At 48.6% G+C, this 56,428-nt stretch carries 70 protein-coding genes and 2 other annotated features (1 of these 72 cut by a window edge); of the genes, 3 read left to right on the top strand and 67 right to left on the bottom strand.

Annotated elements, in window-relative coordinates; genetic code table 11:
• The 31 genes from EIZ37_RS21465 to rpsJ form a co-directional block, all read right to left on the bottom strand.
• On the bottom strand, positions 1-234 hold the 5' end (the start) of the coding sequence (locus EIZ37_RS21465) for an energy-coupling factor transporter ATPase (RefSeq protein ID WP_235828146.1). The gene continues 618 nt to the left of window position 1, outside the view; only the first 234 of its 852 coding nucleotides appear in the window; it begins with the start codon at positions 232-234; its stop codon lies off the left edge, out of view.
• Positions 235-355: 121 nt separating this feature from the next.
• On the bottom strand, positions 356-715 hold the full coding sequence (rplQ, locus tag EIZ37_RS21460) for a 50S ribosomal protein L17 (RefSeq protein ID WP_134686813.1): 360 nt from the start codon (positions 713-715) through the stop codon (positions 356-358).
• Positions 716-845: 130 nt separating this feature from the next.
• A complete protein-coding gene (locus EIZ37_RS21455) occupies positions 846-1,790 on the bottom strand; it encodes a DNA-directed RNA polymerase subunit alpha (RefSeq protein WP_134686812.1) in 945 nt (314 codons plus the stop codon).
• Between the two features lie 155 nt (positions 1,791-1,945).
• Positions 1,946-2,347, bottom strand: coding sequence for a 30S ribosomal protein S11 (gene rpsK, locus EIZ37_RS21450; RefSeq protein ID WP_134686811.1), 402 nt, complete (start codon positions 2,345-2,347; stop codon positions 1,946-1,948).
• 16 nt (positions 2,348-2,363) lie between these two features.
• The gene (rpsM, locus tag EIZ37_RS21445) at positions 2,364-2,732 is read right to left on the bottom strand and encodes a 30S ribosomal protein S13 (RefSeq protein WP_134686810.1); all 369 of its coding nucleotides are present in this window, start codon (positions 2,730-2,732) and stop codon (positions 2,364-2,366) included.
• Positions 2,733-2,757: 25 nt separating this feature from the next.
• Entirely contained in the window at positions 2,758-2,871 is a 114-nt protein-coding gene (gene rpmJ / locus EIZ37_RS21440) for a 50S ribosomal protein L36 (protein WP_021296640.1), read from the bottom strand.
• 24 nt (positions 2,872-2,895) lie between these two features.
• Positions 2,896-3,114 carry a translation initiation factor IF-1 gene (gene infA, locus EIZ37_RS21435; protein WP_003333772.1) on the bottom strand — a complete coding sequence of 73 codons (219 nt, stop codon included), beginning with the start codon at positions 3,112-3,114 and terminating at the stop codon, positions 2,896-2,898.
• A 153-nt stretch (positions 3,115-3,267) separates the two neighbouring features.
• Positions 3,268-4,014, bottom strand: coding sequence for a type I methionyl aminopeptidase (map, locus tag EIZ37_RS21430; protein WP_134686809.1), 747 nt, complete (start codon positions 4,012-4,014; stop codon positions 3,268-3,270).
• A 6-nt stretch (positions 4,015-4,020) separates the two neighbouring features.
• Positions 4,021-4,665, bottom strand: a complete 645-nt coding sequence (locus EIZ37_RS21425; protein ID WP_134686808.1) for an adenylate kinase — start codon at positions 4,663-4,665, stop codon at positions 4,021-4,023.
• Between the two features lie 34 nt (positions 4,666-4,699).
• Positions 4,700-5,995: a preprotein translocase subunit SecY gene (gene secY, locus EIZ37_RS21420; protein ID WP_134686807.1), complete on the bottom strand. Its 1,296-nt coding sequence runs from the start codon at positions 5,993-5,995 to the stop codon at positions 4,700-4,702.
• A complete protein-coding gene (gene rplO / locus EIZ37_RS21415) occupies positions 5,995-6,435 on the bottom strand; it encodes a 50S ribosomal protein L15 (protein WP_134686806.1) in 441 nt (146 codons plus the stop codon). The genes secY and rplO overlap by 1 nt, the downstream gene beginning before the upstream one ends.
• A gap of 27 nt (positions 6,436-6,462) precedes the next feature.
• Positions 6,463-6,651 carry a 50S ribosomal protein L30 gene (gene rpmD / locus EIZ37_RS21410; RefSeq protein ID WP_134686805.1) on the bottom strand — a complete coding sequence of 63 codons (189 nt, stop codon included), beginning with the start codon at positions 6,649-6,651 and terminating at the stop codon, positions 6,463-6,465.
• 16 nt (positions 6,652-6,667) lie between these two features.
• Positions 6,668-7,165: a 30S ribosomal protein S5 gene (gene rpsE, locus EIZ37_RS21405; RefSeq protein WP_134686804.1), complete on the bottom strand. Its 498-nt coding sequence runs from the start codon at positions 7,163-7,165 to the stop codon at positions 6,668-6,670.
• Between the two features lie 81 nt (positions 7,166-7,246).
• Complete coding sequence (rplR, locus tag EIZ37_RS21400; protein WP_134686803.1) at positions 7,247-7,609, bottom strand: 50S ribosomal protein L18; 363 nt, start codon at positions 7,607-7,609, stop codon at positions 7,247-7,249.
• 33 nt (positions 7,610-7,642) lie between these two features.
• The gene (rplF, locus tag EIZ37_RS21395; protein WP_134686802.1) at positions 7,643-8,179 is read right to left on the bottom strand and encodes a 50S ribosomal protein L6; all 537 of its coding nucleotides are present in this window, start codon (positions 8,177-8,179) and stop codon (positions 7,643-7,645) included.
• A 29-nt stretch (positions 8,180-8,208) separates the two neighbouring features.
• Entirely contained in the window at positions 8,209-8,607 is a 399-nt protein-coding gene (rpsH, locus tag EIZ37_RS21390; protein WP_134686801.1) for a 30S ribosomal protein S8, read from the bottom strand.
• Between the two features lie 24 nt (positions 8,608-8,631).
• A complete protein-coding gene (locus EIZ37_RS21385; RefSeq protein ID WP_134686800.1) occupies positions 8,632-8,817 on the bottom strand; it encodes a type Z 30S ribosomal protein S14 in 186 nt (61 codons plus the stop codon).
• 24 nt (positions 8,818-8,841) lie between these two features.
• On the bottom strand, positions 8,842-9,384 hold the full coding sequence (gene rplE / locus EIZ37_RS21380; RefSeq protein ID WP_134686799.1) for a 50S ribosomal protein L5: 543 nt from the start codon (positions 9,382-9,384) through the stop codon (positions 8,842-8,844).
• A gap of 26 nt (positions 9,385-9,410) precedes the next feature.
• Entirely contained in the window at positions 9,411-9,725 is a 315-nt protein-coding gene (gene rplX / locus EIZ37_RS21375; protein WP_134686798.1) for a 50S ribosomal protein L24, read from the bottom strand.
• Between the two features lie 52 nt (positions 9,726-9,777).
• Entirely contained in the window at positions 9,778-10,146 is a 369-nt protein-coding gene (gene rplN / locus EIZ37_RS21370) for a 50S ribosomal protein L14 (protein WP_134686797.1), read from the bottom strand.
• 41 nt (positions 10,147-10,187) lie between these two features.
• The gene (gene rpsQ / locus EIZ37_RS21365; protein WP_134686796.1) at positions 10,188-10,454 is read right to left on the bottom strand and encodes a 30S ribosomal protein S17; all 267 of its coding nucleotides are present in this window, start codon (positions 10,452-10,454) and stop codon (positions 10,188-10,190) included.
• A 21-nt stretch (positions 10,455-10,475) separates the two neighbouring features.
• On the bottom strand, positions 10,476-10,673 hold the full coding sequence (rpmC, locus tag EIZ37_RS21360) for a 50S ribosomal protein L29 (protein ID WP_134686795.1): 198 nt from the start codon (positions 10,671-10,673) through the stop codon (positions 10,476-10,478).
• Positions 10,663-11,097 (bottom strand): 50S ribosomal protein L16, encoded by a 435-nt coding sequence (gene rplP, locus EIZ37_RS21355; RefSeq protein WP_134686794.1) that lies wholly within the window; start codon positions 11,095-11,097, stop codon positions 10,663-10,665. The genes rpmC and rplP overlap by 11 nt, the downstream gene beginning before the upstream one ends.
• Before the next feature lie 2 nt (positions 11,098-11,099).
• Positions 11,100-11,759 (bottom strand): 30S ribosomal protein S3, encoded by a 660-nt coding sequence (rpsC, locus tag EIZ37_RS21350; RefSeq protein WP_134686793.1) that lies wholly within the window; start codon positions 11,757-11,759, stop codon positions 11,100-11,102.
• A 13-nt stretch (positions 11,760-11,772) separates the two neighbouring features.
• Positions 11,773-12,105 (bottom strand): 50S ribosomal protein L22, encoded by a 333-nt coding sequence (gene rplV / locus EIZ37_RS21345; protein WP_134686792.1) that lies wholly within the window; start codon positions 12,103-12,105, stop codon positions 11,773-11,775.
• Positions 12,106-12,136: 31 nt separating this feature from the next.
• Complete coding sequence (rpsS, locus tag EIZ37_RS21340; protein WP_134686791.1) at positions 12,137-12,418, bottom strand: 30S ribosomal protein S19; 282 nt, start codon at positions 12,416-12,418, stop codon at positions 12,137-12,139.
• Between the two features lie 49 nt (positions 12,419-12,467).
• Positions 12,468-13,298, bottom strand: a complete 831-nt coding sequence (gene rplB / locus EIZ37_RS21335; protein ID WP_134686790.1) for a 50S ribosomal protein L2 — start codon at positions 13,296-13,298, stop codon at positions 12,468-12,470.
• A gap of 32 nt (positions 13,299-13,330) precedes the next feature.
• Positions 13,331-13,621: a 50S ribosomal protein L23 gene (rplW, locus tag EIZ37_RS21330; RefSeq protein ID WP_134686789.1), complete on the bottom strand. Its 291-nt coding sequence runs from the start codon at positions 13,619-13,621 to the stop codon at positions 13,331-13,333.
• Positions 13,621-14,244, bottom strand: a complete 624-nt coding sequence (gene rplD / locus EIZ37_RS21325; protein ID WP_134686788.1) for a 50S ribosomal protein L4 — start codon at positions 14,242-14,244, stop codon at positions 13,621-13,623. Before rplD ends, rplW begins: the two co-directional genes overlap by 1 nt.
• A 17-nt stretch (positions 14,245-14,261) precedes the next feature.
• Positions 14,262-14,891: a 50S ribosomal protein L3 gene (rplC, locus tag EIZ37_RS21320; RefSeq protein WP_134686787.1), complete on the bottom strand. Its 630-nt coding sequence runs from the start codon at positions 14,889-14,891 to the stop codon at positions 14,262-14,264.
• 168 nt (positions 14,892-15,059) lie between these two features.
• The gene (gene rpsJ / locus EIZ37_RS21315) at positions 15,060-15,368 is read right to left on the bottom strand and encodes a 30S ribosomal protein S10 (protein WP_003333796.1); all 309 of its coding nucleotides are present in this window, start codon (positions 15,366-15,368) and stop codon (positions 15,060-15,062) included.
• A 262-nt stretch (positions 15,369-15,630) separates the two neighbouring features.
• Here rpsJ and EIZ37_RS21305 point away from each other — a divergent pair, with 262 nt between their 5' ends.
• The gene (locus tag EIZ37_RS21305; RefSeq protein ID WP_407921164.1) at positions 15,631-15,993 is read left to right on the top strand and encodes a globin domain-containing protein; all 363 of its coding nucleotides are present in this window, start codon (positions 15,631-15,633) and stop codon (positions 15,991-15,993) included.
• 75 nt (positions 15,994-16,068) lie between these two features.
• Here EIZ37_RS21305 and EIZ37_RS21300 read toward each other — a convergent pair whose 3' ends face one another.
• Positions 16,069-16,986 (bottom strand): DMT family transporter, encoded by a 918-nt coding sequence (locus tag EIZ37_RS21300; protein ID WP_134686784.1) that lies wholly within the window; start codon positions 16,984-16,986, stop codon positions 16,069-16,071.
• A gap of 126 nt (positions 16,987-17,112) precedes the next feature.
• Complete coding sequence (locus EIZ37_RS21295) at positions 17,113-18,303, bottom strand: MFS transporter (RefSeq protein WP_134686783.1); 1,191 nt, start codon at positions 18,301-18,303, stop codon at positions 17,113-17,115.
• Positions 18,304-18,435: 132 nt separating this feature from the next.
• On the opposite strand from EIZ37_RS21295, the gene EIZ37_RS21290 reads away from it, so the two are divergent.
• A complete protein-coding gene (locus tag EIZ37_RS21290) occupies positions 18,436-19,296 on the top strand; it encodes a helix-turn-helix transcriptional regulator (RefSeq protein WP_134686782.1) in 861 nt (286 codons plus the stop codon).
• Positions 19,297-19,346: 50 nt separating this feature from the next.
• Here the strand turns inward: EIZ37_RS21290 and tuf are convergent, their stop codons facing one another.
• The 25 genes from tuf to EIZ37_RS21165 form a co-directional block, all read right to left on the bottom strand.
• On the bottom strand, positions 19,347-20,537 hold the full coding sequence (tuf, locus tag EIZ37_RS21285) for an elongation factor Tu (RefSeq protein ID WP_134686781.1): 1,191 nt from the start codon (positions 20,535-20,537) through the stop codon (positions 19,347-19,349).
• Between the two features lie 135 nt (positions 20,538-20,672).
• Positions 20,673-22,757 (bottom strand): elongation factor G, encoded by a 2,085-nt coding sequence (fusA, locus tag EIZ37_RS21280; protein WP_134686780.1) that lies wholly within the window; start codon positions 22,755-22,757, stop codon positions 20,673-20,675.
• Between the two features lie 64 nt (positions 22,758-22,821).
• Positions 22,822-23,292, bottom strand: coding sequence for a 30S ribosomal protein S7 (gene rpsG / locus EIZ37_RS21275; RefSeq protein ID WP_134686779.1), 471 nt, complete (start codon positions 23,290-23,292; stop codon positions 22,822-22,824).
• A 58-nt stretch (positions 23,293-23,350) separates the two neighbouring features.
• Complete coding sequence (rpsL, locus tag EIZ37_RS21270) at positions 23,351-23,785, bottom strand: 30S ribosomal protein S12 (protein ID WP_134686778.1); 435 nt, start codon at positions 23,783-23,785, stop codon at positions 23,351-23,353.
• Between the two features lie 121 nt (positions 23,786-23,906).
• Positions 23,907-24,161 (bottom strand): 50S ribosomal protein L7ae-like protein, encoded by a 255-nt coding sequence (locus tag EIZ37_RS21265; protein WP_134686777.1) that lies wholly within the window; start codon positions 24,159-24,161, stop codon positions 23,907-23,909.
• A 153-nt stretch (positions 24,162-24,314) separates the two neighbouring features.
• Positions 24,315-27,944 carry a DNA-directed RNA polymerase subunit beta' gene (gene rpoC / locus EIZ37_RS21260; RefSeq protein WP_134686776.1) on the bottom strand — a complete coding sequence of 1,210 codons (3,630 nt, stop codon included), beginning with the start codon at positions 27,942-27,944 and terminating at the stop codon, positions 24,315-24,317.
• 28 nt (positions 27,945-27,972) lie between these two features.
• Positions 27,973-31,512, bottom strand: a complete 3,540-nt coding sequence (gene rpoB / locus EIZ37_RS21255) for a DNA-directed RNA polymerase subunit beta (RefSeq protein WP_134686775.1) — start codon at positions 31,510-31,512, stop codon at positions 27,973-27,975.
• Positions 31,513-31,890: 378 nt separating this feature from the next.
• Positions 31,891-32,487, bottom strand: a complete 597-nt coding sequence (locus EIZ37_RS21250) for a class I SAM-dependent methyltransferase (protein WP_134686774.1) — start codon at positions 32,485-32,487, stop codon at positions 31,891-31,893.
• A 146-nt stretch (positions 32,488-32,633) separates the two neighbouring features.
• Complete coding sequence (rplL, locus tag EIZ37_RS21245; protein WP_134686773.1) at positions 32,634-32,996, bottom strand: 50S ribosomal protein L7/L12; 363 nt, start codon at positions 32,994-32,996, stop codon at positions 32,634-32,636.
• A gap of 63 nt (positions 32,997-33,059) precedes the next feature.
• Positions 33,060-33,575, bottom strand: coding sequence for a 50S ribosomal protein L10 (gene rplJ / locus EIZ37_RS21240; protein ID WP_134686772.1), 516 nt, complete (start codon positions 33,573-33,575; stop codon positions 33,060-33,062).
• Positions 33,576-33,598: 23 nt separating this feature from the next.
• Positions 33,599-33,772: a sequence feature (ribosomal protein L10 leader region), on the bottom strand.
• 50 nt (positions 33,773-33,822) lie between these two features.
• Entirely contained in the window at positions 33,823-34,506 is a 684-nt protein-coding gene (rplA, locus tag EIZ37_RS21235) for a 50S ribosomal protein L1 (RefSeq protein ID WP_134686771.1), read from the bottom strand.
• Between the two features lie 91 nt (positions 34,507-34,597).
• Positions 34,598-35,023 carry a 50S ribosomal protein L11 gene (gene rplK, locus EIZ37_RS21230; protein WP_003392012.1) on the bottom strand — a complete coding sequence of 142 codons (426 nt, stop codon included), beginning with the start codon at positions 35,021-35,023 and terminating at the stop codon, positions 34,598-34,600.
• 201 nt (positions 35,024-35,224) lie between these two features.
• A complete protein-coding gene (nusG, locus tag EIZ37_RS21225; protein ID WP_134686827.1) occupies positions 35,225-35,761 on the bottom strand; it encodes a transcription termination/antitermination protein NusG in 537 nt (178 codons plus the stop codon).
• 48 nt (positions 35,762-35,809) lie between these two features.
• Positions 35,810-36,022, bottom strand: coding sequence for a preprotein translocase subunit SecE (secE, locus tag EIZ37_RS21220; protein ID WP_167569072.1), 213 nt, complete (start codon positions 36,020-36,022; stop codon positions 35,810-35,812).
• A 32-nt stretch (positions 36,023-36,054) separates the two neighbouring features.
• The gene (rpmG, locus tag EIZ37_RS21215; protein ID WP_134686826.1) at positions 36,055-36,204 is read right to left on the bottom strand and encodes a 50S ribosomal protein L33; all 150 of its coding nucleotides are present in this window, start codon (positions 36,202-36,204) and stop codon (positions 36,055-36,057) included.
• 292 nt (positions 36,205-36,496) lie between these two features.
• Positions 36,497-37,147, bottom strand: a complete 651-nt coding sequence (sigH, locus tag EIZ37_RS21210; RefSeq protein ID WP_134686769.1) for an RNA polymerase sporulation sigma factor SigH — start codon at positions 37,145-37,147, stop codon at positions 36,497-36,499.
• A gap of 82 nt (positions 37,148-37,229) precedes the next feature.
• Entirely contained in the window at positions 37,230-37,760 is a 531-nt protein-coding gene (locus tag EIZ37_RS21205; RefSeq protein ID WP_134686768.1) for an NYN domain-containing protein, read from the bottom strand.
• Position 37,761: 1 nt separating this feature from the next.
• Positions 37,762-38,532, bottom strand: a complete 771-nt coding sequence (rlmB, locus tag EIZ37_RS21200) for a 23S rRNA (guanosine(2251)-2'-O)-methyltransferase RlmB (protein ID WP_134686767.1) — start codon at positions 38,530-38,532, stop codon at positions 37,762-37,764.
• The gene (locus EIZ37_RS21195) at positions 38,529-38,939 is read right to left on the bottom strand and encodes a Mini-ribonuclease 3 (RefSeq protein WP_134686766.1); all 411 of its coding nucleotides are present in this window, start codon (positions 38,937-38,939) and stop codon (positions 38,529-38,531) included. The genes rlmB and EIZ37_RS21195 overlap by 4 nt, the downstream gene beginning before the upstream one ends.
• A gap of 14 nt (positions 38,940-38,953) precedes the next feature.
• Positions 38,954-40,360: a cysteine--tRNA ligase gene (gene cysS, locus EIZ37_RS21190; protein ID WP_134686765.1), complete on the bottom strand. Its 1,407-nt coding sequence runs from the start codon at positions 40,358-40,360 to the stop codon at positions 38,954-38,956.
• Positions 40,341-41,015 carry a serine O-acetyltransferase gene (gene cysE, locus EIZ37_RS21185; protein ID WP_134686764.1) on the bottom strand — a complete coding sequence of 225 codons (675 nt, stop codon included), beginning with the start codon at positions 41,013-41,015 and terminating at the stop codon, positions 40,341-40,343. Before cysE ends, cysS begins: the two co-directional genes overlap by 20 nt.
• A 100-nt stretch (positions 41,016-41,115) precedes the next feature.
• Positions 41,116-41,370 (bottom strand) — a binding site (T-box leader).
• Positions 41,371-41,412: 42 nt separating this feature from the next.
• Positions 41,413-42,876 carry a glutamate--tRNA ligase gene (gene gltX, locus EIZ37_RS21180; RefSeq protein ID WP_134686763.1) on the bottom strand — a complete coding sequence of 488 codons (1,464 nt, stop codon included), beginning with the start codon at positions 42,874-42,876 and terminating at the stop codon, positions 41,413-41,415.
• A 38-nt stretch (positions 42,877-42,914) separates the two neighbouring features.
• Positions 42,915-43,406, bottom strand: coding sequence for a 2-C-methyl-D-erythritol 2,4-cyclodiphosphate synthase (ispF, locus tag EIZ37_RS21175; RefSeq protein WP_205683871.1), 492 nt, complete (start codon positions 43,404-43,406; stop codon positions 42,915-42,917).
• A gap of 2 nt (positions 43,407-43,408) precedes the next feature.
• Positions 43,409-44,098, bottom strand: coding sequence for a 2-C-methyl-D-erythritol 4-phosphate cytidylyltransferase (gene ispD / locus EIZ37_RS21170; RefSeq protein ID WP_134686762.1), 690 nt, complete (start codon positions 44,096-44,098; stop codon positions 43,409-43,411).
• Positions 44,099-44,168: 70 nt separating this feature from the next.
• Complete coding sequence (locus EIZ37_RS21165; protein WP_134686761.1) at positions 44,169-45,260, bottom strand: PIN/TRAM domain-containing protein; 1,092 nt, start codon at positions 45,258-45,260, stop codon at positions 44,169-44,171.
• A 286-nt stretch (positions 45,261-45,546) separates the two neighbouring features.
• Between EIZ37_RS21165 and EIZ37_RS21160 the strand changes: the two genes are divergently transcribed.
• On the top strand, positions 45,547-45,942 hold the full coding sequence (locus EIZ37_RS21160; RefSeq protein WP_134686760.1) for a DUF1573 domain-containing protein: 396 nt from the start codon (positions 45,547-45,549) through the stop codon (positions 45,940-45,942).
• Positions 45,943-46,032: 90 nt separating this feature from the next.
• Here the strand turns inward: EIZ37_RS21160 and pssA are convergent, their stop codons facing one another.
• The 9 genes from pssA to EIZ37_RS21115 all read right to left on the bottom strand — a co-directional run bounded on the left by pssA (position 46,033) and on the right by EIZ37_RS21115 (position 56,151).
• Positions 46,033-46,761, bottom strand: a complete 729-nt coding sequence (gene pssA / locus EIZ37_RS21155; RefSeq protein ID WP_134686759.1) for a CDP-diacylglycerol--serine O-phosphatidyltransferase — start codon at positions 46,759-46,761, stop codon at positions 46,033-46,035.
• A gap of 104 nt (positions 46,762-46,865) precedes the next feature.
• A complete protein-coding gene (gene disA / locus EIZ37_RS21150; protein WP_134686758.1) occupies positions 46,866-47,939 on the bottom strand; it encodes a DNA integrity scanning diadenylate cyclase DisA in 1,074 nt (357 codons plus the stop codon).
• 6 nt (positions 47,940-47,945) lie between these two features.
• Positions 47,946-49,316, bottom strand: coding sequence for a DNA repair protein RadA (gene radA / locus EIZ37_RS21145; RefSeq protein WP_134686757.1), 1,371 nt, complete (start codon positions 49,314-49,316; stop codon positions 47,946-47,948).
• A gap of 153 nt (positions 49,317-49,469) precedes the next feature.
• On the bottom strand, positions 49,470-51,923 hold the full coding sequence (locus tag EIZ37_RS21140) for an ATP-dependent Clp protease ATP-binding subunit (protein WP_134686756.1): 2,454 nt from the start codon (positions 51,921-51,923) through the stop codon (positions 49,470-49,472).
• A 31-nt stretch (positions 51,924-51,954) separates the two neighbouring features.
• Entirely contained in the window at positions 51,955-53,025 is a 1,071-nt protein-coding gene (locus tag EIZ37_RS21135; protein WP_134686755.1) for a protein arginine kinase, read from the bottom strand.
• A gap of 18 nt (positions 53,026-53,043) precedes the next feature.
• On the bottom strand, positions 53,044-53,580 hold the full coding sequence (locus EIZ37_RS21130) for a UvrB/UvrC motif-containing protein (RefSeq protein WP_134686754.1): 537 nt from the start codon (positions 53,578-53,580) through the stop codon (positions 53,044-53,046).
• A gap of 30 nt (positions 53,581-53,610) precedes the next feature.
• Positions 53,611-54,075 carry a CtsR family transcriptional regulator gene (locus tag EIZ37_RS21125; RefSeq protein WP_134686753.1) on the bottom strand — a complete coding sequence of 155 codons (465 nt, stop codon included), beginning with the start codon at positions 54,073-54,075 and terminating at the stop codon, positions 53,611-53,613.
• 245 nt (positions 54,076-54,320) lie between these two features.
• Complete coding sequence (locus tag EIZ37_RS21120; RefSeq protein ID WP_134686752.1) at positions 54,321-54,995, bottom strand: HAD family hydrolase; 675 nt, start codon at positions 54,993-54,995, stop codon at positions 54,321-54,323.
• 46 nt (positions 54,996-55,041) lie between these two features.
• Positions 55,042-56,151: an MGDG synthase family glycosyltransferase gene (locus EIZ37_RS21115; RefSeq protein ID WP_134686751.1), complete on the bottom strand. Its 1,110-nt coding sequence runs from the start codon at positions 56,149-56,151 to the stop codon at positions 55,042-55,044.
• Positions 56,152-56,428 lie beyond the last annotated feature (277 nt).

Genomic DNA, 56,428 nt, shown 5'->3' with positions numbered 1-56,428 from the left:
CTGCTCGCTCGTGTCGTTACCATTTACCGTAACCACGCCATCATGTGGCAGCAGCAAACCGTTCATTAATTTGGCCAACGTCGATTTCCCCGAGCCGTTATGCCCCAAGATGGCGACAAAGGAGCCTTGCTCGATCTCCATATTCATGCCTTGCAGTACGGTTTCGTTCCAACCTGGTTCGATTTCATAGGAGAACGTGATGTCCTGCAGCGTGATGATTGGTTTTCCTTTCACGCTCTTCACCATCCCCACATCGGCGCGTCAATCTGTCTGGAAACAAGAAAAAAAGGGCACGAATCAGATCCGGTATCATCACCAGAATCCGCCCCCACCCTTTCATGTAACAAGCTGGTTATTAAACTAATTCGAGATATGCCATTGGTGCTGCGTCACCACGGCGAGGACCCACTTTCAGAATGCGAGTGTATCCACCGTTGCGCTCAGCATAACGAGGAGCGATATCATCAAACAGCTTTTGTACAGCGTCGCGTCCTTCTGCAGTCGCAACCTCTTTACGAACGAATGCTGCAACCTGACGACGAGCGTGCAGATCACCGCGTTTCGCCAAAGTGATCATTTTTTCAGCAATCGAACGCAATTCTTTTGCTTTCATCTCAGTTGTTTCAATGCGTTCGTTGATGATCAGATCGGTTACCAAGTCGCGGAACAGCGCTTTACGAGCTGAGGATCGACGACCCAATTTACGGTAAGCCATGTTCTAACCTCCTTCTTATTCGACCTAATCTACGCCGAATAAACTTCTGTGATAGGACGAAATCCAAGTGCCCTGTGGGTACTTCTCCTTACTCGACCGTTCAAAAGTCAAGTAAACGTCTATGTTGTTCCTAGTCTTCCTGACGCAGACCAAGTCCCAGTTCTGCGAGCTTCTCTTGAACTTCTTCAAGCGATTTGCGTCCCAGATTGCGAACTTTCATCATATCTTCTTCTGATTTCTGTGTCAGTTCTTGTACGGTGTTGATACCCGCACGTTTCAGGCAGTTGTAAGAGCGGACAGAGAGATCCAGTTCTTCGATGGTCATCTCCAACACTTTCTCTTTCTTGTCCTCTTCTTTTTCCACCATGATTTCGGCATCTTTCGCTTCATCAGTCAGGCCAACAAAGAGATTGAGATGCTCGGTCATGATTTTCGCGCCAAGGCTTACCGCCTCTTCTGGGCGAATGCTGCCGTTTGTCCATACTTCCAGCGTTAACTTGTCATAGTTGGTCATTTGCCCGACACGGGTATTTTCCACTTGATAGTTTACGCGTTTAATCGGTGTATAAATGGAATCGATCGGAATAACACCAATCGGTAGATCATCGGACTTATTCCCATCCGCTTGTACGTAACCACGACCACGTCCCGCTGTCATGCGAATGTGCAGACGACCGCCGTTTGCTAAAGTAGCAATATGAAGATCAGGGTTTAGAATCTCCACATCGCTGTCAGCACGAATGTCTCCCGCCTTCACAACGCCTTCGCCTTCTGCATCAATCTCGATAATCTTTTCTTCATCGGAATGAATCTTTAGTGCGAGGCCTTTGATGTTCAGGATGATTTCGGTAACGTCTTCTACGACACCCTCAACCGTCGAGAATTCATGCAAAACACCGTCGATTTGAACGGACCTTACAGCGGCACCTGGCAACGAGGAGAGAAGAATTCTTCTCAACGAGTTACCAAGCGTGGTACCGTATCCACGTTCTAGGGGTTCAACGACGAACTTGCCATAGGTGTTGTCGTCGTTAACTTCCACAACCTCGATTTTCGGTTTTTCTATTTCTATCATTAAACAAACCCTCCTTCAAAACGTCGAAATTCCAGGGTGGAACGTATCTCCCACCCTTTGAATTTCGTTCGGCGGTTTACCGTTGCGTGCATGACAAGCCAAGAAAGCAGAATTTACCATACTAGTATGGACATCTTCTGAACTTTATAAACCCATTACACGCGGCGACGTTTTGGCGGACGGCAGCCGTTGTGCGGGATTGGGGTAACATCTTTGATCATGTTAACTTCCAAACCAGCTGCTTGCAAGGAGCGGATTGCTGCCTCACGACCGGCACCTGGGCCTTTCACCAGTACTTCTAAAGAGCGCATGCCATGTTCCATAGCAGTTTTCGCCGCAGTTTCAGCTGCCATTTGCGCTGCAAATGGCGTGCTCTTGCGGGAACCTCTGAAACCGAGGGCACCAGCACTGGACCAAGAGATTGCGTTGCCATGTGGGTCGGTGATGGTAACGATCGTGTTGTTGAACGTCGAACGGATGTGTGCAACGCCAACTTCAACGTTTTTACGGTCACGACGACGTGTACGAGTAGCAGTCGCTTGTTTTCTTTTCGCCATGTTAGTTCACCCTCCTTTACTTCTTCTTGTTCGCTACAGTACGGCGAGGACCTTTGCGCGTACGAGCATTTGTTTTTGTGCGCTGACCACGAACTGGTAAGCCACGGCGATGGCGGATTCCACGGAAGCATCCGATTTCCATCAAGCGCTTGATGTTGAGGGAAATTTCGCGACGCAGATCGCCTTCCACTTTAATGCTTTTATCGATGTATTCACGAAGTTTCGCAACTTCTTCTTCAGTCAGATCGCGAACACGAGTGTCCGCATTAACGCCAGTTTCAGCAAGAATGCGTTGGGACGTGGGGCGGCCAATACCAAAGATGTAGGTAAGAGCGATTTCCACGCGTTTTTCGCGAGGCAAGTCAACGCCTGCAATACGTGCCATGCTTCAAAAGCACCTCCTTAAGTAATTATCCTTGTCTTTGCTTATGCTTCGGATTTTCGCAGATTACCATTACGTTCCCTTTTCGGCGAATAACCTTGCATTTTTCGCAAATCGGTTTAACCGATGGTCTAACTTTCATGGTTATTACCTCCCTCTTTCGGGATCATTTATAGCGGTATGTGATGCGACCGCGTGTCAAGTCATATGGCGATAGTTCTACGGTTACTTTATCACCTGGCAAGATGCGGATGAAGTGCATGCGGATCTTCCCGGATACATGTGCAAGCACCTTGTGTCCGTTTTCCAGTTCCACACGAAACATCGCATTCGGAAGGGGTTCAATTACTGTTCCCTCAACTTCAATCACGTCGTCTTTGGCCATCCGTTACTCTCCTTTCAACTGTCCTTCAGTCAGACCATGAGTTTCGTTAATCCAATGAACACACGCAGTTTCTGTTAGGACTTGCCTACGCGAGCCTTTTGTCAACACGTTGGACGACAATCCCGAACCTAGCCGCGAATCATATAGCATTGTCTATGCTCTGGTCAAAATCTCATAGCCATCTTCCGTAATCGCGATGGTGTGTTCATAGTGAGCACATTTTTTCCCATCGACGGTTACGACCGTCCAATTGTCCTCCAATGTGCGGACATAACGTTCGCCAGCATTCACCATTGGTTCGACCGCCAACACCATGCCCGGCTTCAATCGCGGTCCATGTCCGGGTGGCCCGTAATTCGGAATTTGCGGATCTTCGTGCAAACTCTGTCCGATGCCATGCCCAACATATTCCCGGACGATCGAAAATCCGGCTGCTTCAGCATGAAGTTGTACTGCGTGTGAGATATCGGAGAGCCGCGCACCAGGGATCGCTTTTTCCAATCCTTTGTACAGCGATTCTTCCGTCACTTTCATCAAACGCTGATCTTCCGTAGAGATAGTGCCGACTGCGTACGTCCATGCGGAGTCACCGTGGTAACCCTGGAAGCAGGCACCGATGTCGATACTAATAATATCTCCCTCTTGAAGCGTCCTTTTTCCCGGGATGCCATGTACGAGTTCTTCATTGACTGAAGTGCAGATACTTCCTGAAAAGCCGTTGTAGCCTTTGAACGACGGGACCGCTCCCTTGCTGCGAATAAACGTTTCTGCTAATTCATCGAGCTCTTTTGTCGTTACGCCTGGCTTTACTGCTTTGGATAGTTCTTGGTGAGTTAAAGCGACAATGCGTCCTGCTTCACGCATGACATCCAGTTCCATTCTCGACTTTAGAATGATCATTATCGCTTACCCTCGCAATAAAGACGCAATTTCCGCAAACACCACTTGGATGTCCTGCTCTCCATTAATGGTGCGAAGCAGTCCTTGCTTCGAATAGTAATCGATCAACGGCTGCGCTTGTGCGATATTGACATCCAAACGTTGTGTAACCACTTCCGGCTTGTCGTCATCACGCTGATACAGCACGCCGCCATCTTTATCGCAAACACCTGCTGTTTTTGGTGGATTAAAGAGCGTATGGTAGCTTGCCCCGCAAACCGGGCAAATCCAACGACCAGTCAATCGTTCGATCAGGGAACCACGTTCCACGTCAATGTGGATCACATGATCAATCCCACGGCCCAATTCTTTCAATGTCTCTGTCAATGCTTCCGCTTGTGGTACCGTTCGAGGAAAACCATCGAGCAAGAACCCTTTTTTGCAGTCATCCTGCGCCAAGCGCTCCTTCACGATTCCGATCGTCACTTCATCCGGAACCAGCAAGCCTTTATCCATGTAGGACTTGGCTTCCAAACCAAGCGGAGTCTCATTTTTCACAGCAGCACGAAACATGTCGCCAGTAGAGATATGCGGAATGTGAAATTCCTGAACGATACGCTCTGCCTGTGTGCCTTTTCCCGCACCAGGAAGACCCATCAAAATAATATTCACACTCATTCCCTCCGTCCCTTGCGCACTACCAAGCTTATCGAATGAAACCTTGGTAATGACGCTTAATCATCTGGCTCTCGATCTGTTTCATCGTATCAAGCACAACCCCAATCACGATCAACAGGGTAGTACCGCCGATGTAAATCTGCTGTGGCAGATTTGCCAGCTTACTGAAGAAGAACGGCAAGATCGAGATCAGCATAAGGAACAGCGCTCCGGCCAACGTGAGGCGATACAACGTACGTGTAATATAGACCTCTGTGTGCTTACCGGGGCGAATACCAGGAATGTAGCCACCGTTTTTCCTCATATTATCTGCCATCTGTACAGGATTAATCTGCACAAATGTATAGAAATACGTAAAACCGATAATCAGAAATGCATACAGTGTCATACCGAGCGGCGCGTTAACCTGGAAGTTTTGATAAATCCAGTTCGCTACGCCCGTACCGGATGCATCCGCCCAAAATTGAGCGATTGTCGACGGGAAAATCACCAGCGAGATCGAGAAGATAACCGGAATTACCCCAGCAGAGTTAATTTTCAATGGAATGTGTGTAGATTGACCGCCAAACATCTTGCGTCCCACCACACGCTTCGCATACTGCACAGGAATTTTACGAACGCCCTGCTGCATGAAAATAACTCCCACAATGATCACAATGATAACCAAAAGCACCATCAATACTTTTACAATACTGAAGAAGATGTTCTGGTTTGGATCTGCAAACTGTGTGGAGTAAATCGCCAATACACCGCTTGGGATATTCGCAACGATACCAGCCACGATCAAAATGGAGATCCCGTTTCCAATTCCTTTTTCCGTGATCTGTTCACCCATCCACATCATGAAGGCAGTACCTGCCGTCAACGTAATGGCGATCAAGGCATAGCTTCCGAAAGACGTATCCGTCAGAAGGCCAGGAGCCATATTGTTAAAACCGACTGTCATCCCGATCGATTGGATAAGTCCCAGCACCACCGTGAAGTATCGTGTGACCGTAGCGATTTTTTTACGCCCGACTTCACCTTCACGTGCCCATTGCGTAAACTTCGGCACCACTTCCATCGACAGGAGCTGCATAATGATCGAAGCCGTAATGTATGGCATGATGCCCATTGCGAAAATCGAAAAGTTTTGCAGCGCGCCACCGGAGAAGGTATTCAGGAAACCAAGGAAGTTGTTCGTGCTTTGTTGGAACACTTCCACGTTTACGTTCGGAACCGGAATAAAAGATCCAATTCGGAAGACGACCAGCATCATGAGGGTGTATAACACCTTCCGACGCAAGTCGCCTATCTTAAAAATGTTGGAGAGGCTGGCTAGCATTAGATCACCTCAGCAGTTCCACCGACTTGAGCAATCTTTTCTTGCGCTGCCTGAGAAAACTTATGTGCTTTTACAGTAAGCTTCACGGTCAATTCACCGTTAGCCAAAACTTTCACGCCATCGCGCACTGCGCTGATTACGCCAGTTTCTTTCAACAACTCAGGAGTTACTACTGTGCCTTCTTCGAAACGGTTCAAAGCGTCCAGGCTAACCAGTGCGAACTCTTTGCGGTTGATGTTGGTGAAACCACGTTTTGGCAGACGACGGTACAACGGGTTTTGTCCACCCTCGAATCCAGGACGAACACCGCCACCGGAACGAGCGTTTTGACCTTTGTGACCCTTACCGGAAGTCTTTCCGAGACCGCTACCGATACCGCGTCCAACGCGTTTGCGTACGTGACGGGAGCCCTCAGCAGGTTTCAGTTCATGCAATTTCATACGTTGCACCTCCTAACTGGTAAAGAATTATGCTTCTACCTCGTTTACTTCAACAAGGTGTTTTACTTTGAAAATCATGCCGCGAATTGCTGGGTTATCAGCTTTAACGACAGATTGATGGATTTTGCGAAGGCCCAAGGCTTTCACCGTATCGCGTTGGTCTTGAGTGCGACCAATCAAGCTACGTTTGAGGGTGATTTGCAATGATTTTGCCATGTCCCATTCCCCTCCCTTAACCTAACAATTCGTCAACAGTCTTACCGCGCAGTTTCGCGACGTCTTCCGCTGTTTTCAGGCGACCAAGGCCTTCCAGCGTAGCGTTGACCATGTTGATTGGGTTGTTGGATCCGAGCGACTTAGAAAGAACGTCACCTACACCAGCTAATTCAAGAACCGCACGAACCGGTCCACCTGCGATAACTCCAGTACCTTCAGAAGCTGGTTTGATCAATACTTTTCCGGAACCAAATTGGCAAAGCACTTGGTGAGGAACAGTAGTTCCTTTGAGAGGAACTTTGATCAGGTTTTTCTTCGCGCTGTCAATTGCTTTGCGAATGGCATCTGGAACCTCTTGAGCTTTACCCATGCCAGCGCCTACGTGTCCGTTGCGGTCACCCACAACAACGAGTGCGCTGAAGCTCATGCGGCGACCACCTTTAACCGTTTTCGCAACACGGTTAATCGCGACAACTTTTTCTTCTAGCTCTAATTTGCTAGGGTCGATACGCATTCCTTACCCTCCTTGTTTCGAATGAAAGGGGAAAAACTTTCCCATTCTTAAGATCTGTAAAAACGAGCGTTCTCGTTTGTATTAGAATTGCAGACCAGCTTCACGTGCTGCGTCAGCCAAAGCTTTGATACGTCCATGGTAGAGGTAACCACCACGGTCAAAGATCACGTCAGTTACACCTTTTTCTTGTGCGCGTTTCGCGATCAGCGTACCAACTGCAGTAGCAGCTTCCACGTTACCACCGTAGTTAATGCCCAATTCTTTATCGAGCGAGGATGCGGATGCGAGTGTTACGCCTGTAGCATCATCGATCAATTGTGCGTAAATGTGTTTCGAAGAACGGAATACGTTCAAGCGTGGACGTACCGCTGTACCTACCAAACGTTTACGGATACGCAGATGACGTTTTTTCCGTGCTTTATTTTTATCGCCTTTTGTAAACATTACGCGGCCTCCCTTCTCATGAAACTATGAAGCTTACTTACCTTTTTTACCTTCTTTACGGCGAACAACCTCGTCGCTGTATTTGATACCTTTGCCTTTATATGGTTCAGGCTTACGCAGTGCGCGGATTTCAGCAGCCACTTGGCCAACGCGCTCTTTGTTGATACCTTTAATGATCAGCGTAGTTTGGTTAGGAACTTCGATCTCGATACCAGCTTCAGGTGTTACTTCAACTGGATGGGAGAACCCGAGAGAAAGAGTTACGCCATTACCGGACTTCGCAGCACGGTAACCTACACCCACCAACTCCAGTTGACGAGTGAAGCCTTCGGATACACCAGTAACCATGTTAGCAAGAACCGCACGAGTCGTACCATGCAAGGAACGATGAGCTTTGTTGTCGCTAGGACGCTCTACTACGATTTCGGATTCATTAACGTTGATAGTGATGTCCGGATGAAATTCACGGACCAGAGTTCCCTTAGGGCCTTTTACCGTCAATTCCGTTCCGTTCTTGGTAACGGTAACGCCTGCAGGGACCGCTATCGGTTTTCTACCGACACGAGACATATCTTACACCTCCTATTACTTAGAGCAAATTACCAAACGTATGCGAGTACTTCGCCGCCTACATGTGCTTGACGAGCTTGTTTGTCAGTCATAACACCAGCGGATGTAGAGATGATCGCGATACCGAGACCACCCAACACGCGAGGTACTTCGTTATTTTTTGCATAAACGCGCAGACCTGGTTTAGAAATACGTTTCAGACCAGTAATTACACGCTCATTGTTTGCACCGTATTTCAAGAACAGACGGATAATCCCTTGCTTGTTGTCCTCGATGAACTCAGCATCACGGATGAAACCTTCTTCCTTCAAGATGCGAGCTACTTCTTTCTTGATCGTGGATGCAGGGATCTCCACTTTCTCGTGGCGAACCATGTTCGCATTGCGAATACGAGTAAGCATATCTGCGATTGGATCAGTCATAACCATGAGAGAAACCTCCTTCCCGTTAAATTACCAGCTTGCTTTCTTCACGCCTGGAATTTGACCTTTATAAGCCAACTCACGGAAGCAAATACGGCAAAGTTTGAATTTACGCAGTACAGAGTGAGGACGTCCGCAACGCTCACAACGAGTGTACGCTTGAACCGCAAACTTCGGTTTCCGTTGTTGCTTAATGATCATTGATTTTTTTGCCACGTTTTTCCCTCCTTACGATAGGGTTTATTTACGGAATGGCATTCCCATTTGAGTCAACAACTCACGAGCTTCTTCATCGGTTTTCGCAGAAGTTACGATTACGATGTCCATACCGCGAACTTTGTCAATTTTATCGTACTCGATCTCAGGGAAGATCAGTTGTTCCTTCAGACCAAGTGTATAGTTTCCACGACCATCAAATGCTTTGGAAGAGATACCGCGGAAGTCACGTACACGCGGGAGCGATACGTTCATCAACTTGTCGAGGAAGTGGTACATACGCTCACCACGAAGGGTAACTTTCGCACCGATCGGCATACCTTCACGCAATTTGAAACCTGCGATGGAGTTCTTCGCACGAGTTACCACTGGTTTTTGACCTGTGATAATTTGCAAATCCTCAATTGCAGTATCCAGAGCTTTCGCGTTGGCAACTGCTTCACCGACACCCATGTTGATAACGATTTTTTCTACTTTCGGCACTTGCATGATGGAGCTGTAACCAAACTTGCTCATCAAGCTAGGTACGATTTCGCTTGTATATTTTTCTTTCAATCTTGTCGCCATCTAGGACAGCCTCCTTTCCGACCTGACTACTTGTCGATTACTTCGCCAGATTTTTTTGCAACCCGAACTTTTGTGCCGTTGTCCAATACTTTGTACCCGATACGAGTTGGTTTACCGGACTTCGGATCGATCAACGAAACGTTAGATACGTGAATCGGAGCTTCTTGCGTTACAATACCGCCTTGTGGATTACTTTGGGACGGACGAGTGTGTTTTTTCACGAGGTTGATTCCTTCAACCAGCACTCGGTCTTTCTTTGGAAAAGCTGCCAGTACGCGGCCTTTTTTCCCTTTATCCTTGCCTGTAATCACGATAACCGTATCGCCTTTTTTCACGTGCATCGCTTGGTGCACCTCCTATCGAACAAACTGCATTATACCAACGCCGACCTAATTAGAGAACCTCTGGAGCGAGGGAGATAATCTTCATGAAATCTTTATCACGCAGTTCGCGTGCTACTGGTCCAAAGATACGAGTTCCACGTGGGGACTTATCTTCTTTGATTACCACCGCTGCGTTTTCATCGAAACGGATGAAAGATCCGTCGTTGCGACGAACACCGCTAGCTGTACGCACGATAACCGCCTTCACTACTTGACCCTTCTTGACAACGCCACCGGGTGTAGCGGATTTTACGGAGCACACGATGACATCACCGATGTTCGCAGTTTTGCGACCGGAGCCACCCAAAACTTTGATACACATCAGTTCTTTCGCGCCAGAGTTATCTGCTACAGCCAATCTGGTTTGAGTTTGGATCATTTGATGTTCCTCCTTTCGGTATCATTTACCCGAAAACTACCTTATAGAATAACAGCTTCTTCAACAATGCGTACCAATCGGAAGCTCTTGTCTTTGGAAAGAGGGCGAGTTTCCATGATCTCTACGATATCGCCGGTTTTTGCTGTATTGTTCTCGTCATGCGCTTTGAACTTCTTGGAATACTTCACGCGCTTGCCGTACAATGGGTGCTTTTTGTAGGTTTCAACCAGTACGACAATGGTTTTATCCATTTTGTCGGATACTACGCGACCTACCATGGTTCTACGGTTATTGCGTTGAGCAGTCATCGTCCGAACCTCCTTCCTTTATTAGCCGATTCCCAATTCTCTTTGGCGCAGGATGGTTTTCGCACGAGCGATATCCTTACGCACTTGCTTAATGCGAGCAGTGTTTTCCAGTTGGCCAGTCGCCAATTGAAAACGCAGGTTGAACAGCTCTTCTTTCAAAGAAGAAATGTTTTGCTCGATTTCGGCAGTGGTCAAATTGCGAAATTCATTAGCCTTCATGTGCGTCACCACCCACTTCTTCACGCTTCACGAATTTGCATTTGATTGGCAGTTTGTGCATAGCCAAACGCATCGCTTCACGTGCTACTTCTTCAGGAACACCGGCAAGTTCGAACATGATCTTACCTGGTTTCACTACTGCAACCCAATATTCAGGAGAACCTTTACCGGAACCCATCCGCACTTCCAATGGCTTCTGTGTGATTGGTTTATCCGGGAAGATTTTAATCCATACTTTACCGCCACGTTTGATGTAACGAGTCATCGCAATACGAGCTGCTTCGATTTGACGGTTTGTGATCCAAGCTGGTTCAAGAGCTTGCAAACCGTATTCACCGAAAGCTACTGTTGTACCGCCTTTCGCGTTACCTCTCATGTTACCGCGTTGTTGTTTGCGGTGTTTTACGCGCTTAGGTACTAACATGATTACTTGCCTCCTTCCTCATTTGCTTTCTTTCTTGTAGGAAGCACTTCTCCGCGGTAGATCCATACTTTTACGCCGATGCGGCCATAAGTAGTGTGCGCTTCAGCAGTACCGTAGTCGATGTCGGCACGAAGAGTATGAAGCGGAACAGTTCCTTCGCTGTAACCTTCGGAACGAGCGATATCAGCACCGCCCAGACGTCCGGAAACAAGTGTTTTGATACCCTTAGCGCCAGCGCGCATTGTGCGGGTGATCGTTTGTTTTTGTGCACGACGGAAAGAAATGCGGTTTTCCAATTGACGTGCGATGTTTTCAGCTACCAGAGTAGCATCCAAATCAGGTTTTTTCACTTCGTTGATGTTGATGTGTACGCGTTTGCCTGTCATTTCAGACAGAGTTTTACGCAGTACTTCAACCTCTTGTCCGCCTTTTCCGATCACCATTCCTGGCTTAGCGGTGTTGATTGTTACGTTAACGCGGTTAGCTGCGCGCTCGATTTCGATCGAGGAAACAGCAGCGTCTTTCAAACGCCCTTTAACATACTTACGGATACGCAAGTCTTCATGCAAAAGTGCCGCGAAATCTTTATCTGCGTACCATTTGGATTCCCAGTCGCGGATAATGCCGATGCGAAGACCTACAGGGCTTACCTTTTGACCCACACGTAATCCCTCCTTATTTCTCGTTTAGTACCACTGTGATATGGCTAGTGCGTTTATGGATGCGGCTAGCGCGACCCATTGCACGCGGACGGAAGCGTTTCAAGGTTGGGCCTTGATCCGCAAAAACTTTTCCAACAACCAGGTTGTTTGGATCCATTTCATAGTTGTGTTCCGCATTCGCGATCGCGGATTTCAACAACTTTTCCACTACAGGAGAAGCAGCTTTTGGCGTGTGTTTCAAGATCGCCAGTGCTTCACCCACTTGCTTACCTCTGATCAAATCGACTACCAGTCGAACTTTACGAGGCGCGATTCGAATGTTGCGAGCAACTGCTTTAGCTTCCATCTGTCTACCTCCTCTCTATTGAAGAGAAAAATTAACGCTTGCGGGATTTTTTATCGGTGTCAACGTGACCTTTGAAGGTACGTGTCGGCGCGAATTCACCCAGTTTGTGACCAACCATGTCTTCCGTTACATAGACCGGTACATGTTTGCGACCATCGTAAACAGCGAATGTGTGTCCGATGAAGTCAGGGAAGATTGTAGAACGACGAGACCAGGTCTTGATCACGCGTTTTTCGCCCTTTTCGTTTTGCTCTTCCACTTTTTTCATCAAGTGGCCATCCACGAAAGGTCCTTTTTTCAAACTACGTCCCATGTGTGAACCTCCCTTCGCCCAAGGCGTACGGTTATTGGATCACCCTACCTTACTTCTTGCGACGGCGGATGATATATTGATCAGATTTGTTGCGTTTTTTACGAGTTTTGAGACCCAGAGTTGGTTTACCCCAAGGAGTAACAGGTGCTTTACGTCCGATTGGAGCGCGACCTTCACCACCACCGTGTGGGTGATCATTCGGGTTCATTACGCTACCGCGAACGGTTGGACGTTTACCCAACCAACGGGAACGACCTGCTTTACCAATGTTCAGGAGCTCGTGATCGAGGTTACCTACTTGACCGATGGTAGCGCGGCAATCGTTATGAATGCGGCGAGTTTCACCAGAAGCCAGGCGTACGATTACGAAATCACCATCACGACCCAACACTTGAGCGGAAGAACCAGCGGAGCGAACCAGCTGTGCACCTTTGCCAGGTTTCAACTCAATGTTGTGGATCGTAGTACCTACTGGGATGTTTACCAGTGGCAGAGTGTTACCGGTTTTGATATCTGCATCTGCGCCGGAAACGATTGTGTCGCCCACTTTCAAACCAAGAGGAGCGATGATGTAACGTTTTTCCCCATCCGCGTAGTTGATCAGAGCGATGTTTGCGGAACGGTTTGGATCGTATTCGATCGTAGCTACACGACCTGGAATGCCATCCTTGTTACGTTTGAAGTCAATAATACGGTATTTGCGTTTATGACCGCCACCTTGATGACGAACGGTAATCTTACCCTGGTTGTTACGTCCAGCGTTTTTGCTCAAAGGAGCCAAAAGAGATTTCTCTGGTGTAGAGGTTGTGATCTCTTCAAATGTAGATACCGTCATTTGGCGACGACCAGGAGAAGTCGGTTTAAACTTTTTGATACCCATTTAAATTCCCTCCTTTACGGTAGTCGTCGTGCTTATACACCTTCGTAGAATTCCAGCTCTTTGCTGTCAGCAGTCAACTTAACGATTGCTTTTTTCCACTCAGAAGTATATCCGGAGTATTTGCCGTAACGTTTTGGTTTCGCAGGAACACGAGTGGTGTTAACTGCTTCAACCTTCACGCCAAATACTTTCTCAACTGCTTGTTTGATTTCGGTTTTGTTGGCTTTGAGAGGTACTTCAAATACGTACTTTTTCTCAGCCATCATGTCAGTAGTGCGCTCAGTGATGATAGGGCGCTTCAGAACGTCATGAAGGTGTTTCATTACGCGAGCACCTCCTCTACTTTAGCAACCGCATCTTTCGTTACGATTACTTTGTCGTGAGCTACGAGGTCGAGAACGTTAATGCCTGCAGCGTCTACGAATTTAGCACCCGGGATGTTGCGGGAAGAGAGTGCTACGTTTTGATCATACTCGGAAGTCACGATCAGCACTTTGCGATCTGCTTTCAAGCTGCTCAAAACTTGAGTCATTTCTTTCGTTTTTGGAGCTGCGAAGTTCAGAGCGTCCAATACGAGCAATTCATTGTTTTGCACTTTGGAAGAGAGTGCGGATTTCAGAGCCAGACGACGCACTTTACGGTTCAGTTTGTAACCGTATTTGCGTGGAGTTGGTCCAAATACTACACCGCCGCCTTTCCATTGTGGCGAACGGATCGAACCTTGACGGGCACGACCAGTACCTTTTTGGCGCCATGGTTTACGACCACCACCGCGTACTTCAGAGCGGTTCTTCACATCATGCGTACCTTGGCGTTGGGATGCTTGTTGCATCACGATCGCATCGTACAGTACCGCGCTATTTGGCTCGATGCCGAATACGCTGTCTGCCAATTCGATTTCGCCTACTTGCGCACCAGTTTGGTTGTAAAGAGCTACTTTTGGCATGTCAGTTCCTCCTTTCCTTACTTGTTCTTGACAGCCGATTCAACGACTACGTAGCTATTTTTTGGTCCAGGTACGGAACCTTTTACGAGGATCAGGTTGCGTTCTGCATCCACTTTCACTACTTCAAGATTTTGAATGGTTACATTGTCGCCACCCATTTGTCCTGGCAGTGTTTGACCTTTGAACACGCGGTTAGCTGCGATCGAACCCATAGAACCTGGGCCACGATGGTAGCGCGAACCGTGCGCCATAGGACCGCGAGATTGATTGTGGCGTTTGATGGAACCTGCGAACCCTTTTCCTTTGGTTACGCCGGCAACGTCAACAACGTCTCCCTCGGCAAAAATGTCTGCTTTCAACTCTTGACCTACCTCGTATTCACCGAGGTTAACTCCGCGAACTTCGCGAACGAAGCGCTTAGGTGCTGTGTTAGCTTTCGCTGCATGGCCTTTTTCCGGCTTGTTAGCGCGCTGTTCTTTTTTATCGTCATAGCCGATTTGGATCGCCTCATAGCCGTCGTTGTCTACGTCTTTCTTTTGCAGAACTACGCAAGGACCAGCTTCGATAACAGTAACAGGAATCGCTACTCCATTTGGACCGAAAACTTGGGTCATGCCCAGTTTCTTACCTAAGATTCCTTTGGTCATTTGTGCCACCTCCTGTACAAGTTTCATAAAAATTAAAGCGTGAAATGACCATTTGTTGTATCACGTCCCCATCGATGCGCAGGGGCGCTACCTTATGGTAAACCGTATGTTTCGCAAGCGCCGCGGTCATTCGCAAGACAACGCCTGCGTGTGTATCATTATTGGTGCTTACAGTTTGATTTCGATATCAACACCGGACGGCAGATCAAGACGCATCAAAGCATCAACCGTTTGTGGTGTAGGATTCAAAATATCGATCAGACGTTTGTGTGTACGCATTTCGAACTGTTCACGAGAATCTTTGTACTTGTGAACCGCACGCAGGATCGTGTACACTGCTTTCTCGGTAGGAAGCGGAATTGGCCCAGATACATTCGCTCCGGAACGTTTCGCTGTCTCTACGATTTTCTCAGCAGATTGATCGAGGATTTTGTGATCGTACGCCTTCAATCGGATACGGATCTTTTGTTTTGCCATTGTAGTCCCTCCTTCTTCGCCCATTTTATAAACGGACATTTCTCCGTGGAAATATCCTGCACCCCAGCCATGGCAAAGGGTCCGGGTGTGTCAGCAACCTCCCACATCATCGCAAGTCCATGACCAACATTCACTATTGTACTAAAATGAAATAGGCAAAGCAAGTTTTTTTTGCTTTAATATAGCTAGAAAACAATGGTTTTTTACACGTTGTTGAAAGGAGCAAACGATCGTGTCCGAAATCTCGCAAAACCCCTATGAAATGATCGGTCCCAAAACGCTTGAACGATTGGTAGAAGTCTTTTACGATCTGGTTGCCCAAGATCCCGATCTCTCACCCATATTCCCGAAGGACCTGACGGAGACCAAGGAAAAGCAGCGGATGTTTCTGACGCAATTCCTCGGTGGCCCTCCTCTGTATAGCGAACAGCACGGCCATCCCATGCTACGGGCTCGGCATATGCCCTTCCCCGTAACGCCCACACGTGCAAATGCATGGCTTGCCTGCATGAGCAAGGCGATGGATAAGGTCGGATTGGACGGCGAGCTGCGCAAAGCGATCTTTGAACGCTTGACGTTAACCGCTCACCACATGGTCAATACGCCCGACAGCAGCGAGAGATGATATGCGCCTGAAACGAAAAACCGTCTGAATCGATTTGCTTCGACCAGACGGTTTTTGCTTTTATCACGTCGCTTCTTATATAGAAGGCTGCGCAATCGTTTTCGCTTGTTTTCTCGCTTGCTGCGATCCGAGATACACTCCCACTACCACCAGCACGAATGCGACTACATGTATCCACTTCAGCTGTTCACCAAGGAAGATCGCTGCGAATATCAGACTGGCCAGCGGCATCCCATTTAAAAAGACTGCGGTACGACTCGCCCCTAGTTGACCGATGCCATAGTTCCAGCCAATGGTCCCAAGCCCAGTAGAGATTCCACCTGAAACCAGGATGACCAGCCACGTGAACGGACTCGTATCAATAGAAGCAATCACATCGAGTGGGTAGATCAGGAATGACGCGATCCACAGCAGCACGGCGGCAACGGCATGCGAATATCCCGTGATAATCAGTGCCGGAACACCCTGCATGGCAATTTTGCGTACCAGCAACCCTCCGATCACATACATCAGCATCGAGAAAAACATAATCAGGTCACCATGCCCGGTCAATTGCACCCCGGAGGAATTGTTCAACACCACGAGCAAGACGCCGCTGAAGCCCATGAGGACCCCGATCGTCTTTCGGAAAGACATCGGTTCCCCCAGAAAAAGCATTGCCAGAACCGCCGTTGTCAACGGATTCAGTCCCAAAATGAGCGATCCCGTGCCCGCGGTGGTATACTGCAGTCCCCAGGCCAATGTGATTTGATGCATCGTGATCATCGTGACAGCCACACCAGTGATGAGCATCATTTCTTTTTGACGAACTTTCACCAGACCATTTTTCCAAAAGATGATCGGAATCAGTACAAGGGTGCCCACTGTAATGCGAATAGCTGCAATCAAGACCGGTGGAAAAAAGGCAAGATACTTGACCATCACTACATTTAATCCCCAAATGGTGACAACCGCACATAAAATCGCATAAATCATTCGCTCTTTGGCTAACATCTTCTAACCGCCTTCTCTCATCGCACCTTTCAATTATCCATGTATTTTAGCATAGCTCGCGAAAATTCAATAAGGAAAGATTTTGATAAGTTTTATGAAAAGTATTTATAAGGATTTTCTGTATATCTAGGTCAAGTCCATTTCCTTACGTGTTTTTGTCCGTTTCTTTTGTCGGGATAGGAATGACATCGTAAGCAGCATGATCAACGTAAATCCGACAAGCCCCCACAGCGTCTTCGTCACCGACAGTTCTTCCATACCCAAGCCAGTCAGATAAGAAAGACAGGCCCCGCCAATTCCTGCCGATGCGATCAACAGACTGGTTGTTCTTTCTGTTCTCCCCGGGAGCATACGATTCGCCAGCAAGAGTGCGATCGCAAATATCCCTGACATGGACAGCCCTAGCAGCACGATCGATAGAAAGGCGTAGCGGATGTCGGCTAGCATGGGTAAGGTTGTTAAGACCAGAAGCGATAGGATGCAACTCCATAACAGGTATCCCGTATAACCTATCTTTTGCGCAATTCTCCCCGCAAATAAACGTCCCACCGACATGGCCCCCCAGAAAAACGTTACACTTAGGGAAGCAACCGAGCTATCGACACGGGAAAGCTCAATAAAAATCGAAGGCATATAATTTGCAATACTCATCTCGATACCCACGTACAGGAAAAAGAAAAAAATAAATGTTGCCACGATCGGCATATCTCCACGGTCATACGGCAGCCTTCCACCCTTCCCCTGTTCGGGTCGAGCTACAGGCTCCTGATGGCTAACCACAGGAAGATCCGTTCGAAACCAGACGATCATGAGCAGCACAGAAAAAGCCGCGATCATATACAAAGCCAACTGCCAGTTTTCATACACAATCAATACGCTAACCACAGCTGGCATGGTCAAGGCTCCAATACCAAAAAAGACTTCCAGCCGACTCATGGCCACAGCCGTATTTTCTTTCACTGAATCAATGATCATGGAACCAATCGCTGCTTCAATCGTGCCACTGCACAACCCGGCGACAAAAGCGATTCCAATCACACCATACCAGGGAGGCAGATTGCCGAAAGTAGCATAGCTGATTGCCAGCAAGCCCAATGCAAGCAGAAGCATGTTTTTTCTGCCAATCGCCCTGTTGCCTTCCGGAGAGGCAAGGACACCAGCAAGAAAACCGATAAATTGGGCAAACAAAACTGTACCACCGTCACTGTAATCCCGTTTGTAATAGCTCAACAGCTCCGGAAGCAATGCACCCGCCACCACATTGGTAACTCCGATCAACAAATAAAAACAGCAGCTCACCCACAACAAGTTCTTCACGTTCCATTCCCCTTTTCATTCATTGCCGGAATCTTTACAATAACTGTATCTATCATAGGAATTTGCGCAAATACATGTAAGTTAAGATTTGGTTCATTTTGTGCACGATTTTGGCATGTTTGGGGGTTAGCCATGGAGATCTTCCACGAAAAAGTGAGCTATGACAGTCCGGTTCTTGCCATGAAAGTTCTGCATGCTGACAATCGCTGCGGGTATGACGGCAAATGGCATTACCATAAGGAAATCGAGCTGCTCGTGATCCTGAAGGGGAGCTTTGAAATCCTCATTGAAGACCAGGCCTATCCACTTCACGACAGCCATTGCCTGCTGATCGGTTCCAATGAATTGCATCGCGACCGGTTTAAGGATTGGGACCAATTGGAGTATATTATTCTACAGTTCGATTTGGCCCAATACTTTGACCCCAGTAGCATGCCCTATATGAAGCTGTTCCTGGAGTGCCAAACTCCATTAAGCCAGCTCAATTATATTTTTCATGAACATCCCGGGGCCAAAGCCGACATCATTCAGGCCGTCACCGAGATTGACCGGGAGATGTCAGACTCTGCGCTCGGTTTTGAGTTAGCCGTTAGTATGCTGATGAAGCGCATTCTGTTAACACTGATCCGTTATGACACGAGAGGGATCCTGCGACAGCCATCCAATCCCCATGTCCTTCGCTTTAAGCCTGTCCTGGATTATATCGATGAAAACCTGTCGTCCAAAATCGATGCGTCTGCCTGCAGCAGGCTCATGAATCTCAGCTATTATCATTTTTTAAAAGCCTTTAAGCAAGCCATGAATATGCCTTTTCTCGAGTATGTTCATTTCCAACGGATAAAACGAGCGGAGCGGTTGCTATTAACCGAGGACTGGAATATTGAAGAGATTGCCGCCCATGTTGGGTTCACTCATACTGGCCATTTTTATCGCACCTTTAAAAAGTACAATCACTGTTCTCCCAAACAGTTTAAACAGATGAAACTGGCATAATGCAAAAAACCCCGGCAGCGATTGCTGTCGGGGTTTCTTTCATATCAAAATTACTCAGTGATGGTAGATACTACGCCAGCACCTACTGTACGGCCACCCTCACGGATAGCGAAACGAGTACCTGGATCCATCGCTACTGGTGCGATCAGTTCAACGATGAACTCTGTGTTGTCACCAGGCATGATCATTTCAACGCCTTCTGGCAATTGGATGATACCAGTTACGTCAGTTGTACGGAAGTAGAATTGTGGACGGTAGTTAGAGAAGAATGGAGTGTGACGTCCACCCTCTTCTTTGGACAGAACGTAAACTTCTGCTTTGAATTTAGTGTGTGGTTTGATGGAACCTGGTTTCGCCAAAACTTGACCACGCTCGATATCTTTACGCTCAACACCACGGAGCAGAGCACCGATGTTGTCACCAGCTTGTGCTTGGTCGAGCAATTTACGGAACATCTCAACACCAGTTACTGTAGTGTTGCGAGTTTCTTCAGCGATACCAACGATTTCAACTTGGTCACCGACTTTAACGATACCTTTTTCTACGCGGCCAGTAGCAACTGTACCACGACCAGTGATAGTGAATACGTCCTCAACTGGCATCAAGAAAGGTTTGTCAGTGTCGCGCTCAGGAGTTGGGATGTAGCTGTCAACAGCGTCCATCAGTTCAGCGATTTTCTTAGCCCATTCGCCAGTTGGGTTGTCCAGAGCTTCTTTAGCGGAACCTTTGATTACTGGGATATCGTCGCCTGGGAACTCATATTGAGAGAGCAGGTCACGGATTTCCATTTCAACCAGTTCCAACAACTCTTCATCGTCAACCATGTCGCATTTGTTCATGAATACAACGATGTAAGGTACGCCTACTTGGCGAGAGAGCAGGATGTGCTCACGAGTTTGTGGCATTGGACCATCCGCAGCAGATACTACGAGGATCGCGCCGTCCATTTGAGCAGCACCAGTAATCATGTTTTTCACGTAGTCAGCGTGACCAGGGCAGTCAACGTGAGCATAGTGACGAGCATCAGTTTCGTACTCAACGTGTGCAGTGTTGATTGTGATACCGCGCTCTTTTTCTTCTGGAGCAGCGTCGATAGAAGCATAAGCCATCGCTTGTGCTTTACCTTGTTGTGCCAATACAGTAGTGATCGCAGCAGTCAGAGTTGTTTTACCATGGTCAACGTGACCGATGGTACCAATGTTTACGTGCGGCTTATTGCGCTCGAATTTTGCTTTTGCCATTGAGGGAAGCCTCCTTAAATAATTGATAAGGGATATTTTTTAAAGAGAAAGGTTTACCCGTATGTAGGTAGATCCAGACAATATTGTAAACCTTTCTCGTTTGAATATAAAGAGCGAAACCTGTCACTTCTGAAATTATTGAGCGTCGCCTTTGGACTTCTTGATAATTTCATCAGAGATGTTGCGTGGTACCTCTTCATAGTGGTCGATAACCATCGAGTAGTTACCGCGACCTTGGGTACGGGAACGCAGTGTTGTGGAATAACCGAACATCTCGGAGAGCGGCACCATAGCACGGATGATTTGCGCGTTTGCTTGCGCTTCCATACCCTCGATGCGGCCACGACGGGAGTTCAGGTCACCCATTACGTCACCCATGTACTCTTCAGGCACTGTAACTTCCACTTTCATGATTGGCTCGAGCAGAACCGCGCCACATTTCTTCGCAGCTTCTTTCAGAGCCAAGGAACCTGCTACTTTAAACGCCATCTCGGAGGAGTCAACGTCATGGTAGCTACCGTCAACAAGCGTTGCTTTGATATCTACGAGAGGGAATCCGGCGAGAACACCGTTTTTCATGGACTCTTCGATACCCGCTTGAACTGCAGGGATGTACTCTCTTGGTACTACCCCACCGACGATTTTGTTTTCAAATTCGAAGCCTTTACCTGGCTCAAGCGGAGAGAACTCCACCCAAACGTGACCGTATTGACCACGACCACCGGATTGGCGAACGAATTTACCTTCCACTTTCGCAGCGTTTTTGAATGTCTCACGGTATGCAACCTGTGGAGCACCCACATTCGCTTCGACTTTGAATTCGCGCTTCATGCGGTCAACGATGATCTCCAAGTGAAGCTCACCCATACCTGCGATGATGGTTTGCGCGGTTTCTTCGTCAGTGAAAGTTTTGAATGTAGGATCTTCCTCGGCCAATTTGGAGAGGGCGATACCCATTTTATCTTGGTCTGCTTTCGATTTAGGCTCGATCGCAACCTGGATAACTGGCTCTGGGAATGTCATGGATTCCAAGATAACTGGAGATTTTTCATCACACAGTGTGTCACCAGTTGTAGTGTCTTTCAAACCTACAGCCGCTGCGATGTCACCGGAGTAAACCATATCGATTTCTTGGCGGTGGTTCGCATGCATTTGCAGGATACGTCCGACACGCTCACGTTTACCTTTTGTAGAGTTCAACACATAGGAACCGGAGCTCAATGTACCGGAGTATACACGGAAGAAGGTGAGACGACCAACGTATGGATCCGTCATGATCTTGAATGCAAGAGCAGAGAACGGAGCAGCATCGTCGGATTCACGAGTCACTTCATCTTCAGTGTCAGGAATAACACCTTTGATCGCAGGGATGTCAATTGGGGATGGCAGGTAGTCAACTACCGCATCCAGCATTGGTTGAACCCCTTTGTTTTTATAGGAAGAACCGCAAAGAACGAGAACGATGTTAGTGCTGATAACACCTTGGCGGAGAGCGCGTTTGATCTCTTCAGTCGTCAGCTCTTCTCCTTCGAGGTATTTCATCATCAATTCTTCGTCTTGCTCAGCAGCTGCTTCAACCAGTTCAAGACGAAGTTGTTCGCACTTGTCTTTCAGGTCTTCTGGAATTTCTACCGCGTCAGAAGTTTTACCCAAGTCGTCGGTATAGATGATTGCTTTCATTTCAACAAGGTCAACCATACCTTTGAATTGATCTTCAGCGCCGATAGGGTATTGAATTGGAACAGCTTTCGCGCCCAGACGGTTGCGGATTTGATCCACACACATGTCAAAGTTAGCGCCCATGATGTCCATTTTGTTGATGTAGCAAATACGCGGTACGCCGTAACGGTCAGCTTGGCGCCAAACGGTTTCGGTTTGCGGCTCAACGCCACCTTTCGCATCGAACACTGTTACAGAACCATCGAGTACGCGCAGGGAACGTTCTACTTCAACTGTGAAGTCTACGTGACCAGGGGTGTCAATGATGTTGATGCGGTGCCCATTCCATTGGGCAGTGGTAGCAGCGGAGGTAATGGTAATACCGCGCTCTTGTTCTTGCTCCATCCAGTCCATTGTAGCGGCACCTTCGTGCACTTCACCAATCTTGTGAACGCGACCGGTGTAGAAGAGAATACGCTCGGTAGTAGTGGTCTTACCAGCATCGATATGAGCCATGATCCCGATATTACGCGTATTCGGCAGGGAGAACTCGCGAGCCATGTGGTATGCTCCTCCTCATAAGTGGATATATGCGGGTATCCAAAGCGGATACCCACTTTGGATACTACCAGCGATAGTGAGCAAATGCTTTGTTTGCTTCAGCCATCTTGTGCGTGTCTTCACGCTTTTTCACAGCTGCACCTGTATTGTTAGCTGCATCCATGATTTCGTTAGCAAGACGTTGTTCCATGGTTTTCTCACCGCGAGTGCGGGAGTAGTTAACCAACCAACGAAGACCAAGAGTCGTACGGCGCTCAGGTTTCACTTCGATTGGAACTTGGTAGTTGGCACCACCAACACGACGAGCTTTTACTTCGAGTACTGGCATGATGTTTTTCAGCGCTTCCTCGAATACTTCCATCGGGTTGCGTCCTGTGCGCTCTTGAATGATACCGAACGCATTGTACAGGATATTTTGGGCAACACCTCGTTTACCGTCAACCATCAAACGGTTGATCAGACGAGTAACCAACTTGCTGTTGTGTACTGGATCTGGCAATACGTCACGACGGGTTACTGGACCTTTACGTGGCATGTGTCCCCCTCCTTACTTTTAAGATATTTTCGATTCACTATTCGCTTTTACGCGATTCTTATTTCTTTGCTGCTGCAGCACCTGGTTTTGGACGCTTAGTACCGTATTTGGAACGACCTTGTTTACGGTTGTTCACACCAGCAGTGTCAAGCGCACCGCGAACGATGTGGTAACGTACCCCTGGCAAGTCTTTTACACGACCGCCGCGAACAAGTACCACACTGTGCTCTTGCAGGTTGTGGCCGATACCACCGATGTAAGCTGTTACCTCGATACCGTTTGTCAAACGCACACGCGCGTATTTACGAAGCGCGGAGTTTGGCTTTTTCGGTGTCATGGTACCTACACGAGTGCACACACCACGTTTTTGTGGAGAGCTTTGGTTGGTTTGCTCCTTTTTGAAGGAGTTGTACCCTTTTTGCAGAGCTGGAGATTTGGACTTCTCTACTTTCGCGCTGCGACCTTTACGTACCAATTGGTTCATTGTAGGCATGATGAAACCTCCCTTCTTGTTTACCCATTTTCAAGACCACAGATCCAGGTGAGTCATTTTTGGGCCAAATAGAAAGTTTTTGCGGACAGACTCTTTGACAGAGCAACCTGCAAAAACAACACTAACTACTTTTTTTAATCGCGGCAGCAGCCGCGCCCACATCGATTCCACAGGCTCTTCCAAGCCTTTTCATGGAATCTACATAGATGACTGGAACACCCTTCTCTTTACAAAGGAGAGCGATTTTGTTCGTCAAACGCTTGTCGGCGTCTTCTGCAACATACACTTCTTGAGCGAAGCTGTGCTCTACCGCCTTAATCGTTTGATTGATTCCGATCGCAAGCTCCTTGGCCCGCTCTACTTTTTCATAAGACATGAGAATCATATCCTCCAAAGTATTGAGTGTCAGGCACACTTGAATATAATATCAGGTTGAATACTAGAAGTCAAACTTTATTTTCTCTTTCTCCTCAAAACTGCGATTGATAGAGAAGAAGCCCGTCAGTGACGGGCTTCTAGTGACTTCCTTCTACTCTACCGATACTGCTTCCAACTCATCCGCACCCAGTTCATTTGCTTGTGCTTCATACTCGGCACGAGATTGAACCTTGGTATTGCGGTAACGGGACATACCCGTACCTGCTGGAATCAGTTTACCGATAATCACGTTCTCTTTCAGACCGAGCAGGCGGTCTACTTTTCCTTTGATCGCTGCATCCGTCAAGACACGAGTAGTCTCCTGGAACGATGCTGCGGAGAGGAACGAATCCGTCTCGAGCGATGCTTTGGTAATACCAAGCAGAACCGGACGGCCGACTGCAGGGTTTTTCCCTTCGATCAGCACTTTCGCATTCGCCGCTTCGAACTCATGCACCTCTACGAAAGAACCTGGCAGCAAGTCTGTATCACCGCTGTCGATGACACGGAGCTTGCGCAGCATTTGGCGAATCATAACCTCAACGTGCTTGTCGTTGATTTCTACCCCTTGCATACGGTACACCTTTTGTACCTCTTGCAGGATGTAGTTGGATACGCCGCGCTGACCGCGAACTTTCAGCATTTCCTTTGGATCTACGGAACCCTCTGTCAGCTCGTCACCGGCATTCAGTCGGTTGCCGACCGATACCTTGATACGAGAGCCATATGGCACTGGGTAGACTTTGTTTTCCGCTTCCCCGCGAACTTCAATTTCACGACGGTCCTTACCTTCACGAATATCGATAACTTCCCCGTCGATTTCAGTAATAACCGCTTGCCCTTTTGGATTGCGCGCTTCGAACAACTCTTGGATACGCGGCAAACCTTGGGTAATATCGTCTCCGGCAACCCCACCGGTATGGAACGTACGCATGGTCAACTGTGTTCCAGGCTCACCAATCGATTGGGCAGCGATGATACCGACTGCTTCCCCGATTTCTACCTCTGCGCCTGTCGCCAGGTTGCGTCCATAGCAACGTTTACATACACCGTGGTTGGTGCGGCAAGTGAGAACGGTACGGATATATACTTCTTTCACGCCGATTTTCTCGAGATGCTCCGCCATATCCGCGGAAATTTCCTCATTGCGTCTGACGAGGATCTCGTTTGTTTCCGGATGGCGAACGGTTTCAAAGCAGGTACGACCAACAAGGCGATCGGACAGCTTTTCAATTTCTTCCTTACCATCCTTGATCGCGGAAACACGGATACCTTTATCCGTACCACAATCGTCTTCACGCACAATGACATCCTGCGCAACGTCTACGAGACGGCGAGTCAGATAACCCGAGTCCGCTGTACGCAGCGCCGTATCGGCAAGACCTTTACGTGCACCGTGCGTCGAGATGAAGTATTCCAATACGGTTAGACCTTCGCGGAAGTTGGATTTGATCGGCAACTCGATGATTCGTCCGGATGGGTTCGCCATCAGACCGCGCATACCTGCCAGCTGTGTAATCTGCGACACGTTACCGCGGGCACCAGAGTTCGCCATCATGAAGATCGCATTGAATTTATCCATGGATTTCATGAGAACTTCCGTTACTTCGTCCTTCGCTTTGGACCAGATCGCGATCACTCGGTCATAACGCTCATCGTCCGTGATCAAACCGCGGCGATATTGCGTCAAGACAGTGGCAACCTTCTTATCGGCTTCTTCGAGAATTTCTTTCTTCTTCTCAGGCACAACAATGTCGGAAACGGCAATGGTGATACCTGCTTTTGTAGAATAAGTGAAGCCAAGCTCTTTGATTTTATCAAGGATCACTGCGGATTCCATGGTACCGAAACGCTGGAAGCATTCCGAAATGATGGTTCCCAAGAATCCTTTTTTAACAGCCCCCAGGTCTGGAAGGCCTTTGATAAACTCTTTTACGTCTACACCTTTATCAAAGATGAAGTACTCATCCGGCACTTTGTGAGCCAGGTTCGCTTTGGTCGGCACGTTGATGAACGGAAGCTCAGGCGGGAAAATTTCATTGAAGATGATTTTCCCTGGCGTCGTAACCAACAGCGCCTTGTTTTGCTCTTCGGTAAAGGATGTCTTGCCAAGACGGTTCGCTGGCACTGCAATTCGGGTATGCAGGCTGATATAGCCGTTTTGGTAAGCTGCGATCGCATCGTGCGGATCGCGGAATACGCTGCCTTCCCCTTTGTCTCCCTCGCGCTCAAGCGTGAGATAGTAGGAGCCAAGCACCATGTCCTGAGATGGTGTAACAACTGGCTTACCATCTTTCGGGTTCAAGATGTTTTGCGCAGCAAGCATCAAGATGCGCGCTTCCGCTTGTGCTTCTGCAGAGAGCGGTACGTGAACAGCCATCTGGTCACCGTCGAAGTCCGCGTTGTATGCGGTACATACCAACGGGTGAAGACGAATCGCACGGCCTTCTACCAGAACCGGTTCAAATGCCTGGATACCAAGTCTATGCAAAGTGGGGGCACGGTTCAAGAGCACTGGATGTTCACGGATGACATCTTCGAGAACGTCCCATACTTCCGGCTGAACGCGTTCTACTTTGCGCTTCGCACTTTTAATGTTATGAGCGAGGCCTTTTGCGACCAGCTCTTTCATTACGAATGGTTTGAACAGCTCCAGCGCCATTTCCTTCGGCAGACCGCATTGGTACATTTTCAGGTTAGGTCCCACTACGATAACGGAACGACCCGAGTAGTCAACACGTTTCCCCAGCAGGTTTTGGCGGAAGCGTCCTTGTTTACCCTTCAGCATATGGCTGAGAGATTTCAATGGACGGTTACCAGGGCCGGTTACTGGGCGGCCGCGGCGACCGTTGTCGATCAACGCATCTACCGCTTCTTGCAGCATGCGTTTTTCGTTTTGCACGATGATATCAGGCGCGCCCAACTCGAGCAAACGCTTCAAGCGGTTGTTACGGTTGATCACACGACGATACAGATCGTTCAAGTCGGAAGTGGCAAAACGTCCACCATCCAATTGCACCATCGGACGCAGCTCCGGCGGAATAACCGGGAGCACATCCATGATCATCCAGTCCGGACGGTTGCCGGAGTTACGGAAGGCCTCCAACACTTCAAGGCGTTTGATCGCACGGTTGCGGCGTTGGCCTTGCGCAGTTTTCAGCTCTTCTTTCAGATGATCCACTTCTTTGTCCAGATCGATTTCGGCCAGCAGGCGCTTGATCGCTTCTGCACCCATCATCGCTTGGAACGCATACCCGTATTTTTCGCGATAGTTGCGGTACTCTTTTTCCGACAAGAGCTGTTTCTTGTCAAGTGGAGTATCGCCTGGATCGGTCACCACATAGGATGCGAAATAAATGACTTCTTCCAAGGAACGCGGGGACATGTCAAGAACAAGGCCCATACGGCTTGGAATGCCTTTGAAATACCAGATGTGGGAAACTGGGGCAGCGAGCTCGATATGCCCCATGCGCTCACGGCGAACTTTCGCGCGGGTTACTTCCACACCGCATCGATCGCACACGACACCCTTATAACGGACGCGCTTGTATTTTCCGCAATGGCACTCCCAGTCCTTGGTTGGACCGAAGATACGCTCACAGAACAAACCGTCTTTCTCCGGTTTCAATGTACGGTAGTTGATGGTTTCGGGTTTTTTCACTTCCCCGAAAGACCAGGATCTGATCTTTTCGGGGGAAGCCAACCCAATCTTCATATATTCGAAATTATTAACGTCAATCACAGGGCGTTACCTCCCTTGTACCGGAATCTTACTCTTCGTCCAAGCTTCCACCTTCGAGCACGAGATTGAGTTTCTCGCCTGCACCTTCATCTTCATCCTCGATTTCACGCATCTCAATCTCTTTCTCATCCTCGGAAAGGATCTTGACGTCCATACCCAAGCTTTGCAGCTCTTTAATCAATACCTTAAACGATTCAGGAACGCCTGGCTCCGGCACGTTTTCACCTTTGACAATCGCTTCGTACGTCTTCACGCGACCAACAACGTCGTCGGATTTGACGGTAAGGATTTCTTGCAAGGTGTACGCTGCACCGTAAGCTTCCAGTGCCCAAACCTCCATCTCCCCGAAACGCTGTCCGCCGAACTGGGCTTTCCCTCCCAGAGGCTGTTGGGTAACGAGTGAGTATGGTCCAGTTGAACGAGCATGGATTTTGTCGTCAACCAAGTGAGCCAGCTTCAGCATGTATACGCAACCTACCGTCACGCGACGATCGAATGGCTCGCCTGTGCGTCCGTCAAAGAGAATGGTTTTCCCATCTCGGTCCAAACCTGCTTCTTCCAGCGTTTCAAATACGTCTTCTTGGCGCGCACCGTCAAATACCGGTGTGGAAACGTGAATGCCGAGCATTTTCGCAGCCATACCCAAGTGCGTCTCCAATACCTGCCCGATATTCATCCGGGATGGTACGCCCAGTGGGTTCAATACGATTTCAACCGGCGAACCGTCTGGGAGGAATGGCATATCCTCTTCAGGCATGATCCGCGCGATAACCCCTTTGTTACCATGGCGTCCCGCCATCTTGTCACCAACGGAGATTTTCCGTTTTTGCGCGATGTAAACACGTACCAATTGGTTAACGCCAGGAGGCAATTCATCACCGTTTTCACGGGTGAATACTTTTACATCCACGACAATACCGGAGCCGCCGTGTGGCACACGCAGGGAAGTATCGCGTACTTCACGCGCTTTTTCACCGAAGATCGCATGGAGCAAACGCTCTTCAGCAGTCAGCTCGGTTACACCCTTCGGCGTTACTTTACCAACCAGAATGTCGCCATCCTGAATCTCAGCACCCACGCGTACGATGCCGCGCTCATCCAGGTTTTTCAGCGCGTCTTCACCCACGTTCGGGATGTCACGCGTGATTTCTTCTGGTCCGAGCTTGGTGTCACGTGCTTCGGATTCGTATTCTTCAATATGGATCGATGTATACACATCGTCTTTTACCAGTTTTTCGCTAAGCAAAATCGCATCCTCGTAGTTGTATCCTTCCCACGTCATGAAGGCTACGATAACGTTGCGGCCAAGTGCCAATTCCCCTTTTTCCGTGGATGGACCGTCTGCAACGATATCGCCCGGCACTACCCAGTCGCCTGTTTTCACAATCGGACGTTGGTTAATGCAGGTACCTTGGTTGGAGCGGATAAACTTGTGCAATTTGTACTTATCAAGATCGCCTGCTACTTGCTTACCATCGATCTCTTTGTAACGACGAATCCAGATTTCACGAGCGGTGACTCGTTCTACCTGTCCCGGATGCTTCGCAACAATCGCTACGCCAGAATCCTGTGCAGCTTTGTGCTCCATACCGGTACCAACAAACGGTGCTTGCGGAATCAACAGTGGCACAGCTTGACGCTGCATGTTAGATCCCATCAGGGCGCGGTTGGCGTCGTCGTTTTCCAGGAACGGAATCAACGCGGTCGCAACGGAAACAACTTGCTTCGGCGATACGTCCATATAATCGACTTTATCACGCGGAATGAACAAGTTTTCACCTTTACGACGGCAAAGCACTTGCTCGTTGCTGAATCGTCCGTCTTCCTCGAGAGGCTGGTTCGCCTGAGCAACGTTAAACACGTCTTCTTCATCCGCAGTCAGATAGGCGATCTCTTCGAGTACACGACCGGTTTCCGGATCGACTTTACGACGAGGTGTCTCGATAAAGCCGTAGTCGTTAATGCGCGCATAAGAAGACAGCGAGTTAATCAAACCAATGTTTGGTCCCTCTGGCGTCTCAATTGGACACATGCGACCGTAGTGGGAATGGTGAACGTCGCGCACTTCGAAGCCCGCGCGCTCACGAGTCAAACCACCAGGACCCAGTGCGGAAAGACGGCGCTTATGCGTCAGCTCAGCAAGCGGGTTCGTTTGGTCCATGAACTGGGACAGCTGGGAGCTTCCGAAGAACTCCTTGATCGCCGCGATCACAGGACGGATGTTGATCAATGCTTGCGGAGTGATTTGGTTTTGGTCTTGAATGGACATGCGCTCACGCACGACACGCTCCATACGGGAAAGACCGATGCGGAATTGGTTCTGCAGCAGTTCACCCACGGAACGCAGACGGCGGTTGCCCAAGTGGTCGATATCATCGGTAGAACCAACACCGTGCAGCAGGTTGATAAAGTAGTTGATGGAAGCTACGATATCCGCTGGCGTGATGTGTTTGACCGTTTTATCGATTTTTCCATTGGCAATCACTTTGATGATTTTCCCATCTTCATTCGGTGCGAAGATGTTGATGGATTGCAAAGTAATGGTTTCGTCTTCCAAGACGCCACCATGGGAACGAACATCAATGAAACCAACGCTTTCTTCCAGCGCTTGCTGGATACGGTCCATCACGCGGCGATCCACGATTTGACCAGCTTCCGCGATGATTTCACCCGTTCTGGTATCGACCAAGGTTTCAGCGAGACGTTGGTTGTACAGACGGTTTTTGATGTTCAGCTTTTTATTCATTTTGTAACGACCTACAGAAGCCAAGTCGTAACGCTTCGGATCAAAGAAACGGGAAACGAGCAAGCTCTTCGCGTTATCTACGGTTGGCGGCTCACCCGGACGCAGACGCTCATAGATTTCGATGAGCGCTTTCTCTGTGGAATCCGTGTTGTCTTTCTCGAGCGTGTTTTTGATGTATTCATCTTCACCCAGCAGGTTGAGAATCTCTACATCGGAGCTAAAGCCCAAAGCACGCAGAAGCACCGTAACCGGTATTTTACGGGTACGGTCAATGCGGACGTAAATCACGTCCTTCGCATCTGTCTCCAGTTCCAACCAAGCACCGCGGTTTGGAATGACCGTTGCAGTGAAGGCCTGCTTACCATTTTTGTCCACTTTCTGATTATAGTAAACACTAGGAGAGCGAACGAGCTGACTGACGATAACACGCTCAGCGCCGTTGATGATGAAGGTACCGGTCTCGGTCATGAGCGGGAAATCACCCATGAACACTTCCTGTTCCTTCACTTCTCCTGTCTCCTTGTTCAAAAGACGGACTTTTACGCGCAGTGGCGCTGCATATGTAACGTCACGTTCTTTCGACTCATCGACATCGTACTTCGGTTCTCCCAAACTGTAATCAATAAATTCCAGCACCAGATTGCCAGTGAAGTCCTGAATCGGAGAAATATCTTGGAACATTTCTCTCAGCCCTTCATCTAAGAACCACTGGTAAGACTTTTGTTGGATTTCGATTAGATTGGGCAATCCCAGTACTTCGTTAATGCGCGAATACGTGCGACGCTGGCGGTGTCGGCCGCATTGAATTACTTTACCTGCCAACTCATTCACCCCTCAGTTTTTCGTGCATGCATGAGAAATCTTGACTGCGCCAGGGTTTTTGGCGAAGTCACAGTTGCGGAAAATGCAGATGAAATAGCGTTTTGCCATCCATCCGCTAAAAACGGCGTAAACCGTTTTTCGCAAAAATAAAAATGGGTTAAACCAGTAACACCATTTTTAACCCAAAGAAACTCTATTTTAAAAGATTTCCCAACTATTTACACCTACATTCCTCCTCGGTTAAAAAAAGAGAAAAAAAGGTTGACAAATCAGGAATTGCTAAAAAATAGACAATAAACCCATATTGACATTTTACAATGTTACCACAACCAAAATTTAACGTCAAGTATGGAAATGAAAGTTATTGACATCAAAACTTTATTTAATCGCTCGGTAGATGTAATATCCTTTGCTTTTCTCGACCTCTTCTACCTCGCTGTAGGTTTCCTGCAACTTTTTCAACGCAGATGGCGCTCCCTGCTTCTTCTGAATAACCACCCACATTTCGCCGCCATCCCTGAGAAGCTCATACCCTTCGACAAAAATTCTATGTACAATGTCTTTCCCCGCCCGGATCGGCGGATTCGTCAAAATGATATCGAATTCTTGGCCTTGCACCTTCTCATATACATCGCTGACTTGAATCGTCACATTGTGAATACCGTTGATCTCCGCATTTCTGCGAGCTAACTCTACCGCGCGTTCGTTAATGTCGATCATTGTCACCGAACCGTCTACTGCCAGTTTTGCCGCCGAAAAACCGATCGGTCCGTATCCACACCCAACGTCCAGCACACGTGCGTTCGATGGAATGCGCATCGTTTCAATTAAAAGGACACTCCCATAATCAATCCGATCCCGCGAAAACACTCCCGCATCCGTAGTAAAGCGCAGCGTTATCCCCCGCAATTCAAAAGTAAACGTTTTTTCTTCATGGTGCAGATCCGGTTTATTGGTGTAGTAATGATTGTTCAACAGCTTCTCCACCTTTCAACGGTTCGACTCTACTGATTGAAGAAAACCCACACAGACAAAAGTCCTCTCCTGCCGTGTGGGAATCCTTGGGCTATAGAAAACCCCCCGCCAATTGGCAAGGGGTTTATCGATCAGCATACGCTAACTTATTTTACTTCTACAGTTGCGCCAGCTTCTTCGAGTTTCGCTTTGAGGGATTCTGCTTCGTCTTTGGAAACGCCCTCTTTGAGTGTTTTTGGAGCGTTGTCTACCAGGTCTTTTGCTTCTTTCAGACCCAAGCCAGTCAGCTCGCGAACAACTTTGATTACGTTGATTTTGGAAGCTCCACCGCTAACGAGGTTAACAGTGAATTCAGTTTGCTCAGCAGCCGCTTCAGCAGCGCCACCAGCAACTACAGCTACTGGAGCTGCAGCAGTTACACCGAATTCTTCCTCGATTGCTTTAACCAGATCGTTCAGTTCCAAAACGGACATACCTTTAATCGCTTCTAAGATTTGCTCTTTAGACATTATGATAATCCTCCCATCATGAGATAAAGTTTAGTGTTGAAACTTTTGCGTTCGCGACTGCGATTACGCGCCTTGCTCTTCTTTTTGATCCGCAACTGCTTTAACAGCAAGCGCGAAGTTGCGTACAGGTGCTTGGAGCACGCTGAGCAGCATGGACAAGAGACCTTCGCGGGAAGGCAATGCAGCCAGTGCTTTGATTTGATCAGCATCGACTACTTTCCCTTCGATAACGCCACCTTTGATCTCCAGCTTTTCATTTTTCTTCGCAAAATCAGCGAGTACTTTTGCCGGTGCAATTACATCTTCTTTCGAGAACGCAATCGCGTTTGGACCAGTCAGTTGCGCATCCAATTCAGTCAGGTTTTCTTGTGCTGTAGCCAGACGAGTCAAGGAGTTTTTGTAAACCTTGAATTCTACGCCTGCTTCACGCAGTTGTTTACGAAGTTCAGTCACTTGTGCTACTGTCAGACCGCGATAGTCAGCCACGACTGTGGATTGGCTTTCGCGAAGTTTCGTAGCGATTTCGTTAACCGCTTGTACTTTCTCTTCACGGATAACTGTAGGACGAATTTCTGCCATGGAATACACCTCCCGTAAAGCTAATGGATAAAAGCAATGCCCTCGCAGACTTTCGCTCGCGAGGGCATAATGGTTATTTTAAAAGAAACAATCCTGTTTCAATCAAATCTATCCACTACACGCCTCGGAGGGATATTAAGCTTGGCTTGCGAGGCAAGCGAAGCACCTTCTGTCTACGGCATGACACTATACTTTTTTAATCAACATCGACTATACTATCAACTTCTAAACCAGAAGTCAAACGTTATTATTTTACAGCTACGCGTACACCAGGACCCATAGTGGAGCTGATGGATACGTTTCTCATGTAAACACCTTTCGCTGCAGCCGGTTTTGCACGGTTCAACGCTTCAGTCAATGCAGCCAGGTTCTCAGCCAGTTTGTCAGCGTCGAAGGATGCTTTTCCGATAGGAGCGTGGATGTTACCAGCTTTATCAACGCGGTATTCGATTTTACCCGCTTTGATTTCGTTAACAGCTTTGGTTACATCGAAAGTAACTGTACCTGTTTTCGGGTTTGGCATGAGGCCTTTTGGACCGAGTACACGACCCAATTTACCTACTTCACCCATCATGTCAGGGGTAGCTACGACTACGTCAAAGTCGAACCAACCGCCTTGAATTTTGCTGATCATGTCGGATTCGCCTACATAGTCTGCGCCCGCAGCTTCAGCTTCTTTTGCTTTTTCGCCTTTTGCGAAAACAAGAACGCGTTGTACTTTACCAGTACCGTGCGGCAATACAACCGCACCGCGGATTTGTTGGTCAGCCCGTTTAGGGTCTACACCCAAACGGAATGCTGCTTCTACAGTCTCGTCGAATTTCGCGGAAGCCGCTTTTTTCACGAGCTCGATACCTTCAACTACTTCGTATACTTTATTCTTGTCAATCAGCTTAATAGCTTCTTGATATTTTTTACCACGTTTAGCCATCGTAGATAGATCTCCCTTCAATGTGGTCGTAGCGGTTTAATCCTCCCACAAACGCGCGGGGTACAGATGCACCCCGCGGCAACAACGACAATTAGTCTTCGATTACGATACCCATGGAACGAGCTGTTCCTTCAACCATGCGCATAGCTGCTTCAACAGTAGCTGCATTCAGGTCAGGGCGTTTCAGTTCCGCAATCTCACGTACTTTATCGCGCTTCAATGTAGCAACTTTTGTCTTGTTAGGCACACCGGAACCGGATTCGATACCTGCTGCTTTTTTCAAGAGAACTGCTGCTGGCGGAGTTTTTGTGATGAATGTGAAGGAACGGTCTTCAAACACAGTAATTTCTACTGGAATGATCATTCCTACTTCGGACTCTGTACGAGCGTTGAACTCTTTGCAGAAGCCCATGATGTTTACACCAGCTTGACCGAGTGCCGGACCAACTGGAGGTGCAGGATTCGCTTTACCTGCTGGGATTTGTAGTTTAATTACGCGGATAACCTTTTTAGCCACGTAAATACACCTCCTTGCTTCGAATTGTGGTTATGCGGGGGAATACCCCCTCCCACTTTTGGTGTGAAAGCCTCAACGTATGTAAGACTTCCGGATCTATAGTGAGAGTACGGGAAACCGCATCTTTTTAGATAATGTTAGGCATCTCATGAAAACCATCTTGAAATGTACCACATACGTGTCCCAATTTCAAGGTGATTCCTAATCCAGTTTTTGAACCTGCGTAAAGTCCAGCTCTACCGGTGTCTCGCGTCCGAAAATGTCGACCAGCACGCGAACCTTCTGACGATCTGGGTGAATCTCGATGATTTCTCCTGTACGGCCAGTAAACGGACCATCCGCCACACGAACCATATCGCGCAACTCGTAATCCACCCGTATTTTCGGGAGCTCGAAGCCCATTTGCTTGAGAATTGAATCGGCCTCTTCCGGGCGCAACGAAGTCGGTTTAGAACCAGACCCCGAGGATCCGACAAAGCCCGTTACTCCAGGGGTGTTGCGCACGACATACCAAGAGTCGTCTGTCATCACCATCTCAACAAGCACGTAACCAGGAAAAACCTTTTTTGTGACGGTGCGTTTTTTGCCGTCCTTCGTTTCCACTTCTTCTTCCGTAGGTACCAGCACGCGGAAGATCTTGTCTTCCATGCCCATCGACTCAACGCGTTTCTCCAGATTCGTCTTCACCTTGTTTTCATACCCGGAGTAGGTATGAACGACATACCAAGCTTTTTCCATATCCACGAGGACGCTAATCGTCCGTCCCTCCCAAATTCCGAATAGTTACTAGCGTAAGATGAGGTCAATCAAACGAGAAATGCCCAAATCAATCAGCCAGAAAAACACTGCCATGATGACAACCGTCACCAAAACAACTACCGTGTAGGTCGTCAGCTCTTTGCGGTTCGGCCAACGGACTTTTTTCAGTTCAGACATTACTTCACCGAAAAACGAACCTGTTCGGCGAAACCCTGCTCCGATTCTTGCCAAGAAACCCACAGTGCCACCCCCAGACTTCGTCGCGTCCATACTTACTTCGTCTCGCGATGAAGGGTATGCTTTTTATCGCGGGAGCAATATTTCTTCATTTCGATGCGTTCAGGGTTAGTACGCTTGTTTTTTGTAGAGATATAGTTACGCTCACCACATTCGGTGCACGCCAACGTTAAGTTTACTCGCATCATTGCCACCTCCGTCTCATTTCAAACCTGCGTTTCTTACTAAAAATAAAAAAACCTACGGGAAAAACCGCTACTTTTTTCCTGTATCCATCGCAAAGAAGTAACCATAGATAATCTCTCTATGGCTACCTAAACAAATTTATCACACCACTTCGTCCATGTCAACAAAACATCTTGACAACATAACCTTTTTTTGCTCCAAATGCAAATAATTTTTTTTGACGAAAAAACAGGAAAAAAGTCGATTACAGCGAATACTACTTTCAGGACAAAAAAAGAGAGACCCTTAACCTTAGAGGTGGATCTCTCTACCTTCCAGATATCGCTCGAGCTTGCGTTTGACACGTTGCAGCGCGTTATCGATAGACTTGACGTGACGGTCCAGCTCCTCAGCAATTTGCTGATAGGATCGCCCATCCAAGTAAAGCATGAGCACTTGACGCTCCAGCTCACTCAAGATCTCGCTCATCTTTCCTTCGATATCATCAAACTCTTCGCGATTGATAAACAACTCTTCCGGATCGGTGACTTTTGTGCCGCAGATAACATCCAGCAAGGTACGATCGGAATCTTCATCATAAATAGGCTTGTCCAATGAAACGTAGGAATTTAACGGAATATGCTTCTGGCGTGTAGCCGTTTTAATCGCCGTAATAATCTGGCGAGTGATGCACAACTCCGCAAAAGCCTTGAAAGACGTGAGTTTATCTCCTCGAAAATCCCGGATCGATTTATAAAGACCGATCATGCCTTCCTGCACGATATCTTCACGGTCGGCCCCAATCAGAAAATAGGAACGAGCCTTGGCACGAACGAAATTTTTATATTTGTGGATCAGGTATTCCAAAGCCTCAGCGTCGTTATCTTTTACAAGGTCTACAACTTCTTCATCGGACATCAGATCATACTGGGTAAGTTTCAACTCCTTGAGGTCAACGCTCACGACTATCCCTCCGGCGACTGATTTCCCACAACAATATCGTTATTATACATGACGCCATAAAAAAGCGTCAACAAACTCTCTTTTATTCCCTTCGCCATTTTTCGAAAATTTTTGCGATTTCGTCATTGAGCGGAATCCTTGAGCTGAAGCGTTCTTCGTGTGTTTTCTTCACTTGCTCCTTAATTTCTTTCCCTACACTTTCTATGTCTAACAGTAACTCCCTTGCCGATTTGCGCAGGGCACCCTGTCCAAAAATCACCCATTGCGAGGTTAAATCCGACGTTGCTACATAAATTTGTCGATTTTTTTCATAAAACTGGCCGACCAGCTTCTCGATTTTTTCGTCCGCCGTCTCTTTTTCCGCGGTGTAATAAATATCAATCTGATAGTCTTTCAGTTTTTTGCCGATTCCCGGAACCGAATAGGCGTCAAATACGACCAAGACCTTGATACCCGAAAAGCCCTGATATTCAGCCAGCTTGGAGATGAGCAGGTCGCGCGCTTCGTCCATTCGCTCCTGATCTTTCAAAGCGCGCAGCTCGGGCCAGGCCCCGATGATGTTATACCCATCCACAATCAGCAGTGACTTCGACTTTTTGCTTCTGGAAGCCATCTCATTTCACCTTCGATAAGAGCGGGTTCCTCGCACGGTATACTTCGTACATCAGCAGGGCTGCAGCAACAGAGGCGTTGAGTGACGTAACTTGTCCAACCATCGGCAAGCTATACAAAAAGTCACAGTTTTCGCGTACCAGTCTGCTGATTCCTTTGCCTTCACTGCCAATCACCAAAGCGAGCGGCATCGTGTAGTCGCCCTCGCGGAAATCTTGGCGTGCGGATGCATCTGTCCCCGCAATCCAGATCCCTTGTTCTTTCAACTCTTCGATCGTGCGCACCAGATTGGTGACCCGCGCGACCGGAACATACTCCACTGCCCCTGCCGATGATTTGGCCACGGTTGCAGTCAAGCTTACCGAGCGGCGTTTCGGAATAATCACCCCGTGCGCGCCTACCGCATCAGCCGTCCGCAAAATGGACCCGAGATTATGCGGATCCTCCAGCTCATCCAGGATCAACAGAAAAGGAACCTGCTCATTTTCTTTTGCCCGCGCCAAAATATCCTCGACTTCCACGTAATCATAAGCCGCCACTGACGCAATGACGCCTTGGTGGCTTTCCGTTCCTGCCAGCTGGTCCAGCTTTTTGCGGTTGGCCGTCGTGATCACGACTCCCTGATCCTTGGCCAGCGAAAAAATCGGACCCATCAGATTTTTATTCGTCCCTTCGGCCATCCAGATCTTGTTGATCGTCCGGCCGGAACGCAGCGCTTCGATGACCGGATTCTTCCCGACGATCCATTCTTCATTCTTGCGTTCTTCACTCATCCGTTCTGTTCTCCTTCCACTATGGCAAACGCTTGCTGCATGATTTGCGCGATCCGGTCTTCCCGCTCGTGCAAATATAAGTACCCGATCAGCGCTTCAAAAGCCGTGGCATGTCGGTAGTCGATAATATCCGCATTTTTGGCCACTGATCCGGACTTGGCATTTCGTCCCCGTTTCACCACGGATTGCTCTTCTTCTGTCAGCGTCGGCAAGAGCGTCAGCAAAATGCGCGCCTGCGCTTTTGCCGATACGTACCGATTCGCTTCCCGATGCAACAGATTCGGCTTTACCAGACCTCGAGCGATCAGGTGATAACGGACACAGTGTGAGTAAGTGGCGTCGCCCAGGAAAGCCAGCACCAAGGGATTGGCCAATTTGGGGTCACGCGTTAACTCTTCTCTTTGCATGAATCTTGCGCTCCTTACTTGCGACGCCAACGAACGCCCTGTGGTGTGTCTTCCAAAATAATTCCTTTTTCGGTCAGCAAATCGCGAATTTCATCGGATCGCGCAAAGTTGCGGGCTTTTCTGGCTTCCGTACGCTCTGCGATCAGCTTCTCGATTTCCTCATCCAACAGCTCCTCCGCTTGATCAAGCTTCAGACCCAATACTTCCGCAAACTCATGGAACAGTTGGCGATAAGCCTCCAATTGCTCACGGCCAACATTGTCGTTTCGCAGATAGAGGTTGGCTTCTTTCGCCACCTCAAAAAGGACCGTGATGCCGTTTGCGGTATTCAGATCGTCATCCATTTCCGCGATGAATTGCTCTCGCAGGCGGCTGATGGTCGCGCTTTGCTCTTCCGCCAGACCATTGGGTTCCTCCGGCCGGGCAGTTTCCATCCGGTGCAGCACATTGGTGTAAGCCGTCTTGATCCGATCCAGTCCATTTGCCGCCTGATCCAACAAGTCCTGGCTGAAGTTGATCGGCCCCCGGTAATGACCCGAAAGCAAAAAGAAACGGATCAGCTGACCGCTGTAACGTTCGACCAGCTCACGGGTCAACAAAAAGTTCCCCAGCGACTTGGACATCTTCTCGTTGTCGATGTTCAACATGCCGTTGTGCAGCCAATAGCGGGCGAACACCTTGCCCGTCAGGCATTCTGACTGCGCGATCTCATTCTCATGATGCGGAAAGACGAGATCGGTCCCGCCTGCGTGGATATCCATGGTCTCCCCCAGAAACTTCAACGCCATGGCGGAGCATTCAATATGCCAGCCTGGGCGACCTAGCCCCCAAGGACTTTCCCATGTGATCTCCCCTGGTTTAGCAGACTTCCACAGGGCAAAATCGAGCGGACTTTCCTTTTTCTCATTCACTTCCACCCGCGCCCCTGCTTGCAGCTCTTCCAAAGGCTGGTGGGACAGTTTTCCGTATTCATTGAAGCGTCCTGTACGGAAATACACATCGCCTTCACTTTCGTAAGCGAAGCCTTTTTCCACCAGACCTTGGACAAAATCAATGATTTCCGGAATGGTTTCCATGACGCGCGGCTGGATGTCGGGAGGGAGTACATTCAGCGAAGCCAGATCGGCGTTATACGCCTCCGTATAGCGATCGGCCAGCTCCTTCACCGTCGTATTTTCCTGATTGGCTGCACGAATCAGCTTGTCGTCCACGTCCGTGATATTCTGTACAAACGTGACGGCATAGCCGCGATATTTCAAATACCGGCGCAACGTATCAAACACAATGGCCGGACGCGCATTCCCGATATGGATATAGTTGTACACGGTAGGACCGCATACATACATTTTCACTTTTCCCGGTTCCAGAGAAATAAATTCCTCTTTCTGTCTAGTTAGCGTATTAAACAATCGAATGCTCATTTTGCTTCTGTTCCTCCCTTGTTGCTCGCAGCTCCTGCACTTCCTGGCGCAGCTGGTTCACCTCACGTTGCAAATCGCGCAGGATATCCGCAACCGGATCCGGCACGTTGGCATGGTCGAGGTCGCACTTCACGCGCTTGCCATCCTGAATCACGACTCTTCCCTTGATGCCAACCACAGTCGAATTCGGCGGCACTTCCTGCAGCACGATCGCTCCTGCCCCGATTTTGGCATTATCCCCAATTTTGAAAGATCCCAATACCTTTGCTCCGGTCGCGATAATCACATTATTGCCAACCGTAGGGTGACGCTTCCCTTTTTCCTTTCCGGTACCCCCCAGGGTCACTCCTTGGAAAATGGTGACATCATCCCCGATCTCACAGGTCTCTCCGATGACAACCCCCATACCGTGATCGATAAACAACCGCTTGCCAATCGTCGCTCCAGGATGGATTTCGATTCCCGTAAAGAATTTGGCTACTTGTGAAACGATGCGGGCAGACGTAAACCATCCCGCTTTGAATAATTTGTGAGCGACACGATGTGCCCAGATCGCATGCAAGCCCGAATACGTTAGCACCACTTCCAGCTTGCTGCGAGCAGCAGGATCTCGTTCAAATACAACTTGAATATCTTCTTTCAGTTGCTCCCACATCTTTTCCACCTCCAAGAGTAAGCCAATTGCTCACGGTCCATTCATCTTCGAAAAGCAGCACCCGCATATACAACAAACCGCCTCCACGCCTCAAGAAAGGCGCAGAGACGGCTTTTATCCGTGGTTCCACTCTGCTTAAGAAGCTGCTGACCATTACACGCTCGGCATGTCTTCTCACTCATTGTCCCGGATAACGGCAGGAAACCGATCCGTCTTACTGCCGGAGATCATAACCCGGGTTCAGCGGATAGCTCTCAGGTGCATTCCAAGATACTGCGCCGGATGGTTCCCACCTTCCCATCCTCTCTGGGGGGCCGCATTCCTATCTTGTACTTCTCCTGTTCAACGCTTTTTTGATTCTCATAAGCTGTGATATTTCTTTCTATTTTACAGATATTTATGACTTTGTCAGTACACGATTGAGGCGATCCAACACTTTGTCACGGCCAAGCAGGTACAGGGTCTTATCCAGATCGCGTCCGTGAATTTGTCCTGTTGTAGCTACGCGGATCGGCATAAAGAGCGCCTTTCCTTTGAAGCCTGTCGCTTTTTGCACATCTTTCAGGATCGTCTTGATGGTATCGACAGTATATTCCGGAGCATCCTCGATGTGCTGTTTCAACGAAGACAGGACAGCCGGTACTTGCTCCTCCAGCATGACGCCTTTTGCCTCCTCATCGTACACCACTTCATCCAGGAAGAAAAGGGCTGCCAGCGGTACGATTTGGGCGCAGTAGGACATTTGCTCCTGATAAAGAGCCACCACCTGTTTGACCCATTCATATCTGTCCGCGGAAAGCTCTTCCTCGATAAAGCCTGCTTTTTGCAGGTGAGGGAGGCACAATTCGGTAATGAGTTCAACCGGCTTGCTTTTCAGATAGTGATTGTTCATCCAGTTCATCTTGGCCGTATCGAACACAGCCGGCGATTTGCTGACACGATCAAACGAGAAGCGCTCAATGATTTCATTCATCGAGAAAATTTCTTCCTCTCCACCTGGCGACCAACCGAGCAGCACAAGGAAATTGACAATCGCTTCTGGCAAGAAGCCCAGATCACGGTATTGCTCGATGAACTGCAGGATGCTTTCATCCCGTTTGCTCATTTTTTTGCCTTCCTGATTCAAAATCAGGGCAAGGTGGGCAAATTGCGGTGCTTCCCAGCCAAATGCTTCGTAGATCATCAATTGGCGTGGCGTATTGGACAAGTGTTCTTCCCCGCGCACCACGTGGCTGATTTTCATCAAGTAGTCATCGATTACCACGGCAAAGTTATAGGTCGGGATTCCGTCGGGACGACAGATGACGAAATCTCCCATTTCTTTTGATTCAAAAGTGACCTCGCCGCGAATCATATCGTTCACCACATAGGTGCGGTCATCCGGTACCAGGAAATGAATCGAAGGCTGCCGTCCTTCTTTTTCATATTGCTCCCGCTCTTCTGGAGTCACATGACGATGCTTTTCAGCGATTTTCGGGGTTTCCCCTTTGGCAAGCTGCTCTTCACGCTCCGCATCCAGCTCTTCCTTGGTTGCATAACAGTAGTATGCTTTTCCTTCTGCGAGCAACTGATCAATATAGCCGCGATAGATGTCCAAACGATCCATTTGACGGTACGGTGCGTACGGCCCGCCGATATCGGTGCCTTCGTCCCATTCCACACCGAGCCATTTCAGGTTTTCCATCTGTCTTTGATCGGCATTTTCCACGTTGCGCAATTGATCCGTATCTTCAATCCGCACGATGAATTTGCCGCCGTTTCGCTTTGCGTACAGGTAATTAAACAGCGCAGTGCGGGCTCCCCCAATATGTAAATGCCCGGTCGGACTGGGCGCATATCTCAATCGGAATTCCTTCGTCATGTAAAGACACCATCCTTCATGTTCTCTAACAGTTAATGTTACACCTCGGAATCAGACTTGACAAGCAAGCATACAGCTTGCGCCGCGATTCCTTCTCCTCTTCCGGCAAAACCCAGCTTCTCGGTAGTGGTCGCCTTAACATTTACCTGAGAAAGCTCCTTTGCTTCCAGCGCCTTGGCAATCACCTCACGCATTTGCGGAATGTACGGAGCCATTTTTGGCGCTTGAGCAATGATGGTCGCATCTACGTTGCCCAGTCGGTAGCCGCGTTCTTTCACCAGCTTCCAGACATGCTCGAGTAGCTTGACGCTGTCTGCATCCTTAAAAGCGGGATCCGTATCCGGAAAATGACGGCCGATATCTCCTTCGCCGATCGCTCCTAGCAGCGCATCACTGATCGTATGCAGCAAGACATCCGCATCGGAATGACCCAGCAATCCCTTTTCATAGGGAATATGCACGCCTCCAATGATACAAGGCCTCCCTTCCACCAGTTGATGCACGTCGAAGCCTTGTCCAATTCGTATCATCGCTACATTTCTCCCCTTCTCCGTCGTATGATCTCTTCACCCATCCACAAATCCTCAGGTGTCGTCACTTTCATATTTTCGTAGCTGCCGCGCACGACCTTGACCGGATGTCCGATCCATTCGACCAGCATGGCGTCATCCGTCCCCATTTTTCCAGCTGCCTGTGCAGCCTCATACGCCTCGCGCAGTAGGGAAAGACGAAAAGCTTGTGGGGTCTGCACAGCCCACAAGCTCTCCCGTGCCGGCGTCGTTTCAACGGTCCCCGCAGGTCCAACCACTTTGATCGTATCTTTTACCGGCACCGCCATGATGGCCGCCTGGTCAATCAGCACCTGATCGATAATCGCATCGATCTCTTCCTTTGTCACAAACGGTCGGGCTGCGTCATGGACCAGTACGTAGGTGCAATTTTCAGAAAGTGCATCCATTCCAAGCCGCACACTATCCTGTCGCTCCGCTCCTCCGAGCGTTACTTTTACCGGATATGCGGTCTCTTGCAGCCATGCCCGGACATCCTCTTCATCAGACTGGCTAACCACCAGCACCACTTCGGATATTTTTGCATGAGTGCAGAACAGCTCTACGGCATAAGAAAGGATCGGTTTTCCACCCAGCGAAAGCCACAGCTTATTGCGGGCAGCTCCCATCCTTTTTCCGGAGCCTGCCGCTACGATCACGACGCCTATATCCACAAAAATCCTCTCCATGACTACAGTGTCCGCCACAGCATGCAGCCATGGCGGACCGTTATTTCTGTTTCGTTTACAATGCTTTTTCCAGCAGCTTCGGCTTGGCAAAAATCATCCGGCCTGCTGATGTTTGCAAGACGCTTGTCACCAAAACATCCACGTCAGAGCCGATATACTCTCGTCCGCCCTCGACGACGATCATCGTGCCGTCATCCAAGTAAGCGACACCTTGCCCGTATTCTTTACCGTCTTTAATGACCTGCACGGTAAGCTCTTCTCCTGGCAGCACTACCGGTTTCACGGCATTGGCCAGATCGTTGATGTTCAGGATCGGCACACCTTGCAATTCGCATACTTTGTTTAAGTTGAAGTCATTGGTCACTACTTTTCCGTTCAGGAGCTTCGCCAGCTTGATCAGCTTGCTATCCACTTCGGATACGTCTTCAAAATCGCCTTCCCAGATCTGCACATTCACTTTCAATTCTTTTTGGATCTTGTTGAGAATATCCAGTCCGCGTCGACCGCGATTGCGTTTCAAGGCATCAGAGGAGTCTGCAATATGCTGCAGTTCCGCCAACACAAACCCTGGAATGACCAAGGCCCCTTCAATGAATCCGGTACGGCAAATGTCAGCGATGCGGCCGTCAATGATGACGCTGGTGTCGAGAATTTTATGCTCAACGTTTGCGGTGATATTATTGCCATCCTTCTTTGCTTTTTCCTTCTTGCCAATCGAGAATACCGCCATGATTTCATCCCGTTTGCGAAAGCCGACCTGAAACCCGAGATAGCCAAGCAAACCGGATACAAGCAGCGGCAGCAAATCTCCAACGACTGGGATCGGGATACTGCTGATGGGCAGGAATAATAGAAAAGCAACAATAAGACCAATAATCAACCCTATCGCCCCGAACATCACATCGACGATCGGCAGCTTCAAAAGCATCTCTTCTCCCCAGTGAACGGTGTTTACGATGTAATCAACCAACCGATTGCTGACCAGGAACAGCAACACCGCGCCGACGACTGCGGCGATATACTGCGGCCCCGGAATTGCGCCGAAATTCAGCCAAGTGTTAAGTGCATCGAAAATATCGACCCCATAATGAAAACCAAGTCCTCCGCCGATTACAACGAAAAAGATTCTACAGATACGCTTTAACACGTTGTCACCTCCTCTTATTAATATAGACAGAAGCTGTAAAGAAAAACCCTGTCTTCCTTGAAAGTTTGTTGAATGTCATACGGCTTTCCCCCACTATAACAAAAGGTATTTTACTGTGTCAAATAGCCAAAAATTTTAACATATACACCAAATTATCGTCAACAACCAAATCGTTTTCCTGTTTTTCACGGTTTGACATACTCACGCTCCACTCTTTATAATTAGCAGTGAGTAACTGACAAAAAATTCTGACGATACGTTCAACTTAGAGTAGGGGTGAATCAATATGGGAACCAATTATTTGGACCAATTCCAAAAACAGGTAAGTCAATTGCTGATACGCCACCGCAGTGTGCTTGATGTCCTCTCAAAAACGCAAGAAGCTACCTCCCGAATCAATCGTTCGCTGACCAAAGCGATTACCGAATGCGGTTGTGTAGAAGTAACCGCGAAAAAACAACCTATTGATCCAGACAAAAGCCTGCATGAAAACCGCCCGAATTTGGAGACCCATTTCACAGGTCCTCTATGTGAACATTGTAAAGAAGTTCTCACTGCTGAAATTGGAAAAAGTCTGTTCTATCTGGCCGCGCTTGGCAACATTACCGATATCAAGCTTTCCGACGCTGTCAAAGATGAATCTGATAAGCTCAACACACTTGGTGTCTTTAATCTTTCTTAACGACCCTATATGTTCTACGTATGATCCGCCCAAAAGGTTTCATTGGAAAACCCCGCTTACTTGCAAGCGGGGTTTTCGTATGCTTGATCGTTATTCAAACGGGAGTGTTTCTTCCTCGTTTTGTTTTTTCTTTTTCCATTTTTTCATTAAAATCTCAACGTTTTTTTTTATTCCATACAGTGCATAAAAGGCCAAAGGCAGGAAGACAATTTTCGGAAACTGTGACGGGTAATAAATCGCAAATACCACAACAATCGCGATAATCAGCGGTGTGATCCAGTAGGCTGCCTTAGGAATCCCGACTTTTTTGAAATTCGGGTACTTAATTGACGATACCATCAAGAAGGAAAGCAGCAGCATGCTTGCAGCGAGCAAAATCAGGTTGAAAACTTCATGGTACAGCGCCAAGGTAGCCAATACACCACCTGCTGCTGTGATCGGCAGACCTGTAAAATAGCCGGGCGTACCAGCCTGTACATTAAACCGGGCCAATCGCAACGCCCCACAGATTGGAAAAATCGCGGTAATAATAATACCGATAATCGCCATGTGCTGAAGAGTGACCACATACATAATGAACGCGGGTGCGACTCCAAAGGTAATGACGTCAGACAACGAATCCAATTCCTTGCCGAACTCGCTCTGCGCATTGAGCATCCTCGCCACGCGTCCGTCAAGTCCGTCCATCAACATACCAATGATGACTGTAATCGCTGCATAATCGACATATTCATTGCCTTGAAAAGCGAGGATAATCGCTACGATTCCCAAAAATAAATTGCTTACGGTCAGCATGTTCGGCAGTGATTTCACGAACATAGACTACCTCCTGATTCGTTGTGTAAAGGGCCATCTCTTTTCGGTTTCAAGGATTGCCTACACGACTTAGTGGAAAAACAATAATGCTTCTATACTATTTTACATCAGATGTGTCTGTCAATGAACACCTGTTCTTGGATCCGCTTTAGCCCCTCTTTGATCGCTCGGGCGCGAATGCCGCCAATGCCTTCCACATCGTCTAGTTCCTCGATCGTTGCCATCATGATGCTGGAGAGATTATGGAAATGATGAACCAGGTTGTTGATGATCGCGATCGGCAGCCGTGGTATCTTGTGCAGAATCCGATAACCTCTCGGTGTGACCGACTCCTCCAGCAAATTATGATGGTGCTGATACCCCAGCAATCTCAGGAATGACCCCATTTCCACCAGCTCATCTGCCGTCAAGCGTTTCATTTCCTTGATAATCTGTTCAGGATGGATGTCATCATTGCGGCTATAGTCCCGTATCAGCATGATGGCTTCGTTTTCGATATTGGAGACAAGCTCCTCCAATTGCATGCTGATGAGACGACCCTCTGTCCCCAATTCATATATATATTGGGTAATTTCTGAACGGATGCGTAAAACCATTTCAATTCGCTGCAGTACGGACCCAACTTCAAAAAGTGTAACCAATTCCTCGAATTCCAATGCACCCAAATTGGTCAAAGCTTGATCAAGCACTGATTTGTACCGTTCCAATGTGGATATGGCCTGATTCGCCTTGGTCAAAATCACACCAATGTCCCGCAATACATAGCGAAAGCTGCCCTTGTACAGCGTAATGACATTCCGCCTTTGGGAAATGGCGATGACCAGATGGTGGCTCTGCTTGGCCGTACGCTCTGCCGTCCGATGCCGGGTGCCCGTCTCCGTGGACGGAATGCTGGAAGGGGGAAAGAGCTGTGCGTTGGCGTACAGGATCCGCTTCGCATCCTCACTAACTATAATGGCTCCATCCATTTTCGCCAATTCATATAGATTGGCGGGAGTAAAGTCACAGTTAATGGAAAAGCCACCGTCTACGATTCCTTTCATCTCAGGACCGTATCCGACCACGATAAGCCCGCCCGTTTTTGCGCGCAATACGTTCTCCAGACCTTCGCGAAATGGAGTCCCTGGTGCTACAAACTGAAGGACTTCGTTGATATCTTCTTGCTTCCTTACATCTGTCATGGTGTTTTACCCCCTCAGCACCTCGTGCAAGGCCTCCGAAATGTTTCGAACTCCAACCAGCTCGATATCGGCAGGCGCTTCCAAACCACGAATATTCTTTTCAGGGAGTATTACCCGTTTAAAGCCAAGCTTATGCGCTTCTCTGACACGTTGCTCAATCCGAGATACGCCCCGCACCTCACCGGTCAAGCCGACTTCTCCAATCACGACGTCGTGCGGATTGGTTGCGTGATCACGAAAGCTGCTAGCGATGGAAACGGCAATCGCTAAGTCGATGGCCGGCTCATCAAGCCGGACGCCCCCTGCGACATTCACATAGGCATCCTGGTTTTGCAGCATGAGACCTACCCGCTTTTCCAAGACGGCCATGATCATGGCAATTCGTTGATGATCAACCCCTGTAGCCATCCGGCGAGGTGTTGCAAAGCTGGTAGGGGATACCAACGCCTGAAGCTCAACCAACACCGGGCGCGTACCTTCCATACTCGCTACAACCGTGGAGCCGGCAACACCGACCGGGCGTTCCGCCAAGAAAATCTCTGAAGGATTGGCCACTTCCTCCAAGCCACGCTCCTTCATTTCGAATATCCCGATCTCATTTGTGGAACCAAAGCGATTTTTCACCGCACGCAATATCCGAAACGTATTATGCCGTTCTCCCTCGAAGTACAGCACCGCATCGACCATATGCTCCAGCATCCGCGGGCCTGCGATGGCTCCTTCCTTGGTCACGTGGCCCACAATGAAGGCAGCGATCCCGTTTCCTTTCGCGATTCGCATGATATGGGCTGTCGTTTCACGCACCTGAGCCACACTTCCGGCTGCGGATTGGATGGCAGGATGAAAAACCGTTTGGATCGAATCGATAATGATGATTTGCGGCTCAACCTGATTGACCTGCTGCTCGATCAGCTCCAGGTCATTTTCAGCCACCACATACAGCGGTGGGGTGTCCGATCCCAGCCGATCCGCTCGCAGCTTGATTTGCTTCACCGATTCTTCACCCGATACGTACAGCACTTTATACCCTTGTCGTGCAAGGGCAAAAGAAGATTGCAGCAACAGCGTAGATTTTCCGATCCCCGGATCTCCGCCCACAAGCACAAGGGATCCCGGAACCAACCCTCCGCCTAACACTCGATTCAATTCTCCAATGGTCGTGTCAAACCGTGGTTCCTCCTCGCCAGCCACCTGCGACAACGGCAAAGCAGCTGCCTGCTTCCCGTTGTTTAACGATTCATGCCGGGACGAGGTCGACTTGACGGTCATTTCCTCTACCATCGTATTCCAATTATTGCAGCCTGGACATTTTCCCATCCATTTGGGACTTTCATAGCCACATTCTTGACATGCGTATTTGCTTTTATACTTTGACATCGTCTATGTGCTCCTGTCATTCCCATTTCCATTCTTTCGATACAATGCTAACCTCTCTTGATTATGCCTCTCCTTTGCTTTGACGTAAAGGTGAATGGAGAGGAAAAACGAAAAGGGCTGCCCCATTTTTGGGACAGCCTCGTTTCCGAATCATCAGGTTGTTGTCGTTTCCAACCGTTTCACAACCAATTTGCCGTCTTCCGCATCGATATTGACCGTATCGCCTTTGTGAATGGTTCCCCTCAAGAGTTCTTCACTCAGCTTGTCTTCGATATTGCGTTGAATCGCACGGCGCAATGGACGCGCCCCGTACGCAGGGTCGAAGCCTTCTTTGGCCAATACCTTTTTCGCCTCTTCGGAGAGCTGGAAGTCGATCTCCTGCTCTTTCAGGCGTTTGCGGAGCTCGTCGGTCATGAGCGTAACGATTTGCTCGATATGCTCCTGCTCCAGAGAGTGGAAGACGATCACTTCGTCAATCCGGTTGAGGAATTCAGGACGGAAGCTCTTCTTCAGCTCATCCATGACTTTATCCTTCATATCCTGATACTTTTTCTCGGTATCGCCTGTCGTAAAGCCAAGGGACGTATTTTTCTTGATCATGCTTGCACCCACGTTGGAGGTCATGATCACGACGGTATTGCGGAAATCTACCGTGCGTCCTTTGGAGTCGGTCAGACGGCCATCATCCAATACTTGCAGCAGAATATTGAAAACATCCGGGTGAGCTTTTTCGATCTCATCCAACAGAATGACCGAATATGGCTTGCGGCGTACTTTTTCAGTCAATTGTCCGCCTTCGTCATAACCGACGTATCCTGGAGGTGCCCCGACCAGACGAGCAGTCGAATGTTTCTCCATGTATTCGGACATATCGATCCGGATCATCGAGTCCTCATCGCCGAACAAGGCTTCGGCTACGGCACGCGCCAGCTCGGTTTTCCCTACCCCGGTTGGGCCGAGGAAAATGAAGGAGCCGATTGGACGCTTCGGATCTTTCAAGCCTGCACGGGCACGGCGCACAGCGCGGGAAATGGACTTCACCGCTTCATCCTGACCAATCACGCGGTCATGCAGGATTTCTTCCATTTTCAGCAGACGCTCTGTCTCTTCTTCCTTCAGCTTCACGACTGGAACTCCTGTCCAGTTGGCCACGACAGATGCGATATCCTCTGGAGTAACCTCCATGTTCAGCTTGCCTTGGCGCTCTTTCCAGTCTTTCTTGGTTTTATCCAGTTCCTCACGCAGCTTTTGCTCTTGATCGCGCAGAGCAGCTGCTTCTTCAAACTCTTGGGACTGAACAGCCGCATCCTTTTCTTTTCGTACCTCTTCCAAGCGAGCCTCGAGCTCCTTGAGATTTGGCGGTACCGTAAAGGATTGCAAGCGTACCTTGGAGGCTGCTTCGTCAACCAAGTCAATCGCCTTGTCAGGCAGGAAGCGATCGGTGATGTATCGGTCGGACAGTTTCACTGCCTGTTCGATGGCTTCATCTGTGATTTTCACACGGTGGTGAGCTTCGTAACGATCACGCAAGCCGTGCAAAATGCGAATGGCGTCTTCCACATTCGGTTCGTCGACCTGAATCGGTTGGAAACGGCGCTCCAACGCGGCATCTTTTTCAATGTATTTGCGATACTCGTCAAGCGTAGTTGCCCCGATGCACTGAAGCTCGCCCCTCGCTAATGCTGGCTTCAGGATGTTGGAGGCGTCAATTGCGCCTTCTGCTCCGCCCGCACCGATCAAGGTGTGCAGCTCGTCGATAAACAGGATGATGTTTCCTGCCTGACGAATTTCATCCATGATCTTTTTCAGCCGGTCTTCAAATTCCCCGCGATATTTGGTGCCCGCCACAACAGTCCCCATATCGAGCGTCATGACGCGCTTGTCACGCAGTGTTTCGGGAATTTCGTTGTTCACGATCTTTTGTGCCAGACCTTCCGCGATCGCGGTTTTCCCTACGCCCGGCTCCCCGATCAGGACCGGGTTGTTTTTGGTGCGTCGGCTCAGCACTTGGATAACCCGCTCGATTTCTTTGGTGCGTCCGATGACCGGGTCCAAGCCGCCTTCGCGTGCATGGGCGGTCAAATCGCGCGCCAGGCTGTCGAGCGTGGGAGTATTTGCGTTCGGATTATTGCCAGCTGGCTGATGGGAGGACATCATTTCAGAGCTACCCAAGAGCTGCAGCACCTGCTGACGTGCCTTGTTCAGGCTCACGCCCAGATTGTTCATGATACGCGCCGCGATACCCTCGCCCTCGCGGATCAACCCGAGCAAGATATGCTCAGTCCCCACATAGGTGTGACCCAGCTTGCGTGCTTCATCCATGGAGAGCTCAATGACCTTTTTGGCCCGAGGCGTATAATTCGGTGTATAGTTGGTATTGTTGCCTTGTTCGGTGCCACGGCCAATGAGCGATTCCACTTCGCTTTGGATCTTATCAAGACCGAGCCCCAGCGATTGCAACGCCTTGGCTGCAATCCCTTCCCCTTCCCGAATCAGGCCCAGCAGCACATGCTCTGTACCAATATCCTTGTGACCGAGGCGAACTGCCTCTTCCAATGCCAGCGCCAACACCTTTTGCGCACGTTCGGTAAATCGTCCAAACATCATAATGAATGCACCTCCTGTATACTCTATTCCTTTATGCCATGTCTTTTGAAGTTAGCTTTTCTCGTATGAGCCGTGCTCTGCGCTCATCACGCTGTTCCGGCGTCAATTTTTGTCCTGCATGATGCTGCAGGAATCCGGGCTGCGTCATCACCAGCAGTTCATTGCAAGCAAATGTAGATACATTTTTTATTATGCCAATATCTATGCCCAGTCTGATATCCGATAAACGCTGCGATGCTTCTTTTGATTCCACGGTACGCGCATAGAGCAGGATCCCGTAGGAACGGTAAATGCGATCCTCCAACGCGATGCGCGAGTGCTCTTGCAAGTAGCGGCGGGCTGCGCGCTCCTGTTCAATGATCTGGTTAGCGACACTGAACAGGTTGGAAAGAATATCGGTTTCCGACATCCCCAGCGTCACCTGATTGGACAGCTGGAACAGGTTCCCCAATGCTTCGCTTCCTTCTCCATACAACCCCCGGACGACCAAGCCCACTTGATTGATGGCTTGCAGGATGCGGTTGATCTGCTGGGTCATGACGAGAGCCGGCAGATGAAGCATGACCGATGCCCGAATACCGGTTCCTACGTTGGTCGGACAGCTGGTCAAGTACCCCCGTGTTTCGTCAAACGCATAATTGAGGACTTTTTCAAACACATCATCGATCTTGGTCCCGATCTCCCACGCTTCATTAAGCTGGAATCCCGGCAGGAGCACCTGGATGCGGATATGGTCCTCCTCGTTCACCATGATGCTGATGGATTCGTCCTGGTTTAGCAAAACAGCGCCTTTTCGCGATTCCTCCGCCAAGTTCGGGCTGATCAGGTGTTTCTCTACCAGCACCTTTTTCTCTAGCGGATTCAGTTCATCCATGCGGATCAGTTCAAACTGTCCACGCGCTTTCATGGCGTCACTCTGCGCTACCTCTGTTACTTTATTGACAACCTCTTGGGCCTGGGAATCGGTCGCTAACATGGGAAACGGATGCTGCTGCAGATTTCGTGCGATCCGCAGCCTCGTGCTGACCACGATATCCGCTTCCGGTCCTGTCGCTTTCATCCAGTTGCTCCAAGGGTGCTGCATGAATCGTTGTTGCGTCATTCCTGCCACCTCCTCGCATTACGATTGGGCGATTTTTTGTTCCAAGGCTTTGATGCGATCGCGGATCTCTGCCGCTTTCTCAAATTCTTCCTTGGCCACATATTGCTGCAGGGCTGATTTTAATTGATCCAACTCTTTGCGTACCTTGATCTTGCCTCCGGTACGCTCGGGCACTTTCCCGATATGCTGGGTATTTCCATGAATACGTCTGAACAGCGGATCCAGACGATCCCCTAAAAAACGATAGCAATCACTGCAACCAAAGCGGCCGCTTTTGCTGAACTGCGCATAGGTTAATCCGCATGTTTCACAGCGAAGCGGTTTTTGCGTGCCAGCGGTTCCTTCCTTCGCTTGGCTGCCTTCCTTTTTGATCATCGGGTCAAAATTGAGCAACCCGGATAACAGCTGGTTAATGCCAAAGTTGCCAAAGCCTCCAAATACGTCGCCTTTTTCTTTTGCACACTGCTCACAAATATGATATTCCGTTTTTTCCCCATTGACGATCTTGGTCAGGTGCAATGTTGCTGGACGTTTCCCGCATTCTTCGCAATTCATACGGGACTCCCCCTTCCTGATTATGAGCTGTTAGCGAAACAGAATAGTTGTGATCATGTTTTTCAAGATATTGGCACGGAGCCGATCACGTAAGAGCGATTCTACCTGAAGAACATCCCGGGAGGTCGCCACTTTCATCAAAGCTGCCTCTCGTGCATTGATCAGACCTTCTTCATACAAACGCTCAATAATCGCATAACCGACAGCCTGTGTAATGCTTTCGCCAATTAATTCCTGGGTCAACAGTTCCTGCAGCTTGCTCTTGTTGACAATCTGCACTTTACGGATCCGGATATAACCGCCGCCGCCCCGCTTGCTTTCTACCACATAACCTTTTTCCATGGTAAAACGGGTATTGATCACATAATTAATTTGTGAAGGCACACATTGAAAAGATTCGGCTAGCTCACTCCGTTGAATTTCAACGGATCCATCCGGGCTTTCCTGCAGTATACGCTTTAGATACTGTTCGATCACATCCGAGATGTTTCGCAAAATGCCTCCTCCTTGCTCCAACGTAAAAATATTGACTTTGACTATCTTTGACTTTAATTATAATCATTTTATTTTTTTCTGCAAGAGGGTGCCATTCACTTTTATTGTTGTCAAATCCGACTCGCTTGAAACAAGCGGCGTCCACTGATTTATCAGCCGGTAGGATTAAAACTTGACTTGGTGGATCCTTCGTTCGTTTCACGAAAAAAACCATTCCTCGTTTCGGAATGGTTTTCTTGACCTGATTATGATGTCCCAACTTCAAACGGAAGATGAGCCGTTAACTGCGAAAAGTGACGGATGATTACATCGGCGCCGTCCAACTCCCCTTTTTTCGCAAAACCAAAATCACATCCGATCGTAAAGAGGCCGTTTACTTTCCCTGCCTCCACGTCAGAATGGCGATCTCCTACCATGACTGCTTGCTTGATCGGATAATCCTTGAGCAGTTTGGCCACCAGATCATTCTTAGACTTTGTTTGAAAGCGCCCTGCTGAATACAGATCCGTAAACAGGGAGCTGATCTCGAATTGCTTGCATATCGAGTCAATGTAGTCTTCAAGCCCGTTGCTTGCCACAAACAGTGAAACACCGGCCTTTTTTAACTTCTCCAATTGCTCACGGACTCCTGGATACAGATCACATGCCCCTTCCTTGAGCAATTCCTTTTCATGCTTCAACAACCATTCATTGGCCAACTCTTTGGTCTGGCTGTCTGCTCCTGGTAGCAATTTGTCCCAAAGCTGCTCAATCGTCATACCCAGCACATTGAGGAATTGTTCATCGGTCGGAATCTGTCCTGTCCAAAGATGTTTTTCCTGCAGTTCAGCAAACGTACGGTGAAATGCGGGCAGCGCCAGCTTCTCTGTTTGTAATAGCGTGCCGTCCATGTCAAAAAACACAGCATGTGAAATCTCCATCACGGGCCACCTTTCCCTATTCCCTGCCTGTTGCTGCATCGCTTTTTTAGTTATATCCAGCCATGTCAGCTTGAATGAATTGGGCTATTTTTATGGACGCATCCGGCTTCGCAATTCTCTTCGCCATTTGCGACATATGGTTGGCTTTGTCTTGATCCTCAATGAGATCTTCAATAAAGTAGATCAATTGCTCCGTTACATTGGCATGGAGCGCGCAGGAATTATTCAACAAAAAATGGCTGTTTCGTTCTTCCTGGCCGGGAAGCGGGTTATAGACTATCATGGGCACCTGCTTGCTGAGAACTTCCGCGGTCGTTAATCCGCCTGATTTTGTCACGATTAAATCAGCGATATGTAAGTATTCATGAAAATTCGATATAAAGCGCAGCGGCACCACCTCGTGCCGGTATGTCCCTTCTGCCACCTTGCGATACAGCTTGTCATTCAATCCGGTTAACACAAAGGTTTTCAGCGGCCTTTCGATTTCTTCAATGCCTTCCAATACCTTTTCCATCGGGCCAAGACCCAGACCGCCTCCTGACAAAATGAGGCATTTCTGATCCGGCTGCAACGCAAACTTCCTGCGCAATGCGTCCGCATCCAATGGTTCCAAAAAGTTTTTGGTGATAGGGATCCCGAGCGGCTTGAATTTCGAATAATCCTGGCGGTAAATGTCAACCAGATAATACAGCTGCTCATGGGCTATAAAGTAATAATTGATATGATGATTAATCCAGGATGGATGGATCGTATAGTCGGTAATAATCGTGTAAATGGGCTCTTTCCAATCATTTCGCCCTTTTAACACGGAAAGCATACAGCTTGCAAACGGATGGGTCGCTATAAACGCATCTGGCTGAACGCTATTGATGAGTTTTTTTAATTTATTTGCCAGCAATTTATTGACGAATACATTCACATCGAAAAAGCGGGTTTTCTCGGTATTATGATAGATCTTTCCCCACATACGCGGTGAGATTCGCAGCAAATTCATATAGCCTTCCAACAGAATCTTGTGGAACGTCGGACTGATATACTCCAAGGTATCAATCACCATGGATGTATAACCAACATCCGCCAAGCTTTCCTGGATGGCTTTTGCCGCTTGATTATGGCCATTTCCGATAGAAGCGGAAAAGATCAGGATTTTTTTCATTAGACTTCCCTTCTTATCCTTGTTCTTAGGCTACTCTCACTTTATATGCGCTCGCCTTCCATGTTAGTCTAGATCGAAGTAGAATCGCAAGGAAATATCATCGAGGCTTTCTGTCAATTTATGCAACAAACTATGGATCTTTTAAATTTCATTCTTATCCACCAAAAAAAGCCCCAATACCCGATGGGTATCAAGGCTGTTCGTTGCACCTTCAAAACTGGATACGCAGCAATTTATGCACAAGGACGTGCTTACGTCTGTGTTGCGACAGGATGTC

The organism is Brevibacillus migulae, from assembly GCF_004521915.1.
GTDB lineage: Bacteria > Bacillota > Bacilli > Brevibacillales > Brevibacillaceae > Brevibacillus_F > Brevibacillus_F migulae.
This window is presented reverse-complemented; position numbering and strand designations above follow the sequence as displayed.

Coding starts and splice junctions, on each gene's coding strand:
- rpsG (WP_134686779.1), bottom strand. CDS start 23,292: ATGCCACGTAAAGGTCCAGTAACCCGTCGTGACGTATTGCCAGATCCA.
- rplP (WP_134686794.1), bottom strand. CDS start 11,097: ATGTTAGTACCTAAGCGCGTAAAACACCGCAAACAACAACGCGGTAAC.
- rpmJ (WP_021296640.1), bottom strand. CDS start 2,871: ATGAAAGTTAGACCATCGGTTAAACCGATTTGCGAAAAATGCAAGGTT.
- secY (WP_134686807.1), bottom strand. CDS start 5,995: ATGCTAGCCAGCCTCTCCAACATTTTTAAGATAGGCGACTTGCGTCGG.
- rplW (WP_134686789.1), bottom strand. CDS start 13,621: ATGAAACACCTTCATGACGTTCTGAAGCGCCCTATCATCACTGAGCGC.
- rpsL (WP_134686778.1), bottom strand. CDS start 23,785: ATGCCTACAATGAACCAATTGGTACGTAAAGGTCGCAGCGCGAAAGTA.
- rpmG (WP_134686826.1), bottom strand. CDS start 36,204: ATGCGAGTAAACTTAACGTTGGCGTGCACCGAATGTGGTGAGCGTAAC.
- rplN (WP_134686797.1), bottom strand. CDS start 10,146: ATGATCCAAACTCAAACCAGATTGGCTGTAGCAGATAACTCTGGCGCG.
- EIZ37_RS21130 (WP_134686754.1), bottom strand. CDS start 53,580: ATGAATTGCGAAGAATGCGGGAAACGTCCAGCAACATTGCACCTGACC.
- pssA (WP_134686759.1), bottom strand. CDS start 46,761: ATGTTCGTGAAATCACTGCCGAACATGCTGACCGTAAGCAATTTATTT.
- rplR (WP_134686803.1), bottom strand. CDS start 7,609: ATGTTTACAAAAGGCGATAAAAATAAAGCACGGAAAAAACGTCATCTG.
- nusG (WP_134686827.1), bottom strand. CDS start 35,761: ATGGAAAAAGCTTGGTATGTCGTTCATACCTACTCCGGGTATGAAAAC.
- rpmC (WP_134686795.1), bottom strand. CDS start 10,673: ATGAAGGCTAATGAATTTCGCAATTTGACCACTGCCGAAATCGAGCAA.
- EIZ37_RS21120 (WP_134686752.1), bottom strand. CDS start 54,995: ATGGAGATTTCACATGCTGTGTTTTTTGACATGGACGGCACGCTATTA.
- radA (WP_134686757.1), bottom strand. CDS start 49,316: ATGTCAAAGTATAAAAGCAAATACGCATGTCAAGAATGTGGCTATGAA.
- gltX (WP_134686763.1), bottom strand. CDS start 42,876: ATGACGAAGGAATTCCGATTGAGATATGCGCCCAGTCCGACCGGGCAT.
- rplF (WP_134686802.1), bottom strand. CDS start 8,179: ATGTCTCGTGTCGGTAGAAAACCGATAGCGGTCCCTGCAGGCGTTACC.
- rpsS (WP_134686791.1), bottom strand. CDS start 12,418: ATGGGACGTAGTTTGAAAAAAGGACCTTTCGTGGATGGCCACTTGATG.
- rpsE (WP_134686804.1), bottom strand. CDS start 7,165: ATGCGTATCGACCCTAGCAAATTAGAGCTAGAAGAAAAAGTTGTCGCG.
- rplJ (WP_134686772.1), bottom strand. CDS start 33,575: ATGGCAGAAATTCGTCCTACAGTTATCCGTGAAGAGAAAGTACAAGCG.
- cysE (WP_134686764.1), bottom strand. CDS start 41,015: ATGTGGGAGCAACTGAAAGAAGATATTCAAGTTGTATTTGAACGAGAT.
- rplE (WP_134686799.1), bottom strand. CDS start 9,384: ATGGCGACAAGATTGAAAGAAAAATATACAAGCGAAATCGTACCTAGC.
- EIZ37_RS21265 (WP_134686777.1), bottom strand. CDS start 24,161: ATGTCTTATGAAAAAGTAGAGCGGGCCAAGGAGCTTGCGATCGGAATC.
- disA (WP_134686758.1), bottom strand. CDS start 47,939: ATGACAGATGTAAGGAAGCAAGAAGATATCAACGAAGTCCTTCAGTTT.
- EIZ37_RS21290 (WP_134686782.1), top strand. CDS start 18,436: ATGGAGATCTTCCACGAAAAAGTGAGCTATGACAGTCCGGTTCTTGCC.
- rplV (WP_134686792.1), bottom strand. CDS start 12,105: ATGGAAGCTAAAGCAGTTGCTCGCAACATTCGAATCGCGCCTCGTAAA.
- rplL (WP_134686773.1), bottom strand. CDS start 32,996: ATGTCTAAAGAGCAAATCTTAGAAGCGATTAAAGGTATGTCCGTTTTG.
- rpmD (WP_134686805.1), bottom strand. CDS start 6,651: ATGGCAAAATCATTGCAAATCACCCTCAAACGTAGCTTGATTGGTCGC.
- rpsJ (WP_003333796.1), bottom strand. CDS start 15,368: ATGGCAAAACAAAAGATCCGTATCCGATTGAAGGCGTACGATCACAAA.
- EIZ37_RS21455 (WP_134686812.1), bottom strand. CDS start 1,790: ATGATAGAAATAGAAAAACCGAAAATCGAGGTTGTGGAAGTTAACGAC.
- infA (WP_003333772.1), bottom strand. CDS start 3,114: ATGGCCAAAGACGACGTGATTGAAGTTGAGGGAACAGTAATTGAACCC.
- rpsQ (WP_134686796.1), bottom strand. CDS start 10,454: ATGACTGCTCAACGCAATAACCGTAGAACCATGGTAGGTCGCGTAGTA.
- rplD (WP_134686788.1), bottom strand. CDS start 14,244: ATGCCAAAAGTAGCTCTTTACAACCAAACTGGTGCGCAAGTAGGCGAA.
- rplO (WP_134686806.1), bottom strand. CDS start 6,435: ATGAAATTGCATGAACTGAAACCTGCTGAGGGCTCCCGTCACGTACGC.
- rpsM (WP_134686810.1), bottom strand. CDS start 2,732: ATGGCACGTATTGCAGGCGTTGACTTGCCTCGCGAAAAACGCGTGGAA.
- ispF (WP_205683871.1), bottom strand. CDS start 43,406: ATGATACGAATTGGACAAGGCTTCGACGTGCATCAACTGGTGGAAGGG.
- rpsH (WP_134686801.1), bottom strand. CDS start 8,607: ATGGTTATGACTGATCCAATCGCAGATATGCTTACTCGTATTCGCAAT.
- map (WP_134686809.1), bottom strand. CDS start 4,014: ATGATCATTCTAAAGTCGAGAATGGAACTGGATGTCATGCGTGAAGCA.
- tuf (WP_134686781.1), bottom strand. CDS start 20,537: ATGGCAAAAGCAAAATTCGAGCGCAATAAGCCGCACGTAAACATTGGT.
- EIZ37_RS21160 (WP_134686760.1), top strand. CDS start 45,547: ATGGGAACCAATTATTTGGACCAATTCCAAAAACAGGTAAGTCAATTG.
- EIZ37_RS21115 (WP_134686751.1), bottom strand. CDS start 56,151: ATGAAAAAAATCCTGATCTTTTCCGCTTCTATCGGAAATGGCCATAAT.
- rplQ (WP_134686813.1), bottom strand. CDS start 715: ATGGCTTACCGTAAATTGGGTCGTCGATCCTCAGCTCGTAAAGCGCTG.
- cysS (WP_134686765.1), bottom strand. CDS start 40,360: ATGAGCATTCGATTGTTTAATACGCTAACTAGACAGAAAGAGGAATTT.
- rpsK (WP_134686811.1), bottom strand. CDS start 2,347: ATGGCGAAAAGAAAACAAGCGACTGCTACTCGTACACGTCGTCGTGAC.
- rplC (WP_134686787.1), bottom strand. CDS start 14,891: ATGACCAAAGGAATCTTAGGTAAGAAACTGGGCATGACCCAAGTTTTC.
- rplX (WP_134686798.1), bottom strand. CDS start 9,725: ATGCACGTGAAAAAAGGCGATACGGTTATCGTGATTACAGGCAAGGAT.
- rlmB (WP_134686767.1), bottom strand. CDS start 38,532: ATGAGTGAAGAACGCAAGAATGAAGAATGGATCGTCGGGAAGAATCCG.
- EIZ37_RS21300 (WP_134686784.1), bottom strand. CDS start 16,986: ATGTTAGCCAAAGAGCGAATGATTTATGCGATTTTATGTGCGGTTGTC.
- rplB (WP_134686790.1), bottom strand. CDS start 13,298: ATGGGTATCAAAAAGTTTAAACCGACTTCTCCTGGTCGTCGCCAAATG.
- EIZ37_RS21135 (WP_134686755.1), bottom strand. CDS start 53,025: ATGACGCAACAACGATTCATGCAGCACCCTTGGAGCAACTGGATGAAA.
- rplA (WP_134686771.1), bottom strand. CDS start 34,506: ATGGCTAAACGTGGTAAAAAATATCAAGAAGCTATTAAGCTGATTGAC.
- fusA (WP_134686780.1), bottom strand. CDS start 22,757: ATGGCTCGCGAGTTCTCCCTGCCGAATACGCGTAATATCGGGATCATG.
- EIZ37_RS21305 (WP_407921164.1), top strand. CDS start 15,631: ATGATCGGTCCCAAAACGCTTGAACGATTGGTAGAAGTCTTTTACGAT.
- EIZ37_RS21140 (WP_134686756.1), bottom strand. CDS start 51,923: ATGATGTTTGGACGATTTACCGAACGTGCGCAAAAGGTGTTGGCGCTG.
- EIZ37_RS21195 (WP_134686766.1), bottom strand. CDS start 38,939: ATGCAAAGAGAAGAGTTAACGCGTGACCCCAAATTGGCCAATCCCTTG.
- EIZ37_RS21205 (WP_134686768.1), bottom strand. CDS start 37,760: ATGGCTTCCAGAAGCAAAAAGTCGAAGTCACTGCTGATTGTGGATGGG.